Source organism: Streptomyces sp. NPDC040545, from assembly GCF_055595065.1.
The window spans coordinates 55,333-101,410 of sequence record NZ_JBVIWA010000026.1; the positions used below are offsets into that span (position 1 = coordinate 55,333).

A 46,078-nucleotide genomic window follows, 5' to 3' on the forward strand; every position below is an offset into this window, starting at 1 on the left:
CGAACTGGCCCCCGCCTTCGGCAATCCCATCGCGAACGCCGGCGGTTCGCTGGTGGTCACCGCGGACGTGCTGATCAGGACGCTGTCGGGGACGGACGCGGCGCGGGACCTGCAGGGCATCGGGGTGACCGATCCCTACACGGTCGGGTTCGCCGCGAACACCTCGGGGCCGATGCTCACGCTGACCGTCACGGGGACCGACCGGGCGAACGTGCTGGAGGAGACCAACAAGCTGACCGCCTTCGCCGGGGAGACGCTCAACGCGCTCCAGGCGGCGGCCAAGGTCAAGCCCGCGTACATGGTGCAGACGGCCCCCGTGGTGCTGCCGCAGACCCCGGTGCCGCAGATGAAGAGCCGTTACCAGCAGGTGCTGGGCGTCGTCATCGTGGGCACCACCGCCGCCTTCGTGCTCTCCTTCCTGACGGACAGCCTGCTGGCGGCGATCCGCCGCAGGCGCGCGGCCGCGGCCGCGCCGGCCCGGGGGCGCGGCCGCCGCAAGCCGTGGGGGCGGCAGCTGGACGCGACCGCCCTGCTGAGCTGTTATCTGGCCCTGGCCTTCTTCGTCCCGTCGAACCTGACCCTGCCCGGTATGGGCGGGGTGGGCACCCCGGCCAACGTGTTCGCGCTGCTGTGCCTGTTCTGGTACCTGGCGGCGTGGATCACCGGCCGGATCCGGCCCGCCCCCGGCACCCGGCTGCCGCGGGTGGTGATGTGCCTGCTGGCCTTCTCGGTGCTGGGCTCGTACCTCGCGAACGCGATGCGCGGCAGCTCGCACAAGGAGGTCCTCGCCGCGGACCGCGGGCTGATCGGGCTGCTCGTCTGGGTGTCGCTGGTGGTACTGGTGTCCGCGGGGATCCAGGACCGCGAACGCCTGGACGTCCTGCTGCGCCGGGCCGTGGTGATGGGGTCGGTGGTGGCCGCCATCGGCTTCTACGACTTCTTCACCGCGACGAACATCGCCGACAGCATCAGCATCCCGGGCCTGCAGTCCAGCGTCGCCCAGATCACCACCCTGGACCGGGGTTCGTTCACCCGGCCGCGGTCCACGACGGCGCAGCCCCTGGAGTTCGGCGGGATGCTCGCCATCATGCTGCCCTTCGCCGTGCAGCAGGCCTTCGATCCGGTACGGCGCCACCTGCGCGCGTGGCGCCGCTGGGGACCGGTGGTCCTGATGGGCGGGGCGCTGCCGCTGACGGTGTCGCGCACCTCCATCATCGGGGCGCTCATCGTGATCACGGTGATGGTGCTGCGCTGGAAGCCGGAGCGCAGATGGGCCGCGATCGGTCTGCTGATGGGCTCGGTGGCCTGCTTCAAGGTGATCATTCCCGGGCTGATCGGCACCATCACCGCGCTCTTCGCCTCGTTCCTGACGAACTCCGACAGCAGCACCCAGGCCCGTACGGTCAAGTACAGCGCGATCGTCCCCTATCTCAGCGAACGGCCGCTGTTCGGGCGGGGCTTCGGGACCTTCCTGCCCGAACTGTTCTTCTTCACCGACAACCAGTACATGCTCACCCTGGCGGAGATGGGCCTCGTGGGGGTGATCGCGCTCCTGGTCCTGCTGTTCACCGGAATCCACCAGGGCGGTGCCATCCGCAGGCTGGCCCGCACCGAGTCGGACCGGGAACTGGGGCAGGCGTTCTTCGCCTCCGCCCTGGTCTCCCTCGTCATCGCCGCCACCTTCGACGCCCTCAGCTTCCCGATGTTCGCCGGCGTGTTCTTCCTGACGATCGCCGCCGGAGGCAGCTACCTCGGGTTCATCCGGCGCTCGGCGCCGGAGCCCGCAACCGTGGAGTCCCCATGCAGTCCATCCAGCCAGCAGCCCGCCGACCGGAGCCGGGTGCCGGCCCTGTAGCGGTCCTCGTCGTCACCTGGAACAGCGCCGGGGTGCTCCCGGAGTTCCTCGCGTCGCTGCCCGAGGGCATGGCCGGGCTCGACTGGCGCCTGGTCGTCGCCGACAACGACTCGGCCGACGGCACCGTGGAGCTGATCCGCTCCCTGGCGCCGGACGCGACGGTCGTCCAGACCGGCCGCAACGCCGGCTACGCGGCCGGGGTGAACGCCGCCCTCGGGGCCGCAGCCGCGTGGGAGGGCGGCTTCCGGGCGGCCCTGGTCTGCAATCCGGATGTCCGGATGCGCCGCGGCTGCGCCAAGGTGCTGGTGGACGCGCTGGGCACGGACGCGCCCGGCGGCGGCCGGGTCGGGATCAGCGTCCCGCTGCTGTACGAGGAGGACGGCCGTACGCTGCTGCTCTCGCTGCGCCGCGAGTCGCGGGTGACCCGGGCGCTCGGCGAGGCGGTGCTGGGCAATCGCCGGGCCGGGCGGTTCCCGCGCTGGAGCGAGATGGTGACCGATCCGTCCGCGTACGAGCGGGCCACGGTCGCGGACTGGGCGACGGGCGCTCTGATGGCCCTGTCCTGGGAGTGCCTGGAGGCGTGCGGGGTCTGGGACGAGTCCTTCTTCCTGTACTCGGAGGAGACCGAGTACTGCCTGCGGGCCCGGGACCTCGGCTTCGTGACCCGGCTGGAGCCCACGGCCACGGCCACCCATCTGGGCGGGGACTCGCAGGTGTCGCCCCGGCTGTGGACCCTGCTGACGCTCAACCGGGTCCGGCTCTACGGGCGCCGGAACGGGCCGGCGGCGACCGCCGCGTTCCGGGCGGCCGTGCTGCTGCGGGAGACCTCCCGCGCGGTGCTCGGGCGGCCCGCGAGTCTGGCGGCCGCGAAGGCCCTGGCCAGCCCGTCCGCGCTGCGGGCCACGCCCGGGCCGTGACACGGCGCCGGACCGGCGCGCCCTCGCCCTCGTCCTCGTCCCTGTTCCCGTCCTCAGTCGGCCGTGACGCGCAGGTTGGCCAGCAGGGTGGCTCCGTCGGGGGTGGTGGCGAGGACGCGGCCGGAGCGGTGCCAGTGGGTGACCGCGTCGGCGTGACGGCGAAGGCCCGGGGCCTGGGTGTCGGCCTGGGGGAAGAACACGGTCGCGGTGGGCGCGGAGCCCGCGCCCGCGCCCGTGTGAAGGAGGACTCCGCTGCCGTCGGGTCCGGGCACCGCGAGCGTCCAGTGGTCGCCGTCGGCGATCGGGCCGTGCGGCGCGACGCCTTCGATGCCCGGGCGGGCGCCGGGGCGGGCGATCGGGCTCTCGGTGGTCCAGTGCAGGTCGGTCCTGCCCGGTGACCCGTCCTCCGGTTGCGGGTCGACGGTGAGCAGGCTGCCGGAGGCGAGCACCGCGAAGCGGCCGGGGTGGAACGCCTCCGGCCGGGTGCGGGAGCGCAGCTCCCAGCCGGGCAGGTCCCACCGCCAGAGCTCGACGGCCTGCGTGCCGTCGGGAAGCGGCGACACCACGACACCCGTGCATCCGGCGGGGGTGCGGGCGAGCCGGCCGACCAGCCGCTCGCCGCCGCCGAGTTCGCGCCAGACCACGGTGGGCCGGGGCGCGAGGGTGTCCAGCACCGTGATGCCGTCGTCGCCGGCCGTGATCAGGTGCCGGCCGTCGAAGGAGGGGACGATCTGCCGCGAACGCAGCGTCGTCCAGCGCCGGACCGAGCGGGTGGCGAGGTCGAGCCGGGAGACTTCCCGGACCTGCCCGTAGCCCGCCACGAGCATCGCGACGCCTCCGTGGTCGGCCAGCACCAGCTGGTCGGCGGGCACGTCCCAGCGGGCCTTGGTCCGGCCGTCGGCGGTGAGCAGCCGGACGCCCGCCTGGCCGCAGGCGACCAGGACGGCACCGGAGCCGAGCAGTGCCGCGTCCAGCACCGGCAGCGTGCCGGACCGGTCGGCGGCGGTGTGCGTGCTGAGGTGCGCCGCGGGGGCCGTGCGGCTCGGCCTGGCCAGGTCGGCGGCGACCAGCGGGTCGGCGCGCTTGAGCAGCCGCTGGTGGCGGGCTCCCGCGTCCCGGTCGCCGAGCGTGCCGCCGAAACCGCCGTCCCGGACGACCGCCCGGGCCGCCGCGGTGGCCAGTTCACGGTCCTGGGCCGGGTCGGCGGCCGGGATTTCCGCCAGTGCGGCGGCCAGCGCCGACCGCCCGGTGGTGGCCGGGTGCCCGTCGCTTTCGAGGACGGCCAGGGCGAGCGCCCGGGTCGACCCTCCGGCGCCGAGCGCCAGCAGGTACGGCAGCGCCCGGCTCCGGGTCGGCCCGCCGAGCGCGACCGCGTCGCGCAGGTCGCGGACGGCCGACGGCCGCAGCGACTCGTCCGCCCAGAGCACCTCGGCGGCGCCCAGCCGGTCGCCGGACTCCCGGCAGTGGGCGGCCCAGGCGACACGCAGCTCACGGGCGGACGCCGGGTCGTCGGCCGCGAGGCGCTCGACGGCCGGGGCGAAGGCGGCCCTGCGGTAGGCCGTCCGGACGGCGCGCTCGCGCTCGCCGGCCTGCCACCAGAGCCGGACCACGAGGTCCGCGCCGAGGTCGCGGCCCTCTGCCAGCTCGGCGGCCTGCGCGGTGCGCCGGTGCCGCACCAGCAACGCGACGGCCTCGGCCGGGGCGTCCCGAAGATCGGCAAGGACGAATGCGGCCTCGTCGATCCGTCCCGCGCGCTCCAGGTCCTCGGCGGCGCGCTGGTAGAGGGCGGCGAGGTGCTCGTGCACCGTGCGTCCGGACAGCGGGGAGGCGGCGCCGGAACCGCCGGTACGGGGCGTGGGGCGCAGGGCGCCCTCGTAGCGGCGGGGCAATCCGAGGGCCAGCCAGGGCTTCTGCCCGGCCGACCGGTCGCCCGTGAGCCGGATCGCGTCGCGCAGCGCGTCCTCCCAGCGGCGCTGCTCGAAGGCCCTGGTCAGCTCGCGCAGGTAGCGGGCGTGCCGACCCTGGATCAGCGGGCCCGCCGTACGCATCGCCAGGCGCGCCAGGAGCGCGTCGAACAGCGGGCGGCGGGCGCGACCGCGCGGCCGGCCGTGCTCCGGTTCGGAGGGGGCGGCGCCGACGCCGGCGCCGGCGCCGGAACCTTCCGGGCCCGGTGCGGCGCCGCTGTTGCGCTGACGGAAGCGGGCGGCTGCCGGGCCCGCGGCGAACGCGAGCAGCAGCACGGCGACGTGGAAGGCGCTGCCCTGCGACGCGACGACGACGAGGAGGGGCAGCACCACGAGGAGAACGACAACGGCCAAGGCGAGCGGGCCGGTCAGGGAAGACGGACGCGGACGCGGACGCCCCGCGAACGGCGCCCCCCGGCGACGGGCACCGGCCGGGGCGTCCTCGGTGAGCCGCCGGGCCCGCTCCGTCCGGGGCGCGATGCCGGCGGCCGCGCGCAGGTCGGGCCTCGGTTGCTGCGGCAGGGACTCCACGACGGGTTCGGCCTCGGGCTCGGTGGCGCCGACCGGTCGAGGGCGGTGGAGCGTGAGCCCGGACAGGTCGAGCCACCGGGCCGGGTCCAGCTCCGCCAGTTCTGCGATCTGATGAATGACCGTCACTCCACCTGCGCCCACCGCGAGGTGCCCGGGGGCCGCTGCGGTGGCGTCGGCTCCGACGGTGGCCGGTGCGCTGCCGTCCGTCCGCACGACGGGCAGCCCAGGAGCCCGGTCGGAGCGGATCTCCACAGGTTCGGCCAGCATGAACAGCCATTTTCCGTCGGGCAGTTGCCGCAGATCGGCACCGTCCCGCCAGGAGGTCATGACGCGCTGGGCGGCCTCGGCCGGGCCGATCACGGGCACGTCGAGGACGAACCCGGTGGCCGTGACGGTGGCGCGGAACGCCGCGCCCTGGGTGGCGCTCACTCGGTGTCCCCGATCAAGAAGTGGATCCCGGCGGTGTTGGCGTCGCCGACCACGATCCGGCCCGGCCGGGTCTCGGCGGCGATCAGCGGCAGGGAAGAGTGCACGGCCGGCGGCCCGGAGCCGCCGGAAAAGCGGGGCAGGGTCCGCACACCGTCGGCGCGCACGCTGCGCACCACGAAGCCGCTGCGGCTGACGGTGATCAGCGCGGGCCTCCCCTCGTCGTGGACGAGGCCGATCACGTCGGCGTTCTCGCGGAAGGAGATGCGGCTCTCGTCCCCCGACCTGGTCCGCACCTGCCAGGTCCGGCCGTCCTGCGACCAGGCCTGGGAGCCGCCGCCGTGCAGGAAGTGGCGGGCGTCGCGGGCCGCCTCGTGAAGCGGTTGGCTGTCGAGCAGCCGCGGCTCGCGGAACCGGTTGAAGTGCGGCCGGTCGTGCGCTCCCCGGCCGAGCGCGCCGTCCTCGGCGACGCTGCCGTCCGGGCCGATCCGCCACCAGCGGCCGGCCAGCGGCAGCAGCAGGTCGGCACCGGCACGCAGCAGCGGCAGGACCGGGCGGGCGAACAGTTCCTCCGGCACGGCATCGTCGCGGCCGACCCCGAAGGCGGCGAGGTCGGCGGTGTACCCGCCGCGCTCGCCGAGCGGCCGGCCACTGACGTACGGGACGAGCTCGCCGCCCCGGACGTACAGGGCGATCAGACGCCGGCCGGTCCGGCCGGCGGCGAGCACCGGCCCGGGCAGGTCGTGGCGGCGCGCCCGGACGGTGGTGGTGATGCGGGAGTCACCGTTCGGCAGGTTGGCGGCGAACAGGGTGGTGGCCCGCCGGCCCCGGGCAAGCAGGGTGCGGGCGTCGGTGGTGAAGGCGGGCAGCGCCCAGCCGGCCGCTCCCCCGGCGTCGTCGGCCGGCAGTCCGACGGTGACGGGATCGGGCCGGCGGAACTCCGCCCCGCGCAGTGCCCGTACGGCGATCTCACCTGCTGGCAGGGGGAGTTCGGCCGTCGCTCCGTCGAGCCGGACGACGGCGTGGCCGGCGCCGTCGGCGGACCAGCGGGTGGGCTCGCTCGTCAGGACCATGGAGCGCGCCGGGAGCCGTTCGGCGAGGCGCGGCGAGGTCAGCAGCCAGGCCTGGTCGGCGGCGTCCAGGCCGTCCAGCGCGTGCTGCACGTCCGCGGGTGTCGGGTCGACCGGCCGGCGTGCGGTCAGCCAGGCCGGAAGCAGCTCGGCGAGGTCTCCGGTGAGCCGGCGTCCGGTCGGGTCGCCGAGGACGACGACGACCAGCTCGGTGCCGCGCGCGGCCGCCCGCCGGTGCAGGACGAGGAGCGCGGCGAGCTGGACCAACCGGCCCGCGCCGGCCTGGGTGGGGCCGGTGTCGACCAGGGCGGCGGTCCTGCCGCGGACCGCCGGGGTGTGGAACTCGGGTGCGAGGTGGAGCAGTTCGCCGTCGACGAAGCGGCGCAGGAACTCGTCCGGGTACTCGTCGGCGAGCAGCCACTCGGACGGCAGCAACTGGTCCGGTCGGCCCGAGCGGGCGAGGCCGCCGAGGCCGTCGGGGTCGCCGACGACGTCGGCGACGGGCTCGCGCTCACCGACGAGGGCGTCCAGCCGGCGTAGCAACGGGCCGAAGGCGACAGCCAGTTCGGGGGTGATGGCCGAGAGGGTGCCGGCCCAGGGGGCGAGGGCGGAGGGCAGGCGGGCGGTCTTCATCGGCGGGCACTCCACGGAGAGGCGGCCGAGCCGCGGGGCGGCGGGGCGGAACCGGGAACGGATGCGCGGGTCGGTACGGGTGCCGGGCCGGCGGCCGGGGACGGCACGGCACACGGCCTCCCCGCGGCGGCCCGGCGGCGGGCAGGCTGCTGTGGCCGCGTCATCGGGTGCCGCCCCGGGAGCCGTCCGGGTCGGCGCCCGCCGGCCGGGTGAAGGCGTCCAGCGCGTCGGGGGAGGTGACCGGCGCGGGCACGTCGGCGACCAGCGCACGGCCCGGGACGAGGACGCACAGCTGGCCCTCGGCCGCGCCGACGGCCCGGCGCCAGAGCGGGGCGGCCGGCGCGGGACGGGCGGTGGTGGGGACCAGCAGGCCGGCGTCGCGGCCCAGGTAGCGGGCGCCGTCGGCCCACGGCAGGTCCCCCTCCGCGCCGAGGACGAGCAGCGCGCGGTCGGCGGCCGGCAGGCTCGGACCGTCGTCGGCGAGCACACGGAGGCGGGCACCGTCACGGATCCGCTCCAGGGCCGCCGCCGCCAGGCCGGGCACCGCGTCGCCCACCGCGAGGACGGCGGCGGCCGGGAGCGGGGGCTCACGGCGCTCCCACCGGAGCGGAAAGGACGGCGCGGGGGCGGGCGCAGGGGTGGGCGGAGGGGTGGGCGGAGGGGTGGGCGGAGACGGCTGGGCGGCGGTCACGAGGGTGCGACCGCCGCGACCAGCTCGGCACGTATCCCGGCCAGCGCGGCCGGCAGGTCGGCCGGCTCGAAACCCGCGTCGATCTCACGCAACGCGGCCTCCAGCCGCAGCCGCGAGTCACGTCCACCGGGGAGGGTCCTGTGCTCCGCGAGCAGGGCGGTGCCGGTGCGGGCCAGCCGCTCGGCGCGCGCGGCGGTGCTGCGGGACAGCTCTTCGGCGGCGTGCACCAGGCTGCGGTTGGCGGCCTTCTCCACCAGGTCGGCGAGGGTGTCGCGGGCCAGCGCCTGGGTGTCGGCGGTCGGGGCGATCAGCGGCAGCACCCACAGGTCACGCGCGGACGCGGTGGTCCGGCCGTCCAGCACGGCGGCGGCCGCGATCAGCTTCTGCGAGCGCACCGCCCGGCGGTCGCCGACCGGCACCCCGGCACCGCGCAGCCTGCGCAGCGCGGCAGCGACCAGCGGGGTGACCTCGTCGAGGTCGCAGGCGCGGGCGGCGGCGGAGAGACGGTCGACGGCGGCGAGCAGGCCGCCGGGGCCGGCCTGTGCCCCGGACGCGACGGCGGGGCGGCGGCCGGCCTCCAGCAGTTCCTCCAGCCGGGCGTCGGCCACCGGCTCGACGAACACGCGGGCGAGGAAGCGGTCCGCGAAGGCGGCCAGGGCGGGGTCGTCGGGCAGGTGGTTGGCGGCGCCGACGCAGACCCGCAGCGGGCTGTCGAGGACGGTGCGGCCGCGGCGGAAGACCCGTTCGTTGAGCAGTCCGAGGAGGGTGTTGAGCACGGCTGTGGATCCGAGGAACACCTCGTCCAGGAAGGCGATCTCGGCCTCGGGCAGCATCCCGGCCGTCTCGAACTCGACCCGGCCCTCGCGCAGGCCGCGCAGGTCGACGGGGCCGAACAGCTCGTTCGGTTCGGTGAACCGGCCGAGCAGGTACTCGAAGTAACGCCCGCCGAGCTGACCGGCGATCCGGCGTACGGCTTCGGACTTGGCGGTGCCCGGGGCGCCGACGACCAGGAGGTGCTCACCGGCGACCGCGCAGAGCGTGACCACCTCCGCGACCGTCTCACGGTCGATCAGGCCCCGGCCCGCGGCGGCCGTGGCGGCGCCGACCGACTCGGCATCCCCGGCGAGCGTGGACGCGGCCGGCGTGGACGTGGCCGGCGTGGACGTGGCGGGCGTGGCGGGGACGGTGGTCGGGGCGGTGCTGATCTCGGTCACGAGCACCGGAGTCTACGGGGGCCGAATCCGCGCCCACCAGCGGGTTTCCCTGCGGCTCAGGTGCCGTCCCAGCTGGTCCAGAAGCTGTCCGGGTTGACCAGGTAGCGGACGGTCGCCCGGGGCAGGTGGCGTACCTCGTGGCGGCGGGCGTACCGGCGGACCAGCTCCCAGTCCTCGCGGGGCAGCACCTCGGGGGTGCGGCGCAGCCGGCTGAAGTGAAGCGAGCGGTTGCGCCGCGCCACGAAGGCGTTGGTGTCCAGGAAGGCCTCGTGGGCGGCGCGGCGGCGGTCGAAGGGCACCGAGAGGACGTCCCGGTCGGTGCCGTCGGGCAGCACCCTGCGCAGGGCGGTGTAGACGGCGTCGGGCCCGTCGGGTGCCTCCAGCGTGGCCAGGGCCTGTTCCAGGTGGTCGGGCTCCCAGAGGTTGTCGTCGTCGAGGAAGGCCACGTAGCGCGACCTGGTCAGCCGGATCCCTACGTTGCGCACGACTCCGGCGGTCGCCGTGTTGCGGGCCAGGGAGACCGCGAACAGCCGTGGGTCGTCCGGCAGTTCCGGCAGGCCCGCGCCGTCGTCGACGACGATGACCACCTGGTCGGTGACCGTCTGGGCGAGGGCGGAGCGGACCGCCGCGCGCAGGGCGTCCGGGCGCCGGTGGGTGGGGACGACGGTGGCGACCAGGGCGGCCGGGGGCTCGCCCAGGACGGCGGCCAGGCGGTGGGTCTCGGCGTCCTCGAAGCGGCGCAGCCGCAGGGCGGTGGGGGCCAGCAGGACCTTGTTCCTGGCTTCGAAGAGCACCAGCCAGCCGAAGGTCCGTTTGAGCAGTTCCCAGGGGGCGCGCGCGATCCGGCGCATCATGTGCTGTCGGTCCTCTCGGTGGTCAGGAGGCGGGCGGGGGTTCGACGGGCCTGCCGTCGGACATGCGGTTGCCCTTCCACACGTTCCCCGCCCCGCCCGCGTTCCAGGCGGTGGCGGCGCCGTAGGCCCCGGCGGCCGGGTGGTACTGGGTGGAGAAGACGTTGTTCGTGACCTGGATGCCGGTGGCGCCCGGGCCGCCGCCGTAGAGGGCGTACGCTCCCCCGGCCAGCCAGTTGCCGTCGACGACGACGGAGGAGACCACTCCGGTGTCGGCGAACAGGCCGACGGCCGCGGTGGCGCCCCGGTCCACCGCGGTGGAGTTGAGCAGGGTGTTGCGGCGGACTGTCAGCCGGCCCTTGTTGCCGCCGCCGCTGATGACGGCGTCGGTGTGCTGCCATTCGCCGCCCTGGTTGCGGAACGCGACGATGTCGTGGACGTAGTTGTCGTGGAGATCGCCCTGCCCCATGGACAGGGCGTTGCCGAACACGGAGATGTCGCACCAGCCGACCTCGATCGAGCTGCCGCCCATGTTGGAGACCGCGTAGTTGACCCCTCCGTTGTCGGGGCCCTTGCCGGGTACGGCGGTGATCGTGGTGTGCAGGACCTTCAGTCCGCTGAAGCCGGGGCGCAGGTTGATCCCCCACCAGTTGGCCGAGGTGATCCGGCTGTCGATGACGGTGACGTCGTTGGCGTAGATGTCGAGGGACCCGCGGATGTCCCAGCCCTTGATGACGGTGCCGTCCTGCTTGACGGACATGTTCCCGGTGTCGTGGCGCTCCAGCTCGATGCGCGGGCCGGTGGTGCTCGCGTCGGGGAATCCGCAGGTGCCGGGCTCGGTGCAGGCGGGGGTGGTGGGCGGCGGTTCGCTCGCCGGCGGCGAGGCGGTCGGGGAGGGCGGGCCGGAGGTGGACGGCGAGGCCGGGGCCGGGGACGGGGGCGTGGCGGAGGGGGCGGCGGGCTCGGTGGCGCCGGGCGCGGCCGCGTGCTCGCTCACGCCGGTGCGGTCGGCCTGGTAGAGGGTGAGGACGACGGCGAGCACCACTCCGGCGAGCAGCCACGCCGTCAGGCGCCTTCGGTGCTGTGTCACAGCTGTCTAGCCTTTGAGTAAGGCGCGGCCGGGCAGGACGCACAGGACGTAGCAGAGGGTGCCGGCGGCTCCGGTCGCCAGGAGCGCGAGCACGCTGTCGCCCAGGTACCGCTCCAGTACGAGGAGTACGGCGGCCATCACCGCGCCGCCGAGCAGCGGCCAGGCGCAGGCCCGGGTGACGGTGCCCAGGCGGATGCCGCCGCGGTGCAGGGCGAGGAGGAACACCGGCACCACGACGGCCCCGGCGACCAGGACGTGGCCCTGGGCCACTCCGACGATCCCGCCGGTGCGGGCGCCGATCACGAGGGCCGGGATCAGGATGATCAGCCAGAGTCCCTGGACGCCGATGAGCGAGCGGCGCCGGCCGATGGCGACCAGGCAGTCGTAGGCGAGTTCGCAGCCGATGCGGACCAGGCCGAGCGCCATCAGCCAGGGCAGGGCCCGGGCGGCGGGCAGCCAGCGTTCACCGTAGATGAGCTCCACGACGGGGGCGGCGAGTGCGGCGAGCAGGACGCAGATCGGGACGGTGCCGGCCATCACGACGCCGAGGGCGCGGGCGAATCCGGCGGCGAGCGCTTGCGGCGTGTCGGCCAGCCGGGAGAAGCCGGCGAAGGAGACGCGGCGGGCCGCTTCGGAGATGATGCGCACGGGCCAGCCGGAGATGTTGAAGGCGAGCACGTAGAAGCCGAGGGCCAGCGGGTCCAGGGCCGAGCCCACCACCATCGTGTCCACGTTGACCACGCCGAGGGCGAGCATGCTGGCGCCGGCGAGCGGCAGTCCGAACTTCAGCAGCGCCCGGGCCTGTTCGCGGTCCCAGCCGAACTTCAGCGTGCCGGGAGCGGCGAGGCAGCAGCCGATGAGCGCGGCCACGTTGCCCACCACGGATCCCCAGGCGAAGCTCATGGCGCCCCAGCCCTCGACGGCGAGCAGCAGGGTCACCGCGGTGCTGAGGGCGAAGTTGAGCCCGTCGACGGCCATCCGCCTGCCCTGCGCGAACTCCCTGGTGAGGAAGCCGGCGGGGACCTGGGAGAGTCCGTCGAGGACCACGCACAGGCACATCACCCGCAGGACGCCGGAGGCCTCGGGCGAGCCGAGCACCCCGGCCACGGCGGGGGCGACCGCGAAGAGTACGGCGTACAGCAGGCAGCTGGAGGCGGCGCTGAGGGTGAGGACGGTCGGGGCGAAGCGGCGGGGGTCGCCCTCCCAGCGCACGATCGCGAGCGAGACGCCGAGTTCGTTGGCGGAGAGGAGGACCAGCAGGACCGTCTGGGCGATCCCGTACACGCCCCAGGCCTCGGGTCCGAGGAAGAACCGGGCCAGGACGATGCCGGTGGCGAAGTTGCCGAGGCGCATCACCACGGTGTTGATCAGGCTCCATTTGGCGGCGGAGCCGACCTTGCGCCCGAGCGAGGGCGCCGCCGCCGGGGTGGTGCTCGCGGTGTCCGCCGCGGGGCCGGTCACGGCGATCCGGCCGTACGGGAGCCGGCTGCGGCGGAGCCGGCCGGGTGGGCGACGGTCATGCGCAGGGTGGCCGTCGGGTCACCGGCGTCGGCGCCCTCGCCGCCCTCGCCGCCCTCGCCGCCCTCGCCGCCCTCGCCGCCCTCGCCGGGGGCGGGCCGGTGCTTGCCGGGCGACGCCCCCCGGCGCTTTCGGGCCTCCACGAAGAAGGTGGCCACCAGGCTGAGTACGAAGCCCAGCGCACCCGCCATGATCAGGAACTGGAGCCTGGCCTTGGTCTGGGCCTCCGGCTTCTGGGGAGGCACGATCGTGGCCATCCGGATCATGGCGTCGGGGGTCACCGACTGCTGGGTCTGGAACTCCAGCAGCCGCTTCTCGGCGTACTTGGTGAGGATCTCGTCCGACTTCAGCACGGCGGCCTGGTCGGTCCCGACGACGCTCAGCCACATGTAGGGGCCGAGCGCGTTGTCGGCGATCTTCGCCTCGTGCACTCCGGTGACGCCCAGGGACTTGAGGTCGGCCTTGGCGTCGTCGGAGTTGAGGTTGCGGGCCAGGCCGTCGGCCATGCCGGTGAGCGAGGCCTGCGTGCTCAGGAAGGGGTTGCCGTCGAAGGCCACCGTGGCCTTCTTCGAGTTCAGCAGTGTCACCGTGCTCTGCGACCGGTACTCCACCGGGACCAGCAGGTACACGGCGGCGGTGAGCGCCGCCGTGATCAGCAGTCCGGGCAGCAGGACGTACCAGCGCCTGCGCATGACCCGCCAGATCTCCGCGAGATCCATGGTCTTCCCCTTCGAATTGCGTTTACAGCACGTGCTGTCGATCGGTGGCCGCCCCGTGCGGCACGAGGTCGGTGGGGCGCGGCCTGGTGTGCGCGGGCGGTCCGTCGAGCAGGACCGCGGCGATGCGCTCGCTCGCCCGGCCGTCCCAGAGTTCGGGGCAACGCGGCGCGGGCGGATCGTCGAGGACCCGGTTCACGGTGGCCGTGATGCGCTCCGGGTCCGTGCCCGCCAGCACGTTCGTGCCCTCCTCCACGGTGATGGGGCGCTCGGTGTTCTCCCGCAGGGTCACGCAGGGCACCCCCAGGGCGGTGGTCTCCTCCTGGATGCCCCCGGAGTCGGTGAGCACCACGCGGGCGGAGTCCTGCAGGGCGATGAAGTCGAGGTATCCGGCGGCCGGGACCAGCCGGATGCCGCCGGGCACGCCCAGTTCGGCCAGCCGCTCGGCGGCCCGCGGGTGCACGGGCAGCAGCAGCGGGCAGCGGTCGGAGATCTCGCCCAGGGCCTTGAGCAGGCCGCGCAGCGCTCCGGGGTCGTCCACGTTGGCGGGCCGGTGCAGGGTGACCAGGCCGTATCCGCCGCGGGTGAGCCCGTACCGGTCCAGGACGTCCGACCGGCGGGCCCGCTCCAGGTTGGCGAGCAGGGTGTCGATCATGACGTTGCCGACGACGTGGATCTGGTCTTCCCGGTAGCCCTCCGCGCGCAGGTTCACGGCGGCGTCGGGCGAGGGCGCCAGCAGGTAGTCGCTGAGCCGGTCGGTGGCGACCCGGTTGACCTCCTCGGGCATGCTCCAGTCACGGCTGCGCAGCCCGGCCTCCACGTGGGCCAGCAGCGGGCCGGCCTTCGCGGTGACCAGGGCGCAGGCCAGGGTGGAGTTGATGTCGCCGACCACCACGACGGCGTCCGGGGCCAGTTCGTCCAGCAGTGGCTCGAAGGCGGCCATGACCCGCCCGGTCTGCTGGGCGTGGCTGCCGGATCCGGCGCCCAGGTAGCGGTCGGGCGGGCGGATGCCGAGGTCGCGGAAGAACACGTCGTTCATCGACTCGTCGTAGTGCTGCCCGGTGTGGACGAGGATCACCTCGGCGCCGCGGCGCTCCAGTGCGTCCATCACCGGTTTGATCTTCATGTAGTTGGGCCGGGCCCCGGCCACGCAGACGATCCTGGTCACGGGGTCAGAGCACCTCCACGGTGGGTCCGGAGACCCGGTTGCGGCAGTCGAGGACGAAGGAGGCGTGCTCGGTGACCATCTGGTAGTCGAAGGAGTCGTGGTCGGTGAGCAGGACCACCACGTCGGCGGCCGCCAGCTCCTTGCGGGTCGGCTCGACCCGCACGAGGCGGGCGTCGACCTTGATGCTCTCCACCACGTGGGGGTCGGCCGCGCGGACCTTTGCCCCCATGTCGAGGAGCAGCTGGGCGATGCGGACGGCGGGCGACTCCCGCGCGTCGCCGGTGTTCTTCTTGTACGCGAGGCCCAGCAGCAGGACCTTGGATCCGTTGACCGAGCGGCGCTTGGCGTTGAGCGCGTCGATCACGCGGCGCGTCACGTACTCGGGCATGTGGTTGTTGATGTCGTTGGCGAGTTCGACGAAGCGGAAGTTCTGGCCGAGTTCGCGCTGCACCCGCCAGTTGAGGTACGACGGGTCGATCGGCAGGCAGTGTCCGCCGACGCCCGGGCCGGGGGTGAACTTCATGAAGCCGAAGGGCTTGCTGGACGCCGCCTCGATGGCCTGCCAGACGTCGATGTCCAGGTGGCGGGCGAACATCGCGATCTCGTTGACGAGGGCGATGTTCACGTGGCGGAAGGTGTTCTCCAGCAGTTTGGCCAGTTCGGCCTCCTTGGGGGAGCGCACGGGCACGGTGGTGTCGACGAGGTCCCCGTAGAAGGACTCGACGGCCTTCAGGGAACGGGCGTCGACGCCGGAGACCACCTTGGGGGTCTGCTGGAAGCCCCAGACGGTGTTGCCGGGGTCGATGCGCTCGGGGCTGTAGCCCAGGTGGAAGTCCTCGCCCGCGGTGAGCCCGGAGCCGTCCTCCAGGATGGGCGCGAACAGTTCCTCGGTGGTGCCCGGGTAGGTGGTGGACTCCAGGATGACGGTGGCACCCGGGCGCAGGAAGCGGGCCAGGGTGTGCGCCGACTCCTCGATGTAGCGCAGGTCGGGGGCTCCGTCCTGTAAGGGGGTCGGGACGGTGACGACGGCGACGTCGAAGCCGCCGCAGTCCCGGGCCAGTTCGCTGGGGCGGTAGGTGCCGCGCGCCAGGGCGCGGGCCAGCCGTTCGGAGGAGACGTCCTCCACGTACGACTCACCGGCGGCGAGGCTCTTGACCCGCCGGGTGTCCACGTCGTACCCGATCACCTGGTGTCCGACCTCGGCGGCCCGGATGGCCAGCGGCAGTCCGACGTATCCCTGTCCCACGACGACGACGCGCATCAGTAACTCCCCTTCGCGGAAGCGGAACCGGCAGACGGTTTTGTGCGGTGGATGAGTTCCCGGACCGTCATGAGGAGGAAGGCAGCGTTGGTGGTGAGGTAGCGCTTGCCCAGACGGCGCGGTTCCTGGAGGGTGCGGTAGAACCATTCGAGTCCCATCCGCTGCCAGACCAGGGGGGCCCGCTTGGTGATGCCGGCGAGGATGTCGAAGGAGCCTCCGACGCCGTGGACGACGTGCGCGCCGGTGCGCTTGCCGTAGCCGGCGGTGAAGATCTCCTTCTTGGGCGAGGTCATGCCGAGGAACAGCAGCCGCGCGCGGCTGTCGGCGATGGCGTCGGCGATCGCCTCCTGGTCGCCGTCGCCGAAGTAGCCGTTGCGGCTGCCGGCCACCTGCAGTTTCGGGAAGCGCTCGGAGATCTGCGTGAGCATCATCTCCAGCACGTCCTCCTGGGCCCCGAGCAGGTAGACGGGGATGTCGGCCACCTCGGCGGCGGCCAGCAGGCGCATGAACAGGTCGATTCCCGCGACCCGTTCGGGCAGCCGGACGCCCAGCACGCGGCCGGCCCAGACCACGGCCTGGCCGTCGGCGAGGACCAGGTCGCAGCCGGCGACCGCCTCGGCGAGGAGGGGGTCGCGCCGCATGTTGACCAGCTTGGCCGCGTTGACCATGCCGATCTCGATCTGTTCTCCGCGCCGCACCGCGTCGAGGCAGCGCTGCACGGTCTCGTCCATGGTCAGCGGGTCGAGCGGGACCCCGAAGAGGGACTGTCGTCGTGTCATCTCTGGATCCCTCCGAGCCAGGCGAAGAGCATCCAGCCGAACTCGTACGGGCGGCACTCGCGGTCCACCGCACCGGGGCGGAAGATCAGGTCGAGCGGGGCGAGCCGGGCGTGCGGTGCCACCCGGGTGGTGAGTCCGCGGGCGGCCCGGACGGCCTTCTTCGGGTCGCCGCGGTAGACCTTGCGCCAGGTGACGCCGAAGTCCTCGCGGATCATCGGCTCCCGCGGGTTCCCGGTGGGATCCGCGAGTTCGGGCACGTCGGTCATCCAGCGCAGCCCTCGGCGGATCGCCGGGCCGAAGTCCGTGCCGCCCGCCTCGGCCAGGTCGGCCAGGGCGGTCGGGGCCATCGCGTGCTGGTGCACGCTGTAGACCGGATAGCCCTCCACCACGCCGCCCTCGCGGGCGTCGTAGTGCCACCACCACTGTCCGCCGTCGCCCTGCAGTGCGCAGATACGGGCGGCGCAGGCGTCGGCGGCCGCCAGGGCCTGCGGGTCGTCGCCGCTCGCGTGCAGCCGGGCCAGCGCCTGCAGCGGATAGGTCTGGTCGGCGAAACAGGCCACGTGGGCCCGGTAGCCGGGGACCAGCCCAGGCCCGGTGGCGTGCGGGAAGAGCGGGCTGTCGCCGACCCTGGCCGCCAGCAGCCGTACGCGGGCCGCCGCGAGGCGCTCCTCCACGTCCACCACGGGGCGCGCGGCCGCGAGTGCGGAGAGCACCCAGGCCGCCTCGACCGTGTACTGCGGCCGGCCGGGTACGTCCAGCGCGGCCACGCGGTCGAGGGCGTCGGACAGTTTCGGATGGCCGGTCTCGGCGGCGGCCCAGGCGATGAGCGCCGCGTCGCCGAGGTTCATCACCCCGGGCAGCCGCTCCACGAGCACGCCCGTGAACTCCTCGGCGGTGCGCCCGCCGAAGAGCGCGCGCTGCCGGTCCTCGGGCAGGAAGCGGGCTCCCAGCGCGGTGATCGCCGCGTACCGGGAGCTCGTTCCCCGCTGCTCCAGGACGGGGGTTCCCTCGGGTGAGATGACCCCCGCCCGGGTGAACACGAAGGTCTCGGCGTCCGGCAGGTACATCGCCGGGAGCCCCGCCTCGGCCAGCGCGAGCAGCCGCTCGGCGAGGGCGTGCAGCGACCGGTCCTCGTGGGCCAGTGCTCCTAATCGTGTGGTGTTCATCGGGTCCCCACCCCGATTCCCCTGGTGCTCCCCGCACCCCGTATGTCCGAGCTGTACGGCTCCAACACACCTACCCCCTCTGATCGTTCTCCTCGGACGGACCTGGCGGTCGTCATTCCGTGGAGGGGGACTGCGCATGACGGCGTCCGTGCCCGCGGCGATGTCACGCCGACGGCACGAACCGTCCGAAGGCCGGCGTCTGGATCCCCCCAGCGATGCCTCGGACCGGGACACGCGTGAACGGCAGTGTCAGCAGGCGCGGGTGTGCCCGCGCCGGCATGCCACTGCCCCGGTGCCCTCGTCGTACACAACCCCCCACTGAACATGGCCTGTTGCCTGCTCAGATCCCGTGTGCAGGGACACGCTATGCCCACGGATGTTCATTGATTGTGGTTTTGAGGAAATGCCGGTGCCCTGAATTGCCGACATTCCGTCAGGTTCGCTCGATGAGCGTGCCGTCCTTCTCGTCGTGCAGCGCTCCGGTGCGCGGACACTCCCACGCACCCGGCTCCCCCTCGCGCTCCACCAGGCGGACCCCGGCCCGGCCCACCCAGCCGATCCGCCGGGCCGGCACGCCCGCGACGAGCGCGAAGTCCGGCACGTCCTTGGACACCACGGCGCCCGCCGCGACGAGCGCCCAGCGCCCGACGCGCACCCCGGCCACGCACACCGAACGGGCCCCGAGCGAGGCCCCCTCCGCGACGACGACCCCGGCGGCCTCCCAGTCGCCCTCGCGCTTGATCCGCCCGTCGGGGTCGACCGCGCGCGGATAGAAGTCGTTGGTGAGCACCGCCGCGGGGCCGATGAAGACCCCGTCGCCGAGGACCGCGGGCTCGTAGACGAGTGCGTAGTTCTGCAGCTTCACGTGGTCGCCGATCCGTACGCCCGGCCCTACGTACGCCCCGCGCCCCACGATGCACCCGCGCCCGAGCCGGGCCTCCTCGCGGATCTGCGCCAGATCCCAGATCGTGGTCCCCTCACCGAGTTCGGCGCTCTCGTCGACCTGGGAGGAGGGTTGGATACGGACACTCACGGCGCGGTCCCCTTACGGCTGCGAGGGCATGCGGAAGCACGGATGCACGAGGTACGGATGTACGGAGTGCGGGTGTACGAAGCGAGCATATGCGCCCAAGGGTCACCCCACCCGCAGATCAACCGACTGTTCAAGAAGCGCACTTGGCCCCGGACCGGGACGAGAGGGGACAGGGGGCGCGCGGGAGCGGAACCGGGCTCCGGCTCACGTTCGGCGCATCGGGGGGCGGACCGGGGTGAAACCCGATCGGGCCTGGGGCGTTAGTGGGGTGGCCCGCCGTTTCGCCCGCGGCGCAGACGAGAGTACGAGGAGCACGATGACAGACCCGAGGCCGGCCGGACGCGGCCGGATGAAACTGGCAGCCCGATGCCGGGTGGCCACGGAGGCCCCCGCCTTCGGGATGGTCGTCTTCTGCGCGATCCTCTTCAACGCCGCGCTGATGGGGGTGGAGACGTACAGCGGGCTCGCCGCGGAGTACCGGCTCGTGCTGCAGGGCGCGGAGAACTGCTGCCTGGCCCTGTTCACCCTGGAGATGCTGATGCGCCTGGGCGCCTGCGCCGACCGGCCGAAAGCATTCTTCCGTGACCCGTGGAACCTCTTCGACCTCGCGGTCGTGGCCTCCGCCTTCGTCCCGCTCGTCCGCGAGAACACCACCCTGCTGCGGATGCTGCGCCTGGCTCGGGTCCTGCGCACCGCCCGCTTCCTGCCCCACCTGCGCATCCTGCTGATCGCCGTCGGCCGCAGCCTGCCGGGCACCGCCAGCTTCCTGTTCGTCGGCGCGCTGGTCCTGTACGTGTACGCCATGGTCGGCTGGGTGTGCTTCGCGAGGTCGGACCCCGGGCACTACGGCTCGGTGGGGCGCGCGATGCTCACGCTCTTCCTGCTGACCACGCTCGACGGTCTGACCGACGCCGTCCGCGCGGGACTGCAGATCTCCCGGCTGAGCATCATCTACTACGCCTCCTACGCGCTGCTCGCCTCCTTCGTGCTGGTGAACGTACTCATCGGCGTCGTCCTCAACTCCCTCGACGAGGCACGGGAGATGGAGGAGGAGGCGAACCGCGCCCCGGCTCCGGGCACGGATCCCGACGTCCGGGCACGGATCGCCACCGCCCGCCGGGCCCTGGACGAGATCGAGGCGAGCCTGCCGCCGGCGGCCGGCGGCGGGCGTCCGGAGCGGCAGCTGGAGGCCTCGCACAGCGGGCCCTGAGGGCCCGGGGCCGGGCCGCCCCGGTCATTCGTTGTCGGCGTCGAGCAGCCGGATGTCCCACGTGCCGTCCGGGCGCCGGGTGGAGGCCCAGCGGTCGGGCGGGACGACCGAGGAGAACTGCCCGACGATCGAGTCCGCTTCGAAGAGCACTCCTTCGAAGCGGACCCGGCCCCGGAAGGTGGCGTGCGCGAAGTCCACCGGTCCTTCGAACACCGCCCCGGTGGACAGGAGCCCGCGCTCCCATGTCGCCGACGCGAAGGAGACGGATCCCGCGAAGCCGGTCGCGCTCATCCCCGCCAGGCCGCGGAAGACGGCGCGGGTGAAGTCCGCCGTCCCGTCGACCCGCATCCCGTTCAGGTCCGCGGAGGCCTGCAGCACGGCCCGGCCGAAGGAGACGTCGGCGAGGAAGACCGCGTCCTTGAACCCCGCCGAGCCGCGAAAGCGCGTCCGCCGGAAGGTGGCCGCGCCGTGGAATCGGCTCCGGTCGAAGTCACCGACGTTCTGGAACACCGCGCCGTCGAGGGAGACCGGGCCCCCGAAAACGGCTCCCGCGAAGCCGGCCCGGCCCCCGAAGACGGCCCGGACGAAGGAGGTACGGTCCGCGAACTCGATGTCCGCCCGGTTCCAGTCGTCCACGAAGTACGCCCGGTCGAAGGCTGCCGGTCCCAGCCTCACGGGTCCGGCAGTACGCGGCTCCAGCGCCCTGAGCAGCCGCGGGAGCAGGCCGTGGTCGAAGGTGGTGCCCCGGAAGTCCACCGGCGCTCCCGGCTCCAGCGTGGCGAGGTACTCCCGCTGCGCCTCGGCCCCCAGATGCGCCAGGCACCGCTCGTACCCCGGCAGCCGGATCCCGATGCAGGCCCATGGCTCGGCCTCCGAGGCGTCGAGTCCGCAGGTCGGCCAGCCGATGGTCGTGTCCAGGAGCCCGTCGGCCTCCGTCAGTACCTGCCCGAGGACTCCGGGGTGAGGATGGTTGTCGGCGCACACCCAGCCCTCGTCCGCGGCGCCCAGCCGCTCCAGCCGGAGCCGGGCGGGGAATCCGAGCAGGTCGCGCAGATCCTCGTGCAGACGGTGGGAGACGGCAAGGACGACGGACCCGGCGGGCACCGCCAGCCGCAGCAGGCCGGCGATCGCCGGGTGCCGCACCAGCCGGTCACTCTCGGCCGCCCCCTTGCCCACGGCCACGGCGAGAGTGGGGTGCAGGCCGTCCGTCCTCCGGTCTCCGTATCCGGCCGTGACCGCGGGCAGTGCGGACAGCAGCCTGCCCGCCTTGGCGTGGGCGCCCGGCGCGTCCAGCGTGACGAGGAGCGGCGCGCCCTCCTCGCCACCGGTCAGCCGCCCGCCGACGCCGGCGCGCGTCATGAGTTCGACGAGCAGGTCCCGGGTCTCCGCCGTCGGTGAGCTCCCGGTCGGGTAGGCGCCGTCGGCGCCGGGCCGCACCGCCAGGGCCACTCCGGTCCCCGCGTCCGCGTCCGGGCGCAGCGGCTGCCCGGGGCCCTCCAGCACGGCGCGGAAGCCGGGCTGTTCCATCAGGGCGTCGGTCAGGAGGAACACCAGGCGGTTGGGCCAGACCGTGTGGACGACGCCGACCAGCGCGCCGTTGCGGGAGACCGGTCCGCCCCGGAAGTGCGTCCAGTTCTCGGGTTCCGCCGAGAGCCGGACGATCTCGCCGTTGAGGTCACCGTCGTGCGGGCCACCGGCCACCTCGCCCGTCAGCCCGACCGGGTCCCCCTGGTCCGTGCGGCCGTCGATCCGGACCTGGGCCAGCTGGTGGTCCGCGGGCAGCCAGGGCAGCGGCACCGCGCAGACGGCCGGGTCCACCAGGTCCTCGTCGGCCTGGAGCAGCAGCATCCGGGGCACCGCGTCGTCCCACCAGACCGTCCGGCAGGGAACCTCCCGGTCCCCGGGCCGGGCCCAGGCCAACGCACCCGCCGGCAGTTGCGCGTCCCCCACCGTGAGCACGAGCCTCGGCGTCAGCAGGGTGCCGACCTCCTGCGGCTCCGGCATCGCGTCGTAGCGGACCCGGACGACCCGGTCGGCCAGGCCCGGATCCTGCGGTGGCCGCGTCGCGAACGGCAGGGCCCCCTCGGCCACCCGGCGCACGCCCTCGCGGCCCGTGGTGACCCGGGTCGCGGAGAAGTCCGGGCCGGTGCGCCGGTTGCGGGACATGAACTCCCAGACGCGGCGCCGGACCAGCTCCCGTACGGCGGCCACGTCCCCGCGCAGCTGCGAGCCGAGCAGCACCTCCCGTACGCCGGGCAGGAACTCGAACTCCACCTCCCCGGTGTCCTGTTCGTCCTCCCAGGCCTCGAAGAGACCGCCGAGGGCGACCTCGGCGAGATGGCCGTGCTCCGAGTCGCGCAGCAGGGACCGCCGGACCAGGGTCATCACCGGCAGCGTGAGCGGTACGGCGGCCAGGTGGGCGGCGAGCTGCTGGGCCGTCGGGGAGGCGTTCGCGCGGAAGTCCTCCACCACCTCCAGGGCGCTGCGGCCGCCGGGGGCCGGATCGTCCGGGGCGCTCGCGGCGGCGGGCTCCGGGTCCAGGCGCAGGCAGGCGAGGCGCCGCCACCGGCCGTCCCCGGAGACCACCCGCACCAGCCGGGCCAGGCTGCCGGAGGCGACACCGACCACGGGGACGACGGCCGGCGGGGCGGCGCGGCGGCGTCCGGCGCGGCGGGAGGCCGGGATCCGCTGCCAGGAGCGGGTGGCGGCGGCCGGCCGGTCGGCGCGGACGGCGAAGGGGGCGGGCCGGACGGCGCCGCGCGTCCAGAGCCGTTCGGGCAGGACGTTCAGTACGGCGACGGCGTTGTGCGCGCACCAGTGCCGGAGCATGCCCTGCACCGGGGCCTCGCGCCAGCCGCCCGCCACGGTGTCGGAGAGCACGAGGATCAGCCGGCGGCCCGCCGGGTCGGCCAGTTCCAGGGGGTTGCGGGGCGGGCCGCCGTGGCCGCGGGTGACCATCGGGGTGGCGCCGGTGCCGGTGCCGGTCAGCTGCCAGGTGCGCACGTCCCGGAAGACGCCGCTGCGGGTCAGGACGCGGCGGAGCTCGTCCACGTGGTCCGACCAGAGCAGCATGGAGTGGTGGGTGTCGACGACCAGCGCCAGGTCCAGCCAGCGGCTCTCGGCGGGGCGCAGGACCGGGGTCGTCACCATCCGCTCGATGCTGCGTTCCACGGTGAGCTGCTCGTCCAGTTCCTCTCCCGGGCCGCCGATGGAGCGTCTCCCGACGGGCCGCAGCGAGCGCATCAGGGCGAGCGGGTCGTCGAGGGAGGCGGCGCGCGGCAGCCGCAGGGCTGAGCCGCGGCGTTCCGCGCCGCCGTCGTCGGGTTTCCCGGCGGGGCCGCGCCGGGCGGCCGGGAAGAGCTGGACGGCCGGTTCGGCGCCGGCGGGGGCGTCCGTGCCGGGTTCGGGGCCGGGCTCGGGCGAAGAGGTGTCGGGGGGCGGCGGCCGCTCCCCCGGCGGGCCGGCGCCGGGCGCACCGGGCGGGAGGGCCTCGCGGCCCGGGTCCACCCGGGCCGCCAGCCACAGGATGTCGGCGATCTCCTCCGCCCCGATGCCGGTGTTCGGGACGCTGCCGTCGGCGCCGTCGGCGAGGGCCGCGAGCAGCTCCTCGATCACGCCGTGGGCCCGGTCAGGTGCTGCATGACGGTGGCGAGGAAGCGTTCGCGGTCGGCGGGCGCGGACCAGGCACCGGCGAGGCGGAGCTGGATGGCGTTGAGGAGCTGGTCGGTGGCCAGGTCGCCGTCCTCGCCACGGTCGAGGAAGGCCTGGACGAGGTCCTGGTACTCCTCGCCGGACGCGATGTCGACGCCGAGCCGGCGGCGCACGATGCGGGCGAGCTTGTCCGGTCCGGGCGGCTCCAGGTGGAGGCGGACGCAGCGGCGCAGGAAGGCGGGCGGGAAGTCGCGTTCGCCGTTGCTGGTGAGGACGACGATAGGGAAGTAGCGGCACTGGACGCGGCCCTGGGTGATCCGCACGGCCGCGTCGGGGTCGTCGTCGGTGCCGATGGCGACGGTGGGGTCCTCCTGGGCGAGGCGGGCGAGTTCGGGGATCAGGAAGCCGCCGTCCTCGAAGACGGTGAGGAGGTCGCCGGGGAGGTCGATGTCGCTCTTGTCGATCTCGTCGACGAGCAGCACGCGGGGGCGGTCCTGCGGGAGCAGGGCGGTACCGAGGGGGCCGAGGCGCAGATAGCGGGAGATCGAGGGGGCGGAGGGGGCGACGGCGGTGTCCGGCGCGGGCACGGGCAGGGCTCCGGCGGGCTGCACGCCCGGGGTGCGCAGCTGCTCCAGCCCGGCCTCCTGGAGGCGGCCGATGGCGTCGTACAGGTACAGCCCGTCCCGCAGGACGGTCCGGCTGGTGATCGGCCAGTGCAGTACGGGGCCCAGGTTCAGGTCGGAGGCGATGCTGTAGGCGAGCGTGGACTTGCCGACGCCCGGTTTCCCGGTGACGAGCAGCGGCCTGCGCAGGTGCAGCGCCGTGTTGACGACGTCCTTCTCCGGCTCGTCGGGTACGTAGCCCTCGCCGCGCCGCCAGGTGCGCTCCCAGGCCGCTCCGGCGCACCCGGGCGGCGCGTATCCGGGGTCGGGGGCGCCGGTGAAGTCCCGCCAGGGTGGCGGGAATCCGGCCTCCAGGCGGGCACGCCGGTCCGCGCCCTCGCCGGTCCCGTGGTACAGCCACCAGTCCTTCACCACTGCCTCTGCCTCCATCTTCGGTTCCGCCGTCTGTCGGTGGTCGGGGTCAGGCCAGGGACCGGAGGCCCGGTATGTCGTCGGGATCGTCCCACAGGAGCACCAACTGGTCTCCCCCTGACGGTGGTTGGTGGGCGCGCGCGGCTCCCCCGGCGGCGCTTGCGGCCGCCCGGCGCACCTCCCGCACGCGTGCGGGCAGGGCCAGTACGTCCAGTGCGCCGGGGTCGGGGCGGCCGTCGGGCCCGGCCGGAGCCAGCAGGTCGAGGAGTGCGGGCGCGGGCAGGCCGCCGCCGCGCCGCCATACGGCCACCGGGAGGCCGCCTTCGAGCACGGCCTCCAGCAGCCCGGCGTGCGGGGCGTCAGCGGTGTGGGCGAGGACGCAGGCGGGAGGGGGCTGCGCGGCCAGCTCGATCCCGAGCGCGTCGGTGACCTCCTCGTCCGTGACGACGCGTACGGCGTCGGGGTGCCGGCCGCCCTGGGCGTGCAGCCAGCGCCAGGTGCCGTGCCACTCGGCGCGGGTGTCCGCCCGCTCCTGCGGGCAGCGCACCACCACCTGGTGGAGCAGGCCGAGGGCGCGGCGCCGGCCGGCCGGGCCGCGGGGCACCGGCCACTGGTCGAAGTCGGCGTCGAGCAGCTCGTACGGCACGTGGAACTCGATGCGGTCCACCGCGGCGTACGCCTGCCGCCCGGTCTCGCCGCCCGTCCCGCCGCCCGTGTCCGGGGCGCCGCCGATGAGGGCGAGTTGCCGTACGAGCTCCTGCCGCACCCCGTCCAGGGAGACCGGCCGCCCCTCCGACTCCCATATGTTCCGGGTCCGTTCGCCGCGCAGCCACATCCGGGCCAGGTACCCGGGCTCCCCGCCCGGCGGTGTCTCCAGCCGGACGTGCACGACCATCCTGCGGGCCGGGGGCGGGGGCGGGGGCAGCACCGGCAGGGCGAGGCGCTCGCGGGTGGCCCGTACCCAGTCCCCGAGCCGGGCCGCCCACCGCGCGTCGCCCGCGGCGGCGGCCCGGTCCGCGAGGAACCGTACGAAGGGCACCGCCAGCGGCATCCCGCCGCGCCCGCCCTGCCGCTCGTCCAGGTCCTGCACCACCTCCAGCAGGCCGTCCCCCGGCAGGCCGCCGCGCGCGGGGGTGGTGCAGCCCGCCGCCTTGAAAGCCCAGGCGTAGGCCTCGTAGGCGCAGCGCGGCAGCTCGCGGCCCTCGAAGAGTTCACCGAGCCCGTCCCAGGCCGTCTGGTCGAGTCTGGCGGCCCGGGGCGGTGCGGCCGGGGACAGGTCGTCGTCGAGGAAGGAGCAGGCGTCCCAGTCCCGGTCGACGATGAACTGCGGCAACTGCCAGCCCTCGCCGCGCTCGCGCAGCTCCTGGAAGGTGCGGTGGATGCTGAGGGCGGCGCCGGGCAGCCCGCTGACGCTCTCCCGTACGGACCGTCCGCCCAGTTCGCCGAGCAGGGCCTCGGTGAACCGGCCGGCGCCGCGCTCGGGGTCGTTCTGCGCGACCTCGCCCTCGCGGGAGGCGTAGAGCCTGAACTGGCGCCGGCCCGGTACCGAACTCCCGCCCCCGTAGTCGGTGTTGCCGAAGTTCCAGCGGGTGTCGCGGGGCGCGTCGACCCGGCAGGAGTCCACGAGCGCGGCCTGGAGCGGGAAGCGGCGCTGTTTGACGAGGTCGGTCCGCCACCAGCGCAGCGCCGAGTCGAGGTTGAGGTGCCTGATCTGGCTGGGGCGGGCGTCGGCGCAGGGCAGCATCAGCTCCTGGCGCGGCCCGAGGTATCCGTGGCCGGCCCAGAAGATCCACAGCAGGTCGCCGTCGCACTGCGGGAGTTCGTCGAGCAGCGCCGACTTCACGTTCTCCTCGGTCGCCGGCCGGCAGGCCGTGCGCAGGGCGGTCATCGCCGGGGAGTCCGTCCAGTCGAGGTCGCCCGGATCGTCGAGCGGGGAGAGCAGCAGGCGGACGTTGCCGGGCGGCACCTCGGCGGGGCCGGTCAGCCACCGGGCGAAGCGCAGGGCGTCGCGCGCCGGGCCGCGCAGGTTCCAGCGGTGGCTGATGTCGTAGCGCTCGACCCCGGCGACGAGCGCGAAGGTGCGCTGCGGTCCGAGGGCCGGGGGCAGGAAGTCGGCGGAAGTCACCCTATCTCCGCCTCGGTCACCGCCTGTTCGATGCGCTCGTAGAGGGAGTCCTGTTTCCAGTAGGCGCTGTGGCAGGCCGGGAAGGGCTGGCGGCTGCGGACCTCGTGGTCGCTGACGCGCGCGTCGCCGGGGAAGACGGGCGAGGCGAGGTAGGAGAGCACGTCGTGCCGGTCGTAGACGTTGAGCCAGCGCGGGAAGCCGTACGGGAGTTTCGCGCCGGGTTCGAGCGCGGTGAGCGCGCCCAGTTCGTGGAGGAAGGGGGCCTGGGAGCCGACCGTGACCAGCAGCTCGGCTCCGGGGACGGCCTCACCGCGGGCGGCGGCGAGGGTGAGGAGGTCCACCAGGGCGATCCCGCCGAGGCTGTGGCCGATGAGTACGGTCGGCCCCGGATCGGCGGTGATCCGGGCGTGCAGGAACTCCCGCAGCTCGTGGCCGCGGGACTGGTAGCGCAGGATGTCGCCGAGCACGGGGGCGGCGCCGACGGTGAGGGAGCCGCGCCGGGCGTCCAGGAGGGGCTGGGTGGTGACCCGCAGGGCGAGCCGGCCGAGGACGGCGGCCACGCGGGCGCCGGGCACCCGGCCGTCGCCGCCGAGGCGGGTGGTGAGCAGCTCGACGAGGCGGTCGCGTTCGGCGCCCGTGCAGTCGGCCTCGTCGGTGGCGGCGGCGAGGGCGCCGGCGGTCACGGCCCGGGCGAGGGCGGTGGCCAGCTCGCGTGCCTGCGGCTCGTCGGTGGCGCGGGCCGCGGCCCGGGCCGCTTCGGCGGAGCCGGCGGCAGAGTCGAGGGCGGCGGCGAAGCCCGCGGCGAGGCCGGTGCCGTGCAGCAGGGCGCCGAGTTCGTCCCCGCTCGGTGGCGGCGCGGGCGGTAAGCCTTCGAGCAGGGCGAGCACCCGGGCTCCGGCGGCCTGTACGCCCGGCATCGCGAAGGCGTCGCCGCGCCAGGCGTCCTCGTCGTCCTCGTCGCCGGCGTCACCCCGCGCGCCCCGGTCGCCGGGGCCCGCCCAGCCCGCCTCGGCCAGGACCCGCAGCTCGCACAGCGGGTCGGCGAGCAGCAGCGCCCACTCGGCCGTCTCCGCGTCCACGGTGTCGGGCGCGCCCTGGGGACCGCGGCGCAGACCCGGCACCGAACGTCCGCCCGCAGCGAGGGTCGCGCCGAACCGGTCGCCCCAGTAGCAGGAGTCGACGGCGGCTCCGGGGAATCTGGCCGTCAGCCGCTCACGCACCTGGGCGAACAGCCTGTCGTGCCGCTCGCGCCGCACCCCCGTACCGTGGACAAAGAGAAAACGCATCGCAGCCCGGCCCCCCTCGCGCAGTCGTCCCCCGCCCGGCACCATAGCCCGGCGGGGGTAACAGGGGCCATGGAACGCCGAGTTCGGCGTGCGCGGGCGGATCGGGGGCCGCCGGCGGGGGGTACCGGGGGCGGGGGCTGTGAGCACGGACACGTCCGCCCGCCGGAACCCGGGCCGCCGCTCCCCCATCGAACGAAGAGTCTGAATGCGTCTGGGGCGGGAGTACCACATGGTCGGCAGGGTTGACGAGCGGGAACGGCGGCGGGGCCGGGCCACCCCGCGGGGCTCCATGGCCGTCGGCCTCCTGTGCACCGTGCTCCTCGCGGGCGTCGGCTACGTCGCCTGGGAGCTCCGCGGTATCGCCGCGAACCGCGCGGACGGTGATCCGGCGCAAGGCGTCTACCAGCAGGACCCCGAGCGAGCGGACAAGACGGCGGCCTCGGTGCTGGACGGGATCGTGCGGGAGGCCCCGGAGCCGCCGACGGACGACAAGGCCTTCGGCGACCGCGGCGGCCCGGTGGACTGGCGGTACGCCGGGTGGCAGCCCTCCGATCCCCTGGAGGCCGGGCCCGCCCCGGCCGAGCCCGCCGTCGGCGCGCTCTTCTCCCCCGGCGGCGACGGCGACCCCGACCACCACTGCTCGGCGGTCGTGGTCCACTCCGCGCGGGGCGACCTGATCGCCACCGCCGCGCACTGCGTGTACGCCGGCGGCTTCCGCACCAACCTCGCCTTCGCGCCCGGCTACCGGGACGGCGTCGCCCCGTACGGCATCTGGGTGCCGACCCGGATCGACGTCGACCCGCGCTGGACGCGGGACCAGGACCCCGACCACGACATCGCCCTGGTCCGGCTGCGCCGACCGGGCTATCCGGGGCAGCGGCTGGAGGACGTCACGGGGGCCCTGACCATGGACTTCGGTACCGAACTGCCCGCGCCCGCCCGGCTCATGGGCTACCCGAACTACGCCGAGCAGCCGCTGGAGTGCCGGAACACCGCCGTCCTGGCCGGTCCGACACAGGTGCGCCTGGACTGCGCGGACGTACCCAACGGCACCAGTGGCGGCCCGGTGACGACCGGCCGCAGCACCCTGATCGGGGTGATCGGCGGCCGCGACGGGGGCGGGGACGAGGAGACCACGTACAGCGTCCGCTTCGGCGACGGCGCCCGCGCCCTGTACCAGCGCTCCGCCAAGTCCTGAGCGGCCGGCCGCCGCGGCGGCTCCCGGGAGCTTCCGGGAGCTTCCGGAAGACCTTTCCGGAACAGTTGTCCGGTTTCCGGGAGTTGCTAGGCTCGGCGGCACGGATTTCGGACATCAGGACGCACATCGACGGGACGGCACCGTGTCTCCTAAGCAGCAGCGTGGCGAGGCCACCGTCGACCTGCTCCTGACCACCGCCCTGCGGGTGTTCGCCGAGTCCGGCCAGCACGGCTTCACCGTCAACGCGGTCGTCTCGGCCGGCGGGGTCAGCCTCGGCAGCCTCTACCACCACTTCGGCAGCTTCGACGGTCTCGCCGCCGCCCTCTACATCCGGTGCATGGACGAGCTGTGCGACGCGATGGTCGACGCCCTCACCCGGTGCCGCACGGCCCGTACCGGGGTGCGGGCGTGGGTGACGGCCTACCTGACGTTCACCCAGGAACACCGGGACGTGGCGCTGTTCCTGCACGCCTCCGCCTACTCCGGCTATCTGGTGGCCCACGCCGAGGAGATCGGCGCGGCCAAGGCGGAGAAGTTCGCGGCCATCATGCGGTGGCTGGCGGTGCGCATGGAGCGCGGCGAGATCGCCCCGCTCCCGGCGCCCGTGGTGGAGGTGCTGGTCATGGGCCCGCTCGCGGAGGCTGCCCGGCGCTGGCTGTCCAGCACCTACGAGATCGACCTCACCGAGGCCGCCCGCTACCTCCCCGACCACATCTGGCGCTCCCTGCGCCCCGAGCCCGTCTGAGTTCCCGCCCGGCCCGGCCCTGCCCCGCCCGGCCCGGTCCCCGGCCGTGACGGTCGATGCGGTCGTGACGGCCGCGGGTTTCTGGGTGGTTGTCCGGCTCGTCGTCGCTCATGCCGCAGATTCTGGTGTGCAGGGGGCGCTCGGGGCAGGTCCGCGCCGCGGCGCCCGGAGGCGACCCGGGGGCGGGCGGACTCACTTCGGGGCGCCCGCGCGATCCGCTCAGCGCGGCAGGGCGGCGTACGAGACCCCCGTGAGCTTCTCGGAGGCGGCCCACAGCAGCTCGCCGGAGGTGTCGTCGAGGGTCCAACCGGCCCGCCAGGACCGCACGGGCGCGCCGCGCCAGCCGAACCGCGGGCCGATGAACGTGTCCGGCCGGACCCCGGGCGCGGTGGCCGCGTAGAGGGTGGGCAGCGCGCCCGAGGCGGTGGGCTGGGCGAGGACCGCGTTGCCGAACGCGGCCACCCGGGAGTTGAGGGTGGGGCCCTCCAGCTTCGACGCTCCGGAGTGGAGGTTGCTGGAGGCGTAGCCGGGGTGGGCGGCGACGGCGGTGATCGGGGAACCGGCGGCCGTGAAGCGGCGGGACAGCTCGTGGGTGAAGAGCAGGTTGGCGGTCTTGGAGCGGCCGTAGGCGGTCCAGCGCCGGTAGCCGTGCCCGCCGCCCGCGTCGGCGAGACCCGGGGCGACGAGGTCCGCGTCGGCGGGACCGATCCTCCCCAGAACGTGGAAGCCGCTGGAGACGTTGACGATCCGGGCCCCGGGAGCGGCGGCGCGCAGCCGCGGCAGCAGCAGTCCGGTCAGGGCGAAGTGCCCGAGGTGGTTGACCCCGAACTGCGTCTCGAACCCGTCGGCGGTCCGCCCGTACGGCAGGGCCATCACCCCCGCGTTGTTGACCAGCAGGTCCAGCGAGGCGTGCCGCTGTGCGTACCCGGCTGCGAACTCCCGTACGGAGGACAGGTCGGCGAGGTCCAGCGGCAGGAACTCGGCCCGCGCGCCCGGAACTTCCGCGCGCAGCCGGACCACGGCGGCCCGGCCGCGGGCCTCGCTACGGCAGGCCAGCACCACCGAGGCACCGCGCCGGGCGAGCTCGCGGGCGGTGACGTAGCCGATCCCGCTGTTGGCCCCGGTCACGACGGCGCTGCGGCCGCTCTGGTCGGGGATGTGCGTCGCGTTCCAGCCCGGCATGGCGGCTCCCTCGTGAGGCAGTGGGTTACCGAGGGTAGCCCGAGAAGGTTCCGCGGGTGCCGCCGGGCCGGGGCCAGGGTGGGGAAAGGGCCGGGGCCAGGCTGGGGCCAGGGCGGCGCGGGCCACGGATCCGCAGGCCAGTAGGCTGCGGGTCCGCCCTCTTTCCCCCTCCCGTCCCCGAGGAACCGCGCAGTGAGCTCCCCGCCGCCCCCCATGCCCGTGACGGTCGTCGGCCTCGGCGCGGACGGCTGGGCCGGGCTCACCGCCGCCGGCCGCTCCGCCCTGTCCTCGGCCGAGGTGCTGATCGGCGGGCCGCGCCAGCTGGACCTGCTGCCGGCCGCCGAGTGCACCGGTCAGCGGGTGGCCTGGCCGAGCCCGCTGCGGCCCGCCGTGCCGAAGCTGATGGCCGAGCACGCCGGCCGCCGGATCGCGGTGCTGGCCAGCGGTGACCCGATGTTCTACGGGATCGGCCGCGCCCTCGCCGAGGAGCTCGGGCCGCGGTCCCTGCGGGTCCACCCGCACCCCTCCTCCGTGTCCTACGCCTGCGCCCGCCTGGGCTGGCCGGTGGAGGACACCGAGGTGGTCACGGTCGTCGGCCGCCCGGTGGCCCGGCTGGCGGCCGCGCTCCACGACGGGCGCCGGGTGCTGGTGCTCAGCGCCGGAGCGGCGTCCCCGGGCGAGATCGCCGCCCTGCTGCGGGAGCGGGGCTTCGGCCCGAGCCGGATGCGGGTGCTGGAACAGCTCGGGTCCGAGCGCGAGGACACGTACGAGGGGCACGCCGACGGCTGGGACCACGCGCCCGGCGATCCCCTGAACGTGGTCGCGCTCGACTGCCGCCGGGACCCGGCCCACGCAGTGCCGCGCCTCGGCGCGACCCCGGGCCTCCCGGACACCGCGTACGAACACGACGGGCAGCTCACCAAGCGCCATGTCCGCGCCGCGACCCTGTGCGCGCTGGCCCCGGCCCCCGGCGAGCTGCTGTGGGACATCGGCGGCGGCTCCGGCTCCATCGGTATCGAGTGGATGCGTACGCACCCCTCGTGCCGGGCGGTGGCCGTGGAGCGCGTCCCGGAGCGGGCCGCACGCGTCACCCGTAACGCGGCGGCGCTCGGCGTACCCGGCCTGCGCGTGGTCATCGGCGCCGCACCGCAGGCACTGGCCGGGCTGCCGGCCCCCGACGCCGTGTTCATCGGCGGCGGGCTGACCGCGCCCGGCCTGCTGGACGCGGTCTGGGACGCACTGGCCCCCGGCGGCCGGCTGGTGGTCAACACCGTCACCCTGGAGTCGGAGGCGGTGCTCGCCGAACGCTACCGGCGCCACGGCGGCGAACTGGTGAAGCTCGCCGTCGCGCACGCCGTGCCGGTCGGCGGTTTCACGGGGTGGCGGCAGGCGATGCCGGTCACCCAGTGGTCAGTGACGAAGCCGGACGGGACGGCCACCGGATCAACCGGATCGACCGGATCGACCGGATCGACCGGATCAAACGGATCGACCGAGGAGAAGGATCGAACATGACCGTGTACTTCATCGGTGCGGGCCCCGGCGCCGCCGACCTGATCACGGTGCGCGGTGCCCGGACCCTGGCCGCCGCCCCCGTCTGCCTGTACGCGGGCAGCCTCGTGCCGCGCGAACTGCTGGCCGAGTGCCCGGCGGACGCCCGCCTGGTCGACACCTCGCAGCTCAACCTGGACGAGATCCTCGCCGAGTGCGTACGGGCCCACGCGGCGGGCCAGGACGTGGCGCGGCTGCACTCCGGCGACCCGTCGATCTTCAGCGCCGTCGCGGAGCAGATGCGGCGGCTCGACGCGGCCGGCATCCCCTACGAGGTCGTCCCGGGTGTCCCGGCCTTCGCCGCGGCCGCCGCCGCCCTCAAGCGGGAGCTGACCGTCCCCACCGTCGGGCAGACCGTGATCCTGACCCGGATCGCCCAGCAGGCCACCCCGATGCCGCCCGGCGAGGACCTGGCCACGCTCGGCCGCAGCGGCGCGCTGCTGGTGCTGCACCTGGCCACCCGCTACGTGGACCGGGTCGTCGACGAGCTGCTGCCGCACTACGGGGCCGAATGCCCCGTGGCGGTCGTGGCGATGGCCAGCCGACCCGACGAGCTGATCCTGCGCGGCACCCTGGCCGACATCGCCGCACAGGTCAAGGAGCACGGGCTGGTGCGCACCGCCGTCATCGTGGTGGGCCGCACGCTCGGCGCGGAGCAGTTCCGCGACAGTCACCTGTACTCGCCCGAGCGCGACCGGCATGTCTGCTGACGTGGCTGCGGCCCACGTCCTGATCCTGGGCGGCACGACGGAGGCCCGGCGCCTCGCGGAGGCGCTGGCCGGGGATCCCTCGTACCGGGTGACGACCTCGCTGGCGGGGCGGGTCACCTCGCCCGTGCTCCCGCCGGGCGGGACCCGCATCGGCGGCTTCGGCGGACCCGGGGGGCTGGCGGCCTGGATCGGCTCCCACGGGGTCACCCACCTGGTCGACGCCACCCATCCCTTCGCGGAGCGGATGAGCTTCAACGCGGCCGGCGCGGCGGCGCTCACGGGTGTCCCGCTGCTGGCGCTGCGGCGCCCGGGCTGGACGGCGGGGCCGGGCGACGACTGGACCTTCGTGGACCGTCTGGAAGAGGCGGCCGACCGGCTGCCCGGCCTCGGCTCCCGTGCCTTCCTGACGACCGGCCGGATGGGCCTGCACACCTTCGCTCACCTCACCGACACCTGGTTCCTGGTGCGTTCGGTGGACCCCCCGGCGGCGCCGGTGCCCCCGCGCCTCGAAGTGCTCCTGGACCGGGGTCCGTTCACCCTGGACGGCGAGCGGGAGCTGCTCGCCCGGCACCGGATCGACCTCCTGGTCACCAAGGACAGCGGCGGCTCGGCCACCGCCCCTAAGCTCACCGCGGCCCGCGAGGCCGGCATCCCGGTCCTCGTCGTGCGCCGCCCGGCGGTGCCGGCGGGCGTACCGGAGAGGGGCTCCGTCGAGGCCGTGCGGGACTGGCTCGGTGTGAGCCGGTAGAGAGGGTCCGGTACTGCCCCGGGGAAAAGGAATTGTGTGCGGCGGAAGGGTCACGTTGGGTGGACGGCATGACCGTACTGCACACCGAACGCCTCGTCCTGCGCCCCTGGCGGGACTCCGACCTCGACCCCTGGGCGGCGATGAACGCCGATCCCGAGGTACGGGAGCACCTGGGCGATCCGCTCACCCGTGAGCAGAGCGAGGCCTCCATGGTGCGGTTCCGGGCCGCGTTCGACCGGCGGGGGTACGGCTGGTGGGCCGTCGAGGTCCGGGACACGGGTGAGTTCATCGGCTTCGCGGGCATGGACGACGTGGACGACGGGATGCTGTTCACCGGAGTGGAGATCGGCTGGAGGCTCGCCCGGGCGGCCTGGGGCCAGGGCTACGCCACCGAGGCCGCGCGGGCCGTGCTCACCCACGGCTTCGACACACTCGGGCTGCCCGAGATCCTGGCCGTGACGACGGCCGGCAACCTCCGCTCCCAGGCGGTGATGGAGCGGATCGGCATGACCCGGGACCCGGCCGGCGACTTCGACGACCCCGACGCGCCCGAAGGACCGCTGCGTCCGAACGTGCTGTTCCGGCTGGAGCGTGGTGCGGCGACGGCAGCGGCGGGCAGTGCGCCGGGATCCCGCTGAGGCACCACCGGACGGGGGAAGGCCCGGTGCGCTCGTCGCACCGGGCCTTCCCCCGTGTACCGCTGTGCCCCGCCTCACCCGGTCACGGGTAGCGGCGCGGCGTCCAGGTGATCCTCGACCCGTCGGCCCGCTCGGTGACCTGTGTCTGCGAGGAGCCGATCAGCAGGATCGTGCGCATGTCGACCTCGGACGGCTCCAGTTCGGCAAGCGGGACGATCCGCACCGACTGCTCGGGGCCGCCCACGTCGCGCGCGACGACCACCGGGGTCTCGGGCGCACGCAGTTCCAGCAGCAGCTCGCGGGCCTGGGCCACCTGCCAGGTCCGGCTGCGCGAGCCGGGGTTGTAGAGGGCGAGCACCAGGTCGGCCGCGGCGGCCGCGCGCAGCCGCTCCGCGATGACCTCCCAGGGCTTGAGCCGGTCCGAGAGCGAGATAGTGGCGTAGTCGTGGCCGAGCGGGGCGCCGGCCGCGGCGGCCGCGGCGTTGGCCGCGGTCACCCCCGGCAGGACCCGTACCGGCACGTCCTTGTACTCCGCCTGCCCGGCCACCTCCAGGACCGCCGTGGCCATGGCGAAGACACCGGGGTCCCCGCCGGAGACCACGGCCACCCGCTTGCCGCGCCGGGCGAGGTCGAGGGCGAACTCGGCCCGCTCCGACTCCACCTTGTTGTCGGAGCCGTGCCGGACCTGGCCCGGCTTGACGGGCACCCGGTCCAGGTAGGTGGTGTAGCCGACCAGCACCTCGGCGTCGGCCAGTGCGCGCCGGGTCTGCGGGGTGAGCCACAGCGGGCCGGCCGGGCCGGTGCCCACGACGACGACCTCGCCGGGGCCGGACGGCACGCTGCCCGGGTTGCCGATGCGGCTGGGGACCACGGCGACGGCGAAGTACGGCACGCTGTCGGCGTCGGTGTCGGCCAGGAGGCCGGTGCGCTCGCCCGCCATCGTGGCGCGCTCGACGTAGCGGGCCTCGGCGAGCCGGCCGCTGTTCTCCATCGCGCCGCGCACGGCCGGGAAGGTCCGGCCGAGCTTCATCACGACCGCCGAGTCGGTGGCGGCGAGGCGGGCGGTGAGCTCCTCCTCGGACAGGGTGCCGGGCAGGATGGTCAGCACCTCCTCGCCCTCCACGAGCGGGGTGCCGAGCCGGGCGGCGGCGGCGCTCGCCGAGGTGACGCCGGGGATGACCTCGGTCTCGTACCGGTCCGCGAGCCGCTTGTGCATGTGCATGTACGAGCTGTAGAAGAGCGGGTCGCCCTCCGCGAGCACGGCGACGGTCCGGCCGGCGTCCAGGTGCGCGGCCAGGCGGGCCGCGGCGGCCTCGTAGAACTCCTCCATCGCCCCCTGATACCCGCCGGGGTGGTCGGTGGTCTCGGTGGTGACCGGGTAGACCAGCGGTTCCTCGACGTGGTCGGCGCGCAGGTGCTTCGCCGCGATCGAACGGGCGATGGAACGGCCGTGGCGGGCGCTGTGGTAAGCCACGACATCGGCTTCGGCGATCACCTCGACGGCGCGCAGCGTCATCAGCGACGGGTCGCCCGGGCCGAGCCCGACCCCGTACAGCCGCCCCTTGGCGATACCGCTCATTCGGCCACGCTCGCAATGGCGTTGACCGCGGCGGCGGCCATCGCGCTGCCACCGCGCCGGCCGCGCACGATCAGGTGGTCGAGCCCCGAGGGGTGGGCGGCGAGGGCGTCCTTGGACTCGGCGGCGCCGATGAAGCCGACGGGGACCCCGATGACGGCGGCGGGGCGCGGCGCGCCCTCCTCGATCATCTCCAGCAGCCGGAACAGCGCGGTCGGCGCGTTGCCGACGGCGATGACCGAGCCCTCCAGCAGGCCGCGGTCGCGCCAGACCTCCAGGGCGGCGGCGCTGCGCGTGGTGCCCATCTTCGCGGCGAGCTCCGGTACGGCCGGGTCGGAGAGCGTGCAGATCACGTCATTGTCGGCGGGCAGCCGCTTACGGGTGACACCGCTGGCGACCATCTGCACGTCGCACAGGATCGGCGCGCCCGCCTCCAGCGCGGCGCGGGCGCGCAGCACGACCTCGGGGGTGTATCCGAGGTCCTGCGGGAGGTCGGTCATTCCGCAGGCGTGGATCATGCGCACCGCGACCTGGGCGACCGTGTCGGGCAGCCCGGAGAGGTCCGCCTCGGCGCGGATCGTGGCAAAGGACTGGCGGTAGATGGCCGCGCCGTCCTTCTCGTACTCAAACACGGTGTACTCGCTCATTTCTTCACTACGTCGGGGTCGGTGCGGGCGTCCGCGAGTGCCGCGGCAAGTTCGGAGGTGTGTACGTCGTCGCGTACGGGGCGGCCGGGCGCGGCGAGCCGGTATCCGGAGCCGGTGGCGACCAGATCCACCCAGGCGGTGCCGCGCGGATGCCCGCAGCGGCGTTCGCAGCCGGACCAGTGCACGGGCAGCGGACCCCGCGTCCGGTCGGCGACGGCCCCCGCATCGGCGCGTACGTCCGCACGAGATTTCGCACAACCGGGCCGCCCGGTACAGGCGGTGACGGACTCCCAGGCGCTGCCGGGGGCGAGGATCAGCCCGGCGTCCTCGATGCGGGCGGCTCCGTGGGCGCTCGCCGCGGGCAGGATGACGCTGCGCCACGGGGTGACACGCAGCTCGCCGCTCCCCTCGTCCGCGACCTGCACCAGGACCCGCCACTGCGCGGAGTCGAGCCGGCCGAGCGGGGGCAGTACGCACAGGGTGGCGTGGCCGTGCCCGCCCGCGCCCGACGGCTCGGGCGGCGGCGCGTACGGCCGGTCCGCGGGGCCGACGGCCGCCGAGGCGATCCCCGCGGCGTCGAGGCGCCGGCCGAACTCGGTGGTGTTCAGGGTGTGTTCGGCGGGCAGTTCGGCGACCCGCCAGGCCTGGGTGCCCGCTTCGGCGGCGGCGTCCAGGAAGTACCGGGCGGCTGTCAGCGCCGCCCGGGGGGCGTCCTGGCCGGCGAGCTCCACGGCGTCGGCGGCCCGGCCGAGCAGGACCAGCGCCCGGCCGCCGGGGCGGCCGAGGACGGTCACGTCGGGGCCGAGCGCGGCCACGTCGCCGCGCCCGTCGTCGAAGGCGAACAGGAACCGCCCGGACAGTGCGGCCGCCCAGGGGCTCGCGCACAGCAGCCGGTCGAACTCCAAGGCCCAGGCGAGCGCGTCGGGCCGGTCCTGCCCCTCGGGCCGGTGCGGCCCGTGCGGCCCGTGCGGCCCGTCCGGCCCGTCCGGCCCGTCCAGGCCGGACATGGGCGTCGCCACGATGTTCCGTACCCGCTCGTGGCTGGGCACGGGAAGCAGCCCGGCCCCGTCCAGCAGCTCCGCGAGCCCGGCGCCGCACCCGTCGGCCAGTCCGCGCAGCTGCACGTTGCCGCGCGAGGTCAGCTCCAGGTGCCCGTCCCCGAACCGGTCGGCGGCGAGCGCCAGCGCCGAGGCCTGTCGCACGGTGAGCAGCCCGCCCGGCAGCCGGACCCGCGCCAGGAACCCGTCGTCCGCCGCGTGCAGACGCAGCGCGCCCGGGCAGGCGTCACCGCGCTCCCGTATGACGGGTTCGTCCCGCGATGCGGCTGAAGGGGGCTGGGGCATGGCCGCGAGCATACCCACGATTGGGTCCCCCCGACCTGTGTCCGTCACCACCCCCACCAGCCACGTTCGCCCCCACCACCGCCCGGACCACCCTTTCGGCCCACCGCCGCCCGAGACCCTCTCCCCACCCCACCGGACCGTTCCCAGCCCCGCCGGCGTTTGAGGCGCGGGGCCCGGGGGCGACGCCCGGCCATTCCAGCCCCGCCGGCGTTTGAGGCGCGGGGCCCGGGGCAGAGCCCCGGCAACGGCGCCGCAGCCGGACCGCACCCCCGGCACAGCACCCGGCACGCCACCCGCCCGCCCCGGCCACACCCACCCGCCCCTAAGATGACCTTCCGGCGGACCACACGGCCCGCCGTCGCCGAGGACGGCGACATGGGAGGAAGCCCGGTGTGATTCCGGCGCGGTCCCGCCACTGTGAACCCCGCGGAGCGATCCGGCGACCGGGGTGAGTCAGGAACTCCCGCTGTCCTCACACTGCCCGGGGCGCGGAAACCCCGAGGAAGGCCTGCCGCCGCATGATTCTGCTGCTGTCGACGTCCGACACCGATCTGCTCAGCGCCCGCGCAGCGAACACGGCGGACGGCCCCGTCCCGTACCGGTTCGCGAACCCCTCCCGTCTCCCCCTCGACGACCTCCCCGGCCTCCTCGTCGGGGTCGACCTGGTCGTCGTACGCCTCCTCGGCGGCCTCCGCGCCTGGCAGGACGGCCTCGACCTGCTCCTGGCCCCGGGCCAGACCCGCCCGGTCGTGGTGCTGACCGGCGAGCAGGCTCCGGACGCCCAGCTCATGGAGGCCTCCACGGTCCCCATCGGCATCGCCGCCGAGGCGCACGGCTACCTCGCCCACGGCGGCCCGGCCAACCTGGACCAGCTGGCCCGGTTCCTCTCCGACACCGTCCTGCTGACCGGCCACGGCTTCGAGCCCCCGGCCGCCTCCCCCACCTGGGGCCCGCTGGAGCGCACGCCCGGGACCACCACGGGCCCGCGGATCGCCGTGCTGTACTACCGCGCCCACCAGATGAGCGGGAACACCTCCTTCGTCCACGCCCTGTGCGACGCGATCGAGGCCCACGACGCCCAGGCGCTGCCGCTGTACGTGTCCTCCCTGCGCACCCCCGAGCCGGAGCTGATCGCCGCGCTGGAGTCGGCCGACGCGGTCGTCACCACCGTCCTCGCGGCCGGCGGCACCAAGCCCGCCACCGCCTCGGCGGGCGGCGACGACGAGTCCTGGGACGCGGGCGCGCTCGCCGGCCTCGGCGTGCCGATCCTGCAGGCCCTGTGCCTGACCGGCTCGCGCTCCGCCTGGGAGGAGAACGACGAGGGCCTCTCCCCGCTGGACGCCGCCACGCAGGTCGCGGTGCCCGAGTTCGACGGCCGCCTGATCACCGTCCCGTTCTCCTTCAAGGAGCTCGACGAGGACGGCCTGCCCGCCTACGTGGCCGACCCCGAGCGGGCCGCCCGCGTCGCGGGGATCGCCGTACGCCACGCCCGTCTGCGCCACATCGACCGCCGGGACAAGAAGGTCGCGCTGGTCCTGTCCGCGTACCCCACCAAGCACTCCCGCATCGGCAACGCGGTCGGTCTCGACACCCCGGCCAGCGCCGTCGAGCTGCTGCGCACGCTGATCGCCGGCGGCTACGACTTCGGTCCCACCCAGGACATCCCCGGTCTGGTGTCCGGCGACGGCGACGAGCTGATCCGCGCCCTGATCGAGGCCGGCGGCCACGACCAGGACTGGCTGACCGAGGAGCAGTTGGCCCGCAACCCGGTCCGCATCCCGGCCGCCGACTACAAGCGCTGGTTCGCCGAGCTCCCGGCCGAGCTGCGCGACAGCGTCGAGCAGCACTGGGGCGAGGCCCCGGGCAACATGTTCGTGGACCGCTCGGCGAACCCGGAGGGCGACATCGTCCTCGCGGCCCTGCGCCGCGGGAACCTCCTCATCCTCATCCAGCCGCCGCGCGGCTTCGGCGAGAACCCGATCGCGATCTACCACGACCCGGACCTGCCGCCGTCGCACCACTACCTGGCCGCGTACCGGTGGATCCAGGCGCGCGCCGAGGACGGCGGCTTCGGCGCCGACGCGATGATCCACCTGGGCAAGCACGGCAACCTCGAATGGCTCCCGGGCAAGAACGCCGGCCTCTCCGCGGCGTGCGCGCCCGACGCCGCCCTGGGCGACCTGCCCCTCATCTACCCGTTCCTGGTCAACGACCCGGGCGAGGGCACCCAGGCCAAGCGCCGCGTGCACGCCACCCTGGTCGACCACCTGGTGCCGCCGATGGCGCGCGCGGAGTCGTACGGCGACATCGCCCGCCTGGAGCAGCACCTGGACGAGTACGCCCAGATCTCCGCGATGGACCCGGCGAAGCTGCCGGCCATCCGGGCCCAGATCTGGACCCTGATCCAGGCGGCGAAGCTCGACCACGACCTCGGTCTGCAGGAGCGTCCGGACGACGACGGCTTCGACGACTTCCTGCTGCACGTCGACGGCTGGCTGTGCGAGGTCAAGGACGCCCAGATCCGCGACGGTCTGCACGTGCTGGGCGGTGCGCCGACGGGCGAGGCCCGGGTCAACCTGGTCCTGGCGATCCTGCGCGCCCGGCAGATCTGGGGCGGTACGACGGCCCTTCCGGGTCTGCGTGAGGCGCTCGGCCTGGACGAGTCCAAGGCCACGCGCACCTCGGCGGACGCCGTGGAGGAGCAGGCCCGCGCCCTGGTCCAGGCGATGGAGGACGCGAACTGGTCCCTCGAAGCCGTGTCCACGGTCGCGGCGGACCACTCGGCGGACGTCGCGGCGGTCCTGTCCTTCGCGGCCCGCGAGGTGGTCCCGCGCCTGGCCGGCACCACGGACGAGATCGCCCACGTGGTCGCGGCCCTGGACGGCCGGTTCATCCCGGCGGGCCCCTCCGGCTCGCCGCTGCGCGGCCTGGTCAACGTCCTGCCGACCGGCCGCAACTTCTACTCGGTCGACCCGAAGGCCGTCCCCTCCCGCTTGGCGTGGGAGACGGGCCAGGCGCTCGCCGAGTCCCTCCTCAACCGGTACCGCACGGACAACGGCGAATGGCCGGCCTCGGTCGGTCTGTCCCTGTGGGGCACGAGCGCGATGCGCACCTCCGGCGACGACGTCGCCGAGGCCCTCTCGCTGCTGGGCATCCGCCCGGTCTGGGACGAGGCCTCGCGCCGCGTCACCGGCCTGGAGCCGATCCCGCTCGCGGAGCTCGGCCGCCCCCGCATCGACGTCACCCTCCGTATCTCGGGCTTCTTCCGGGACGCGTTCCCGCACGTGATCGGCCTGCTGGACGACGCGGTACGCCTGGCGGCCTCCCTGGACGAGCCTGCCTCGGAGAACTTCATCCGCGCCCACGCCCAGGCGGACCTGGCCGAGCACGGCGACGAGCGGCGCGCGACGACCCGTATCTTCGGCTCGCGCCCGGGCACGTACGGAGCCGGCATCCTCCAGCTGATCGACTCCCGCGACTGGCGTACGGACGCCGACCTCGCGGAGGTCTACACGGTGTGGGGCGGCTACGCGTACGGCCGCGGCCTGGAAGGCCGCCCCGCCCGGGACGAGATGGAGACGGCCTACAAGCGCATCACGGTCGCGGCGAAGAACACGGACACCCGCGAGCACGACATCGCGGACTCGGACGACTACTTCCAGTACCACGGCGGCATGGTGGCCACGGTCCGCGCCCTGCGCGGCACCGCCCCGGAGGCCTACATCGGCGACTCCACCCGCCCGGAGACGGTCAAGACCCGCACCTTGGTCGAGGAGACCAGCCGCGTCTTCCGCGCCCGCGTCGTGAACCCCAAGTGGATCGAGGCGATGCGCCGCCACGGCTACAAGGGCGCCTTCGAGCTCGCGGCGACGGTGGACTACCTCTTCGGCTACGACGCCACGACGGGCGTGGTGGCGGACTGGATGTACGACAAGCTCACCGAGACGTACGTCCTGGACCCGACGAACCGCGCCTTCCTGGAGGAGGCCAACCCGTGGGCCCTGCACGGGATCGCGGAGCGCCTGCTGGAGGCCGAGTCGCGCGGCATGTGGGAGAAGCCGGACCCGCAGATCCTCGAATCCCTGCGCCAGGTCTACCTGGACACGGAGGGCAACCTGGAGGGCGAGTCGGAGTAGCCGTCCCCTTTGCGGAGGCCACAGAGGCCGTCCCCCTCACCCTGCCGACGGGTGAGGGGGACGGCTTTCTTCATGCAGGCCCGCGCACCCCGAGCACGCGGACCTCGACCACTACGCCTTGACGGTCTGGTTCAGCGCGACGAGGGCCTGGGCCCAGCGGACGTACTTCAGCTGCCCGAAGTCGGCCACGGTCTTGACCCCGAACGCCTGGTGCAGCAGCTTGCCGTCCTCGTCGCTGACGCCCTTGAGCGCGGCAACGGGAGCCGAGAGCACCTCGGCCAGCGGCTTGTCGGCCCACGCCTTGTCGAGCACCTTGTCCAGATCGATCGCCATGAGTGTCCCTCTCGGAATCCCGAAACGAATATCGGGGCAAACCTAACTCAATCCGACAATCACCCCACGCTCCGACACCCCGACAGGGATCGACTCGCTCCGGACTCACGGAGTCCATGGGGGACGACCGGTCGGGCGGCTCCGTTCCCGCCCCAGACCCACCGTCAGGCTCGGAGCGATGCCTCGGCTCTTCCGACATACGAAGGCAAGCGCTGCGGCAATACCGGACCAGGATTCCGGTGGCGGGTGGTGACGGCGGGCCGCCCGTGGTCTTTCGGCGGACCTTCCACGTTCGCTTCTACGGGCACGACGGCTGGCGTGTGGCGCTGCGCAGCTGGGACGCTGTGCCCGGATTCGGCGCGCTGGAGGTCGAGTTCGGCGGCGTCGTGGAGCTGAGGCTGCCTTCAGGCTTCCACCGGAGCGAACTGTCCATCACCGAGGATTCCGACGATGGTGGCACGCGGAGCCGGCTGTTCTTCCTTTCGGACGGGACGGGACAGCGGAGCTTCGTGCGCTGTGCGTCCTTCGGGCAGCTTCGAGCTCTTCGTCGAATACCTGACAGCCGAGACCGAGACCGACCCACGCCGCCACACACCGCGCCTGCGCGAGGTCGAAGTCGAAGGCGAGACACAGCCGGATCATCATGTCCTGGCACGCGACCGAACCGGTCGCGCAGTCGACCTCGCCGCCGAGCCAGCTCATCGTCCGGGGCACGGATCCGCCACAGCCTTCGGCGTGGTCACGCAGCCGCCGAACGCCCTCCTGCTCCACCCGAATGGCTTCGGCCACCCGCTCCTCAACACTGGGTCTGCGTCGCACCCTCCCTCCGCCGCCCATGCTCCGCCGGGGGATCGAACCGGTACACCCGCACCGATCAGCAGACCACGAAACCCCAGCACGCACCGTCCGTGAGGACCAGCCGCTTGCACGAGTCGGGCGGGCGGGATGGGAAGAACGCGTCCATCTCGGCAACCATGTCGGCACCGGCAGCATCAAGGCCGGCGAACGAATCCGTGATGACCAGTTCTCCGTATCCGGGAGCAGCCTCATGCCCCGCACGTGCTGGAACTCGATGTCGAGAAGGCCACCCGCATCCTGCGCACCCCCGCTCCTCAGGACGAGCAGGTCGCCACTATCCGCATAACCATGGACCCGGAACGCTCGCCGAAAGTGCAACGGAAGATGCCGGTGATCGCCGACCAGGGCCATGCGCCTCGGCTGGCCGACGGCCTCGCGCCCCCGGTCGAGCGCCCCGATGTCGAGGTCCTCCCCACGCGGAACCAAGCGCCCGAGCTCCCACTCCAACCTCGCGTCGGAGAGCGATCCCCCGCAGTTCGCTCCCGTCCATGCGGAGACGAGCTGAGCTTGGCCGAGGGTGATGTCGAAGGCCTCCCACATCGTGCCGATCAGCTCCCGGGCGCCCGCCTACGGGTCACCGCCGGAGCGACCCGTCTCGGCGATCAGCCACCGGACCGTCCGGTGGACGGACCCCCCGTTCTCCACCGCGGCTGATCGCCGCCCCGCGCGGCTGGGGCGCGATGCGGGTGGCACAGCGCCGCTACCTGTCGGTGATCACCTGGGTGGAGCACGTACGGGCCGCCCGGCTCATCGGCCAGCTGCTGATCTCCCGTACGTCGGCCCCCGAGGTACGGGTGCACGGCGTCGGCCGCTACCTGCTGGGCCATTACCGCAACATGGCCGAGGTCGCCGAAGGCGAGGCCACCCGCCTCGCCAAGGACAAGGCCGCCACCGAACTGCTGGCCGCCGCGCTGTCCGGCGTCGCGGCCCTGGTCACCTACGGGGCGATGGGCGCGCTCATCGTCACCGGCCGGATGGACCTCGCCGTCGCCGGTACCGCCGTGATCGCGGTGCGCACCGGTTCGGCGAGCCTGGGGGCGCTGGTGGCCACCACCAACACCCTGCACGAGGAGTCCCTGTACGTGCGGGACCTGGAACGGTTCGTCGCCGAGGCGGCCCGCCGCGCCATCCCGCCCGGCGGGGCCCCGCTGCCCGAGCGGCTCGCAGCGGTACGGCTCCGGGACGTGGACTTCAGCTACCCGGACCGGGACGAGCCCGCCCTGCGCGGGGTCTCCCTCACCATCGAGGCGGGCCAGGTGGTCGCCCTGGTCGGCGAGAACGGCTCGGGCAAGAGCACCCTGGTGAAGCTGCTGGCGGGCCTGCACCTGCCCGGCTCGGGTTCGGTCACCTGGGACGGGGTGGAGGTGCGGGACGCCGACCGGGAGCAGGTCTTCGACCGGGTCGCGCTCCTCACCCAGGACTTCGAGCGCTGGCCGGTGACCGCCCGTACCAACATCGCCATCGGTCGCCCCAGGGAGGACCCCGAACGCGCCGTCGACCGGGCCGCGGAGGTGGCCGCCGCCGCCGAGTACGCGGGTGCGGACCGTATCGTCGCGCAGCTCCCGCACGGCTACGAGACCTTGCTCGCCCGGGTGTTCAGGGGCGCCTCGGAGCTGTCGGGCGGGCAGTGGCAGAAGTTCGGACTCGCCCGCACCCGCTACCGCGACGCCCGCGTCCTGGTCGTGGACGAGCCCACCTCGGCGCTCGACCCGGAGGCGGAGATCGCCGCCTTCGACAGCATCCGGGGCCTCGCCGGCCCCGAGCGCGCGGTCGTCCTCGTCACGCACCGGATGTCGGGCGTCAGGTACGCCGACGTGATCTACGTGCTGCACGAGGGCCGGCTCGTCGAGCGGGGCGGCCACGACGAACTGATGGCGCTGGGCGGCCGGTACGCCTCCATGTACGCGATGCAGGCCGCGCAGTTCGGCCACGATCCGCAGGGCCGGCCGCCATCGATCCCCCGGCAGTCCGCCGCATCGCAGAACGACGACTCCGTCACCTGAAACGGGCGGGCGCCCTCCCCGGTGTTGTTGGGGGAGGGCGCCTGTGGCGTGCGTGCGGGACGACGGTTGGGGTTATCCGATGGTGAGGAAGGTGCTCCAGCCGTCTTCGTCGCGTCCGGTGGCGTTGCCGTAGCCGGTGGTGCCGCCCTGGAAGTAGTACTGGTGGCCGTCGGAGGCCTGGACTCCCCAGATGTCGGGGATGCCGTCTCCGGTGTTGTCCT

General features: G+C 74.2%; 32 protein-coding genes, 1 pseudogene and 1 riboswitch (1 of these 34 cut by a window edge). Of the genes and pseudogenes, 11 read left to right on the forward strand and 22 right to left on the reverse strand.

The genetic code is table 11. The annotated features are described in order from the left end of the window. Both ACZ573_RS33930 and ACZ573_RS33935 read left to right on the forward strand, forming a co-directional pair. A protein-coding gene (locus ACZ573_RS33930) for an O-antigen ligase family protein (RefSeq protein WP_471311976.1) crosses the window boundary here: on the forward strand, positions 1-1,855 show its 3' portion. It extends 161 nt beyond the left edge of the window; only the last 1,855 of its 2,016 coding nucleotides appear in the window; its start codon lies beyond the left edge, outside the window; the stop codon is at positions 1,853-1,855. Then, positions 1,801-2,772 (forward strand): glycosyltransferase, encoded by a 972-nt coding sequence (locus ACZ573_RS33935; RefSeq protein ID WP_471311978.1) that lies wholly within the window; start codon positions 1,801-1,803, stop codon positions 2,770-2,772. The genes ACZ573_RS33930 and ACZ573_RS33935 overlap by 55 nt, the downstream gene beginning before the upstream one ends. A gap of 53 nt (positions 2,773-2,825) precedes the next feature. Here the strand turns inward: ACZ573_RS33935 and ACZ573_RS33940 are convergent, their stop codons facing one another. The 13 genes from ACZ573_RS33940 to ACZ573_RS34000 form a co-directional block, all read right to left on the reverse strand. Continuing rightward, complete coding sequence (locus ACZ573_RS33940; RefSeq protein ID WP_471311981.1) at positions 2,826-5,696, reverse strand: bpX6 domain-containing protein; 2,871 nt, start codon at positions 5,694-5,696, stop codon at positions 2,826-2,828. After that, entirely contained in the window at positions 5,693-7,396 is a 1,704-nt protein-coding gene (locus ACZ573_RS33945) for a hypothetical protein (protein WP_471311983.1), read from the reverse strand. Before ACZ573_RS33945 ends, ACZ573_RS33940 begins: the two co-directional genes overlap by 4 nt. Before the next feature lie 160 nt (positions 7,397-7,556). Then, on the reverse strand, positions 7,557-8,087 hold the full coding sequence (locus ACZ573_RS33950) for a bpX5 domain-containing protein (protein WP_471311985.1): 531 nt from the start codon (positions 8,085-8,087) through the stop codon (positions 7,557-7,559). After that, positions 8,084-9,301: an AAA family ATPase gene (locus ACZ573_RS33955; protein ID WP_471311988.1), complete on the reverse strand. Its 1,218-nt coding sequence runs from the start codon at positions 9,299-9,301 to the stop codon at positions 8,084-8,086. The genes ACZ573_RS33950 and ACZ573_RS33955 overlap by 4 nt, the downstream gene beginning before the upstream one ends. 56 nt (positions 9,302-9,357) lie before the next feature. Continuing rightward, entirely contained in the window at positions 9,358-10,155 is a 798-nt protein-coding gene (locus tag ACZ573_RS33960; protein ID WP_471311990.1) for a glycosyltransferase family 2 protein, read from the reverse strand. A gap of 22 nt (positions 10,156-10,177) precedes the next feature. Continuing rightward, a complete protein-coding gene (locus ACZ573_RS33965) occupies positions 10,178-11,242 on the reverse strand; it encodes a hypothetical protein (protein ID WP_471311993.1) in 1,065 nt (354 codons plus the stop codon). Positions 11,243-11,248: 6 nt separating this feature from the next. Further along, positions 11,249-12,703, reverse strand: a complete 1,455-nt coding sequence (locus ACZ573_RS33970; RefSeq protein ID WP_471311995.1) for an oligosaccharide flippase family protein — start codon at positions 12,701-12,703, stop codon at positions 11,249-11,251. Beyond that, a complete protein-coding gene (locus tag ACZ573_RS33975) occupies positions 12,700-13,479 on the reverse strand; it encodes a YveK family protein (protein ID WP_471311998.1) in 780 nt (259 codons plus the stop codon). Before ACZ573_RS33975 ends, ACZ573_RS33970 begins: the two co-directional genes overlap by 4 nt. Positions 13,480-13,501: 22 nt before the next feature. Beyond that, positions 13,502-14,644 carry a non-hydrolyzing UDP-N-acetylglucosamine 2-epimerase gene (wecB, locus tag ACZ573_RS33980; protein WP_471312000.1) on the reverse strand — a complete coding sequence of 381 codons (1,143 nt, stop codon included), beginning with the start codon at positions 14,642-14,644 and terminating at the stop codon, positions 13,502-13,504. Positions 14,645-14,648: 4 nt separating this feature from the next. Beyond that, complete coding sequence (locus ACZ573_RS33985; RefSeq protein ID WP_030009430.1) at positions 14,649-15,905, reverse strand: nucleotide sugar dehydrogenase; 1,257 nt, start codon at positions 15,903-15,905, stop codon at positions 14,649-14,651. Next, positions 15,905-16,684, reverse strand: coding sequence for a WecB/TagA/CpsF family glycosyltransferase (locus ACZ573_RS33990; protein ID WP_471312002.1), 780 nt, complete (start codon positions 16,682-16,684; stop codon positions 15,905-15,907). The genes ACZ573_RS33985 and ACZ573_RS33990 overlap by 1 nt, the downstream gene beginning before the upstream one ends. Beyond that, positions 16,681-17,850, reverse strand: a complete 1,170-nt coding sequence (locus tag ACZ573_RS33995) for a hypothetical protein (RefSeq protein WP_471312004.1) — start codon at positions 17,848-17,850, stop codon at positions 16,681-16,683. The genes ACZ573_RS33990 and ACZ573_RS33995 overlap by 4 nt, the downstream gene beginning before the upstream one ends. Positions 17,851-18,283: 433 nt before the next feature. Continuing rightward, positions 18,284-18,883: an acyltransferase gene (locus ACZ573_RS34000; protein WP_471312006.1), complete on the reverse strand. Its 600-nt coding sequence runs from the start codon at positions 18,881-18,883 to the stop codon at positions 18,284-18,286. A gap of 316 nt (positions 18,884-19,199) precedes the next feature. On the opposite strand from ACZ573_RS34000, the gene ACZ573_RS34005 reads away from it, so the two are divergent. Continuing rightward, on the forward strand, positions 19,200-20,093 hold the full coding sequence (locus ACZ573_RS34005; protein WP_471312008.1) for an ion transporter: 894 nt from the start codon (positions 19,200-19,202) through the stop codon (positions 20,091-20,093). 24 nt (positions 20,094-20,117) lie between these two features. On the opposite strand, the gene ACZ573_RS34010 is transcribed toward ACZ573_RS34005, so the two are convergent. From ACZ573_RS34010 to ACZ573_RS34025, 4 genes are read right to left on the reverse strand one after another with little or no spacing between them, the layout of a single operon-like run. Further along, positions 20,118-23,708, reverse strand: a complete 3,591-nt coding sequence (locus ACZ573_RS34010) for an SAV_2336 N-terminal domain-related protein (RefSeq protein WP_471312012.1) — start codon at positions 23,706-23,708, stop codon at positions 20,118-20,120. Beyond that, on the reverse strand, positions 23,705-24,796 hold the full coding sequence (locus tag ACZ573_RS34015; RefSeq protein WP_471312014.1) for an AAA family ATPase: 1,092 nt from the start codon (positions 24,794-24,796) through the stop codon (positions 23,705-23,707). The genes ACZ573_RS34010 and ACZ573_RS34015 overlap by 4 nt, the downstream gene beginning before the upstream one ends. Positions 24,797-24,827: 31 nt before the next feature. Continuing rightward, complete coding sequence (locus ACZ573_RS34020; RefSeq protein ID WP_471312016.1) at positions 24,828-26,903, reverse strand: VMAP-C domain-containing protein; 2,076 nt, start codon at positions 26,901-26,903, stop codon at positions 24,828-24,830. Continuing rightward, positions 26,900-28,189: an RBBP9/YdeN family alpha/beta hydrolase gene (locus tag ACZ573_RS34025; protein WP_471312018.1), complete on the reverse strand. Its 1,290-nt coding sequence runs from the start codon at positions 28,187-28,189 to the stop codon at positions 26,900-26,902. Before ACZ573_RS34025 ends, ACZ573_RS34020 begins: the two co-directional genes overlap by 4 nt. A 229-nt stretch (positions 28,190-28,418) precedes the next feature. Between ACZ573_RS34025 and ACZ573_RS34030 the strand changes: the two genes are divergently transcribed. Both ACZ573_RS34030 and ACZ573_RS34035 read left to right on the forward strand, forming a co-directional pair. Beyond that, positions 28,419-29,387, forward strand: coding sequence for a trypsin-like serine peptidase (locus ACZ573_RS34030; RefSeq protein WP_471312020.1), 969 nt, complete (start codon positions 28,419-28,421; stop codon positions 29,385-29,387). 142 nt (positions 29,388-29,529) lie between these two features. After that, on the forward strand, positions 29,530-30,132 hold the full coding sequence (locus ACZ573_RS34035; protein WP_471312022.1) for a TetR/AcrR family transcriptional regulator: 603 nt from the start codon (positions 29,530-29,532) through the stop codon (positions 30,130-30,132). A 219-nt stretch (positions 30,133-30,351) separates the two neighbouring features. On the opposite strand, the gene ACZ573_RS34040 is transcribed toward ACZ573_RS34035, so the two are convergent. Beyond that, complete coding sequence (locus tag ACZ573_RS34040) at positions 30,352-31,314, reverse strand: oxidoreductase (RefSeq protein WP_471312025.1); 963 nt, start codon at positions 31,312-31,314, stop codon at positions 30,352-30,354. Positions 31,315-31,527: 213 nt separating this feature from the next. Here ACZ573_RS34040 and cbiE point away from each other — a divergent pair, with 213 nt between their 5' ends. The 4 genes from cbiE (at position 31,528) to ACZ573_RS34060 (ending at position 34,961) form a co-directional block, all read left to right on the forward strand. Further along, positions 31,528-32,829 (forward strand): precorrin-6y C5,15-methyltransferase (decarboxylating) subunit CbiE, encoded by a 1,302-nt coding sequence (cbiE, locus tag ACZ573_RS34045; RefSeq protein ID WP_471312043.1) that lies wholly within the window; start codon positions 31,528-31,530, stop codon positions 32,827-32,829. Then, complete coding sequence (gene cobM / locus ACZ573_RS34050) at positions 32,826-33,575, forward strand: precorrin-4 C(11)-methyltransferase (protein ID WP_471312027.1); 750 nt, start codon at positions 32,826-32,828, stop codon at positions 33,573-33,575. Before cbiE ends, cobM begins: the two co-directional genes overlap by 4 nt. Next, positions 33,565-34,323 carry a cobalt-precorrin-6A reductase gene (locus ACZ573_RS34055; protein ID WP_471312029.1) on the forward strand — a complete coding sequence of 253 codons (759 nt, stop codon included), beginning with the start codon at positions 33,565-33,567 and terminating at the stop codon, positions 34,321-34,323. The genes cobM and ACZ573_RS34055 overlap by 11 nt, the downstream gene beginning before the upstream one ends. A 68-nt stretch (positions 34,324-34,391) precedes the next feature. Then, positions 34,392-34,961: a GNAT family N-acetyltransferase gene (locus ACZ573_RS34060; protein WP_471312031.1), complete on the forward strand. Its 570-nt coding sequence runs from the start codon at positions 34,392-34,394 to the stop codon at positions 34,959-34,961. A gap of 82 nt (positions 34,962-35,043) precedes the next feature. On the opposite strand, the gene ACZ573_RS34065 is transcribed toward ACZ573_RS34060, so the two are convergent. Genes ACZ573_RS34065 through ACZ573_RS34075 form a run of 3 tightly spaced genes read right to left on the reverse strand, consistent with a single transcriptional unit; the run spans position 35,044 to position 38,527 of the window. Further along, a complete protein-coding gene (locus ACZ573_RS34065) occupies positions 35,044-36,540 on the reverse strand; it encodes a precorrin-2 C(20)-methyltransferase (RefSeq protein ID WP_471312033.1) in 1,497 nt (498 codons plus the stop codon). Next, a complete protein-coding gene (locus tag ACZ573_RS34070; protein WP_030011057.1) occupies positions 36,537-37,184 on the reverse strand; it encodes a precorrin-8X methylmutase in 648 nt (215 codons plus the stop codon). The genes ACZ573_RS34065 and ACZ573_RS34070 overlap by 4 nt, the downstream gene beginning before the upstream one ends. Then, positions 37,181-38,527: a cobalamin biosynthesis protein CobG gene (locus tag ACZ573_RS34075; protein ID WP_471312036.1), complete on the reverse strand. Its 1,347-nt coding sequence runs from the start codon at positions 38,525-38,527 to the stop codon at positions 37,181-37,183. The genes ACZ573_RS34070 and ACZ573_RS34075 overlap by 4 nt, the downstream gene beginning before the upstream one ends. 344 nt (positions 38,528-38,871) lie before the next feature. Next, a riboswitch (cobalamin riboswitch) is annotated at positions 38,872-39,003 on the forward strand. A gap of 42 nt (positions 39,004-39,045) precedes the next feature. On the opposite strand from ACZ573_RS34075, the gene cobN reads away from it, so the two are divergent. Next, on the forward strand, positions 39,046-42,663 hold the full coding sequence (gene cobN / locus ACZ573_RS34080; RefSeq protein WP_471312039.1) for a cobaltochelatase subunit CobN: 3,618 nt from the start codon (positions 39,046-39,048) through the stop codon (positions 42,661-42,663). A 111-nt stretch (positions 42,664-42,774) separates the two neighbouring features. Here the strand turns inward: cobN and ACZ573_RS34085 are convergent, their stop codons facing one another. Beyond that, the gene (locus ACZ573_RS34085; RefSeq protein WP_471312041.1) at positions 42,775-42,996 is read right to left on the reverse strand and encodes a hypothetical protein; all 222 of its coding nucleotides are present in this window, start codon (positions 42,994-42,996) and stop codon (positions 42,775-42,777) included. Between the two features lie 1,508 nt (positions 42,997-44,504). Between ACZ573_RS34085 and ACZ573_RS34090 the strand changes: the two are divergent. Further along, positions 44,505-45,857 (forward strand): annotated as a pseudogene (locus ACZ573_RS34090) (ABC transporter ATP-binding protein); the annotation flags it as partial. Positions 45,858-46,078: the final 221 nt, after the last annotated feature.

Excerpts from the sequence above, each read along its gene's own strand:
- ACZ573_RS33935 (WP_471311978.1), top strand. The coding sequence starts at position 1,801 with ATGCAGTCCATCCAGCCAGCAGCCCGCCGACCGGAGCCGGGTGCCGGC.
- ACZ573_RS33945 (WP_471311983.1), bottom strand. The coding sequence starts at position 7,396 with ATGAAGACCGCCCGCCTGCCCTCCGCCCTCGCCCCCTGGGCCGGCACC.
- ACZ573_RS33960 (WP_471311990.1), bottom strand. The coding sequence starts at position 10,155 with ATGATGCGCCGGATCGCGCGCGCCCCCTGGGAACTGCTCAAACGGACC.
- ACZ573_RS33975 (WP_471311998.1), bottom strand. The coding sequence starts at position 13,479 with ATGGATCTCGCGGAGATCTGGCGGGTCATGCGCAGGCGCTGGTACGTC.
- ACZ573_RS33985 (WP_030009430.1), bottom strand. The coding sequence starts at position 15,905 with ATGCGCGTCGTCGTCGTGGGACAGGGATACGTCGGACTGCCGCTGGCC.
- ACZ573_RS33990 (WP_471312002.1), bottom strand. The coding sequence starts at position 16,684 with ATGACACGACGACAGTCCCTCTTCGGGGTCCCGCTCGACCCGCTGACC.
- ACZ573_RS33995 (WP_471312004.1), bottom strand. The coding sequence starts at position 17,850 with ATGAACACCACACGATTAGGAGCACTGGCCCACGAGGACCGGTCGCTG.
- ACZ573_RS34005 (WP_471312008.1), top strand. The coding sequence starts at position 19,200 with ATGACAGACCCGAGGCCGGCCGGACGCGGCCGGATGAAACTGGCAGCC.
- ACZ573_RS34015 (WP_471312014.1), bottom strand. The coding sequence starts at position 24,796 with ATGGAGGCAGAGGCAGTGGTGAAGGACTGGTGGCTGTACCACGGGACC.
- ACZ573_RS34025 (WP_471312018.1), bottom strand. The coding sequence starts at position 28,189 with ATGCGTTTTCTCTTTGTCCACGGTACGGGGGTGCGGCGCGAGCGGCAC.
- ACZ573_RS34030 (WP_471312020.1), top strand. The coding sequence starts at position 28,419 with ATGGTCGGCAGGGTTGACGAGCGGGAACGGCGGCGGGGCCGGGCCACC.
- ACZ573_RS34040 (WP_471312025.1), bottom strand. The coding sequence starts at position 31,314 with ATGCCGGGCTGGAACGCGACGCACATCCCCGACCAGAGCGGCCGCAGC.
- cbiE (WP_471312043.1), top strand. The coding sequence starts at position 31,528 with ATGCCCGTGACGGTCGTCGGCCTCGGCGCGGACGGCTGGGCCGGGCTC.
- cobM (WP_471312027.1), top strand. The coding sequence starts at position 32,826 with ATGACCGTGTACTTCATCGGTGCGGGCCCCGGCGCCGCCGACCTGATC.
- ACZ573_RS34055 (WP_471312029.1), top strand. The coding sequence starts at position 33,565 with ATGTCTGCTGACGTGGCTGCGGCCCACGTCCTGATCCTGGGCGGCACG.
- ACZ573_RS34060 (WP_471312031.1), top strand. The coding sequence starts at position 34,392 with ATGACCGTACTGCACACCGAACGCCTCGTCCTGCGCCCCTGGCGGGAC.
- ACZ573_RS34065 (WP_471312033.1), bottom strand. The coding sequence starts at position 36,540 with ATGAGCGGTATCGCCAAGGGGCGGCTGTACGGGGTCGGGCTCGGCCCG.
- ACZ573_RS34070 (WP_030011057.1), bottom strand. The coding sequence starts at position 37,184 with ATGAGCGAGTACACCGTGTTTGAGTACGAGAAGGACGGCGCGGCCATC.
- ACZ573_RS34075 (WP_471312036.1), bottom strand. The coding sequence starts at position 38,527 with ATGCCCCAGCCCCCTTCAGCCGCATCGCGGGACGAACCCGTCATACGG.
- cobN (WP_471312039.1), top strand. The coding sequence starts at position 39,046 with ATGATTCTGCTGCTGTCGACGTCCGACACCGATCTGCTCAGCGCCCGC.
- ACZ573_RS34085 (WP_471312041.1), bottom strand. The coding sequence starts at position 42,996 with ATGGCGATCGATCTGGACAAGGTGCTCGACAAGGCGTGGGCCGACAAG.